We start from the raw sequence: 57,671 nt of genomic DNA, 5'->3' as shown, positions 1-57,671 counted from the left end.
ACGTTGTCACCCCTCACCTGGCTGCCGATGATGTTCAGGTCACCGGCGGTGGCGACGATGCTGACGTCGCCCTGGCTGCGGATGGTGCTGCCCACCGCCGACTGGTCGTGGCTGGTCTGGCTGGCACTGGAGCTGGAGGCGCCGATGCCGATGCGCAGGCTCACGCCGTCGGTGGCGCCGGAAGCGCCTTGCTGCATGGCGCCACCGACGCCAGCGGCGGCATTGGCCGCCTGCACCGCGTACAGCGCCTTCAGGCGATCATCCTGCGCATTGCCGGCCGCCTTGGCCGCACCGTAGGCGGCCAGGGCGGCATCCACCACACCGCCGGTCAGCCCGACGTTGATACCGGCACTCTTCTGCTTGGTGCTCTGGTGTACGTCAGTGGTGCCCTGTGCCGCGTCGATCACCACCTGCCCGCCCACCAGCTGCGTACCGGTCTTCGACAGCACGTCCGAACCGGTGATGTGCAGCGTGTTGCCGGCGCTCAGGTTGACCCGGCCATCGGTTGAGCCGATCAGGCTGCCCTGTGGCGCGCTCTGCTCGATCTCCAGGCCCTTTTCCAGCTTGCTCTGGCCGATGGTCAGGTTGAAGCCACCGCCGCCGAACACGCCCGAGCGCTTGACGGTCTTGTCATGCTCTTCGCTGTGCGTGGAGGTGGCCGTGCCGATGGTGAGGTCGCGGGTGGCGGCCACCACCACATCACCGGTGGCAGCCACCTGCGCCGCCTGCGCGACGACGTCACGTCCGGCGCCGATGGTCACCGTCTCGCCGCTGAGCGTGGTGCCCACCACCAGACTGTCCCGGGTTGCGTCGTAAGTGGTGGTGGTCTTGCTCGACAGCAGGCCCTTCTTCCTGCGCGTGGTTTCCTGCTCCCAGCTGTGATCCTCCTGTGCCGCCAGCAGGTTCACGTCGCGCGTAGCGGCAATGCTGATGCCGCCGTCGGTGCTGCCGACCTGCGTGGCAGTGAGGTTGGCATCGCGCCCGGCCACCAGCGCAATGTCACCGCCGGCCTGCAGCGAAGTGCCGTGCACGGTCTCATCCATGCTCTGCGTGGTCTGCGTGAAACGCTTGCCACGGCTCTGCTGCTGGCTGGTGTTGGTGGTGGTTTCGGCCTGCAGGTTGAGATCGCGCCCGGCCACCACGGCCAGGCCGTCGCCGGCCTTGAGCTGCGCGGCCTGCAGGTTCACGTCCTGCCCGGCCTGCATGCCCAGCGAGCCACCGGCCTCGATGCCGCTGGCGTTGAGGGTTTCGCGCGTGTAGCGGTTGCTGCCCCAGCCGCCCTGTTCGGTGGTGGTCAGTGCGTTGAGGTTGATGTCGTTGCCGGCCGTGGCATGGACGCTGCCGCCGGCCTTGGCGGTCACTGCCGTCAGGTTCAGATCGTGGCCGGCGTCCAGCGACAGGCCGCCGCCCACGTCCAGCGTGGTGCGACGCAGGCTTCCATCACCCTGCATCTGCGTGGTGAGATTGAGGTCGCGGCCGGCCTCCAGCGCCGCGTTGCCGCGGGCACGGGTCTGCGAACCGACCAGTGCCAGGTCACGTCCGGCTTCCAGCGCCAGGCTGCCGCCGCTGCGGATGCTGGCCACGTCGATGCCGCTGACACTCTTCAGGTCACGGCCGGCCACCAGGGCTATGTTGCCGCCCTGGATCAGGCCGCTGTTGTTGAGGATGTCCTCCACGGCGGTGATGCGGGCATTGCCGCCCGCGGAAATGCCACCGCGATCGTTGAGCAGGCTGCCGGTATCGATGGTCAATCGATCATCGGCGCGGATCATGCCCTGGTTGGACACATTGCCGGCGCGGATCTCCACCGACTCGCCAGCGATGGCGGCGCCCCCCAGCTGCAGGCGGTTGGCGGTGGCCTGGGACAGGTACACCACCGGCACCAGCACCTTCTGGCCGTCCACTTCCTGGGCGACCATCCACACGATGTCTTCGTTGAGCGCGGCCACCTGTTCGGCCGACAGCGCCACGCCCACGCTCAGCTGCTGGCGCGCCGCTTCGGTCACGCCGGCATCCATCATGGCACGGTACTGGCCCATGCCATCGCCCTGGTCGGCATCCAGGTAGCGACGCCCGGTCAGGCCGGTGATCTGTTCCATCACCAGGCGCTGCTCGTAGAAGTCGTCACCCATCCGACGCAGCTGCTTGTCGGGGTCCAGGTTCAGGCGCTGGAACATGTAGTCCGAGCCGATCCACTGCCCGAAGTTGGCGAAGCGCGGATCGGTTTCCACCAGCCAGCGCTGGTTGCCCGGATTGACCGTGTACAGGCCACCACTGGGCAGCGACAGGCCCGGCAGCGGATTCTGCGGGCTGCCCACCACCTGCGGCGGCGGCACCGTGGTGACACGGCCAGGGCCCGGGGAGCCGGTATCACCGGCCGTGCCCGCACCCTGCGCCTGCGCGCTGGCAGGCCCGGTGGCCACGCCCTGCTGTGCACCCGGTGCGCCAGCATTGCCGCCGACCACGCCGGCGCCCTGCTGCTGGCCCAGTTCGGGTGCGTAGGCGTTGTTGCCCTGCCAACCGGCAACGTCCAACGGTGTGCCACCGCTGTGCGCGGTGACCACGGCGTTGTTGACCTCGCGCGCCTCGATCTGCACCTTGCGGCCGGCGGTGATGCTGGCATTGCCGCCGGCCAGCGTGACCTGCTTGGTGACCGTGCTGGTGCCCAGCGCGCGGCTGCCGCCATAGATCTCGAAGTCGCAGCGGCTGGGGCAAGGGCGGTAGGTGTAGTCGATGGTCGACGTGCGCTGGACCACCTTGTAGCCGGCCAGCGCCTCGTTGTTGACCACGCCGGCCCAGTCGTTGGGGTCTTCGCTGTTGGATGAGCCGCGGCCGTTGATCGAGAGGTTGCGACCGGCGGCGATGGCCGAGTTCCGGTTGTCGACCGAGCCGCCGGACATCTGCATGTCGCGACCGGAAATCAGCTGCGATGCCGCGCTGGCGGCGATGACGGTGGTGCCTTCCAGCACCAGGTCCTTGTGCTCGGTCCAGACTTCCAGCACGGCACAGTCGCCCGGGCACAGCTTGCCCGGCGGTGCCGGGCCGTCGATGCCGTCGACCCTGAACGTCCCGCTGTCCGGGTCGGCAGCGCCTTCGTTGCCGCTGTAGACCTTGTGCTGGGTGACCAGCACACGACGCTCGTTGGCCACGCCCAGTGCAGCCAGGATCAGATCGTTCTCGGCCTGGATGCGCCCGGAACGGTTGCGGATCTGCTGGGCGTTGCCGCCGTTCCAGCCCTGCAGGCGGATGTCGCCCAGGCTGAAGAGCTCGCCGTCGAGGTTGTCGATGTAGTTGGCATACAGGTTGATGCGGCCGGTGGCCGCCATCAGCCCTTCGTTGTAATCGCGTGCGACCAGCGTGTTGCCCAGGTCGCGGCCGTTGGTGATGCGCGAGGCGCGCAGTTCCAGCGCGTTGCCCATCACGGTGCCGGTGTTGGTGATGTTGGCAGCCGACACCTCCACCGTATCGCCGTCCACGCGACCGGCATTGCTGAAATCGCCGGCCGTACTCAGCGCGACGCGACCACTGCCATTGCCTGCCGTGGCGTTGAACTGCCCGCCAGCGGTGTTCTCGATCCGCGCCGCCGAGACTTCAAGCGTGCCCTTGCTCTCCAGGCGCCCCTGGTTGACCAGTGCGCCGGCCACGTCCAGCTTCAGCAGCCCGTTGCTCTCCAGGCGCTGGCCATTGCCATGCACGTAATCGCCCGCCAGCGTCAGGCGCAGCTCGCTGCCGCCGAACAGGCGGCCGATGCCGCTGAAGGCCTGCAGGCGTGCGCCGAGTGCTTCATAGGCGCTGATTTCGCCGCCACCATTGGCCAGGCTGCCCAGCGTCAGCTGGCTCTGGCGACTGAGCAGCCGGCCGTTGCTATTGTCCAGCGCGGCAAGATCCAGGCGCAGCAGGTTGCCTGCGCTGAGCTGGCCACCAACGTTGAATACCTGTGCGCCGGCGCGCTCCAGGTACAGGGTATTGGCGGCGTGGACCATGCTGCCTGCGTTGTCCAGCGATGCGGTCTGCAGGCGCAGGTCGGTTCCGGCCACCAGCTTGGCCTGGCCGCCTTCGGCGCGGTTGTCCACGCTGCCTGCGGTCAGCGTCAGCGCACCACCGGTGCTGCCCAGGGTGCCGCCACGGTTGTCCAGCGCAGCGGCCGATTCCAGCGACAGCTGCCCGGTGCCGTTGGCCACGATGCGGCCGCCACGATTGCCCACTGAGGCAGCGCGGATGTTCGCAGCGCCCTGTGCTTCGATGTTGCCCTGGCTGTTGTCCAGTGCCTGGCGGATCTGCAGATCCAGCGAGGTGCCGCCGTGGACCAGGCCACGCTGGTTGGCCAGCGCACCGGCCACGTCGAGCGCGAGTTGCTGGCGGGCGTACAGGTTGCCATCCACGTTGCGCAGGTCGCCCGTGCGGCTGGTCACGCGCGCATTGCCCTCGGCCCCCAGCAGGCCATTGCTGTTGTCCAGCTGGGAGGCCAGCACCTGCAGCTGGCCGGAGCCGCGCTGCACGATGGTGCCAGTGCGGTTGTCCAACGCCCCGGCAGCGTCCACGGTAAGGTTGCCGCCAGCATCGAGCCTGCCACCGGTGTTGACGATCTCCGTACCAGCCACGCGGGCACCGGTGCCCGCGGTCAGCGTACCGCCGCTGTTGTCGAGGCGACCGGCAACGGCCACGTCCGCCTCGCCGTTGCCGACGATCAGGCCGGCACTGCTGTTGTCCAGCGTGCCGGTCTCGATCTTCAGCACACCCGTGCCCGCATGCTCGATGCGGCCGCCCTGGTTCAGCAGCTGCGCCGCCCGCAGATGGACATTGCCGGCGTTGGCAGCGATGCGCCCGCCGGTGTTGCGCAGCGCGCCTGACAGGCTCAGCTCGAACGGATCGGTGCCGGTCTGCAGCAGTTCGCCGGCGCTGTTGTCCAGCGCGGCCGCCAACAGGCCGATGCGCGTGCCCTGCAGGCTGCCCGCATTGCGCAGCAGGTCGGTGGCACGCAGGTCGAGCAGACCGATGGCGGCCAGGCTGCCACCGATATTGCGCCACTCACCGCTGCGTGCCTGCGCCAGCAGGGTGCCACCGGACCAGACCTGGCCACCCTCCAGCAGCAGGCTGTCGCCCAGCAGGTGAACCTGCTGGCCGGCGTTGATCTGGCCGGCGTTGCGCAGCTGCTGACGCGCATCAAGGGTGACGCTGCCGGTGCTGCCGACCTTGCCGTCGGCCAGCAGGCCCGCCACGATCACGCCGCTGTTGTCGATCTGCCCCGCCCGCAATTCGATGTCACCCGAGGCCAGCACGCGCCCGCGATTGCTGGCCTGGGCGGCCTGCAGCGTGACGGTGCGCGCCTGAACGTCGGCCGCAGTGCGCAGTGCCTGCGCAGCCTGCAGCGACAGCGCGCCGCTGGCGAACAACGCCGCCTGGTTGTCCAGGTCGCCATCGCTGCGCACCTGCAGATCAGCGGCGCTGTCGATCGTTCCCTTCAGCGTCACGCCGGCATCGGCGGACAGCACGACGCCCTGCTGCGCAAAGACCTTGCCCGACTGCTCCAGGCTGCCGCCCGCGTGCGCGGTCAGTGTGCCGGCCGCCAACGTGCGCCCGCCCAGCACCAGGGCCTGGTCACTGCTGAGCTGCACGTTGCCGCGCTCGCTGCCCAGTTCACCCTCGCTGCGCAGGGTCTGGCCCCGCACCTGCAACGTCTGGCCGGCCACCAGGCTGCCCTGGTTGTCCAGCGAATCGCGCACGGTGACATCGACATCGCCGGCGCCATAGAGGTCGCCACGGTTGTCGATCACATCGGCCTTGGCCGTCAGTGCTCCCTTGGCGAACACGTTGCCGGCGTTGTCCAGCGTCACCGCATCCAGCTGCAGCGACTGCGCACTGGACAGGTTGCCGCCGGCGCGGTTGTGCAGCGCGTCGGTGCGCACGTCAAGCGCGCCATCGCTGGCGATCACGCCGGCATTGTCCAATGTGGTGGTGCGCAGCTGTGAGCGGTCGCGACCGTAGATCACACCACTGTTGCTCAGCTCAGTGGTGCGCAGGTCCATTGCCTGCTGGCCATGCAGGCGACCGTCGTTGATGATCTTCTGCACGTCCACGGCCACCACGCGTGCCAGCGCCGTGGCGGCCGCCTGCTGGCGCAGGACGCCGCCCTGCAGGGTCAGGGTGCCGCCGGCTTCAAGCCGGTTGCGGTTGTCGAGCGTGGCAACGGACAGGCGGGCATCGGCTGCGCTGCCGATGATGCCGGCGTTGTCCAGCACATCGGCGTCGACCTGCAGGCCCTTGCCCCCCTGGATGCTGCCGGTGGTGTCATTGTCGATGCGTGCGTTGGACTTCAATGCCAGCAGGTCCACCGCCTGCAGCGTGCCGCTGTTGCGCAGACGGTCGACCGTCAGCGTGGCCTGGTGGGCCTCAAGGGTGCCTTGGTTGTCCACGCCGCCGGCAGACAGTTCCAGCGCCTGCTCGGAGAGGATGCGTCCGGCGTTGTCCAGCTGCTGGTGCGCCTGGATCTTCAGCAGCCCGCCCGCAGACAGCTCGGCGTCCTTCAGCTGGGTGATGCGGTCGGCCGCTGCACGCAGGTTGGCACCGGCACCGATGATGCCCTCGTTGTCGATGCTGGCCGCATCGAGTTCGACGTCGGCGTCGCTGTACAGCTGGCCGGCGTTGTGCAGCTGCGCGGCCTGCATCCGTACGCCCTGGTTGCCCAGCAGCAGGCCGGCGTTGTCCACCTGGCGGGCCTGCACGTCCAGCGCCTGCGCGCCCAGGCGCGCGCCCTTGTCCTGCGCCAGCGTGTCGGCGCGCACGGCAAGCCCGGCGCCTGCGGTCACCTGTGCATGGTTCTGCACCTGTGCGGCAGCCAGCGCGATGCTGCCCGCGCTCTTCACCGTGTCAGCCAGGGTCAGCGTGCCACCGGCGTCCAGCTGCATCTGTGCGGCCTGCGCGCTGCCGGCCAGGTCCAGATTCTGGTTGGCGCGTACGGCCATCGCAGCGCCCGCCGACGTGGAACCGGCAAGCGACGCCTGCCGGGCACGGATCTGAAGATCCCCCTGCGCGTACTGGGTACCGTCGGCCTTCAGGTCACCGTCGGTTTCGATCTGCAGGCGGCCTGCGGCCGCCGTGCGTCCGCTCAGGCGGACATCGCCGGCCTGGGTCAGGATGAAGTCGCCTGCGTCGGCCACCATCTGGCCCGTGCTGCGCACGCCCACGCCGGCCTCGGTACCGACCAACCGGATCTTGCCTGCGTACATGCCCCCGAGGGCGGCAACATCCAGGCCGAACTGCGGGCGTTCGCCTTCTCCGGTGATCGCCTGCGTCGCCAGGGTCTGGGCATCGATCTGGTTGGCGCCGGTGACCACGTTCACCTGGCGCGCCCAAAGGCCCGCGTTGAGCTGCACCGCGCGGGCCAGCAGGTCGACGCCTTCCAGGTTGCCGGCATCCAGGCCGTTGCCTTCCAGGCGGATCGTTCCGCGCGACACCCGGAACGCAGACAGGCTGCCATCGTTGCCGAACACCGGGGTGCCGGTGGTCAGCGTGCCACGGGTGGTATTGATGAAGCCGCAGCCATCGCAGGTGATGCCATTGGGGTTGGCGACGATCACCGCCGCCGAGCGCCCCGCCACCTCGATGTGGCCCTGCAGGCGCGATGCATTGGTGGATGTCACCTCATTGAGGATCAATCGTGCCGACTGGCCCGGCTGCAGGTTGCCGTTGCCCTGGATGTAGCCACCCAGTTGGGTCTGCACGGTGCTCGCGCTGTTGTTGAGGATCTGCCCCTCGCGCCCGACGTTGTAGTCCTGGAAGCGGTTGTGCGATACGCCGCCCGCGTTGGGCCGGTTGATCTGGATGACCGGCACGCCGTTCGCCGCCTGGTCGGCCCGCGCCTGCTCGCCGGCCTGTACCTGCACCTGGGCAAACGAGCTGCCCGGGGCCAGGAACGCCAATGCCAGCGTGGCGCTCGCCATCGCGGTGCGCAGGCGCGTGGCCCAACCGGCGCCCGAAGCGGACAGGGACAGACTGCGGAATACGTTCTTCATGCCAGGTGCTTCCATCAACCCAGGGGGGAACTGCACACACAACAACCCGATCACGTCGCCACGTGGCGACGGTGCTTCCAGTCGAATCAGAACTGCCAGGACGCGCGGAATCCGATCACGTGACCGCGTGCCTCATGCTTGAGCCACGCCGGGCGGCTCATCGGTACGCCGACGAAGCCATCCCACGCCAATCCGCCCAGCTCGCCACGTGCACCCAGGTGGGCGCCGCTGAGGGTTCCGCCGCCGATACCCTGGCGGTCGTCGCGCTCGATGTGGCCGATATCGATGCCCGCATAGGGCGCGATGGCGCGATGTGCCATCCAGCTGATGCTGTTGCGCCAGTAGCCGCCACGGCTGCCGCCGAGTGGCACCTCGCCGTCGAAGCCGTTGACGGTATAGCGGCCACCGACGCTGATGAACTCCGAGCCGTACAGCGTGTCCTTGCTCCACTGGTAGCGGAGCGCGGTGTTCCATGCCAGCGGACGCGGCCCGGATGTCAGGGCGCCACCGGCGCCGATATCCAGCGTGGTCAGCCCATAGCGGAACGTCGGCGCCAGGTCATCACGGCCCACGGCGTCACCATCGCCTCCCAGCCACGGCACGCCGCGGCGGTGCGCCAGGCGGATATCTGCCTGGACCCGCCCCAGGTACTGGCGGTGCAGCAGCGCCAGCTCGACCGAGGTGGTACGCCGGCGCTGGCCTTCGATCTCCACGCCTTCCACGTAGCTGTGCGACGACCGTTGCGCCACGCGCAGCTCGATGCCGCTGCGGTAGCTCTGGCCACGCACCAGCAGCCGTTCCACGGCCAGGTCGACGTTGCTGGAGGTGCCGGTGCTGGCGAACGTGTCGGCGTTGCTGGCGATGGTCTGCTTGTAGCGCGAGCTGTAGGTGCTGGTGCTGAAACGCCAGTTGCCCAGCGGCACCGACCACGATGCATTGAAGCCGTGGGTACCCCGGCCCTTGTCGGCACTGCCGTCGCTGCTGACGCCAATGCTGAGCAGGTCGTTGACGCGAGCCAGGTTGTCTACCCACGCGGTCGCGCCGACCTGCTGCTTTCCGGTCGCACGGCTGCCGGCATCATCCAGCGACACCGAGGCACGCCATCGCTTGCCGTGGCGGATGCTGATGACCACGTCCGACTCGCCGGGCGCCTCGCCCGGCACCAGTTCCATGTTCACGTCCTGCGACGGAACGCGCTTGAGCTGCTCCAGGCCCTGTTCCAACGCGCGCAGATTGAGCACGTCCCCCGGCCGCGCGGGAAACGCACTCTTCCACATCGAATCGGGTATCTCTTCTGCGTTGAAGCGGATCTGCCGGATCACGCCCGGCACCAGCTGCAGGCGCAGGGTTCCGCTGCCCAGGCTCTGCTCGGGCAGGCCGATGCGGGTGGTCACGTAGCCCTTGGCCAGCGCCAGATCCGAAGCACGCCGCACGATCAGCGCGATGCCCTGCTGGCCCACGCAGCGGCCACGGTAGCGGTCGAGATAGCGCTGCAGGAACGCGAACTGCCCCAGATGCGCGCCGTCAAGCTGCAGCTGCTGCAGGGTGAAGCACGGTTCTTCGTCCGGCAGTTCCAGCGAATGCAGATCGGTGGCAGCGGCCGGCTGTTCGCGTGATACATCCGGCAATGCCTGCCGCTGCTCACGCTCGCGCGCCTCGCGCTCGGCGCGTTCGCGCAGTTCCTGCTGCTCGGCGAACGAGGGACTGGCCGACTGTGCATGCACGACGCCGATCCACAACAGTCCCGCGGTGCCCAGAACGGCACGCACGCCGCATCCTGCTTTTCTGTTACCCATCAACGACTTCCTTGTCCAGCATTGGTACAGACCTGGGGCTGTGAACAGACATCGTGCAGAGAGAACATGCGGCCAGCACCGACTCGACCGCCAACCGCTATCGGCGGGAGTGCGCGGAACTTTAGGGTCTTTGCATCCGTGTACCCATTGCGGCGACGCAGTCGAGCACCACACGCTGAAGGATGGGCATCCTTCAGCAGCCGTCATACGTCGTCAATCGCTGCGGCCGTTACGGCACCCGTGCGCACACCCATACACGCACGTCCCTGGCACCGGCCAGCCGCAACGTCTCGGCGATCTCCATCACTGTGCTGCCGGTGGTCATCACATCGTCCACCACGGTCAGCCGTGTCGGCGGCGACAAGCGCGTGCCGAATGCGTCAAAGAGGTTGTCCCTGCGCTGTTCTGCGCTGCGCTCGGACTGCGGCGCGGTGTGGTGGCGCCGGTAGAGGCCCTGCCAGACCGGCATCGGCAGCAACCGGCACAGTTCGGCGGCCTGGTTGTAGCCGCGCTGGCGCAGGCGCCGCCCATGCAGCGGCACCGGCACCAGCGGCGCGCACGACCAGGGGGGTGGTGCGCGCTGCATCAGCTGCGCAAGCAGGCGACCTGCCGCCAGATCCTGATGGAACTTGTAGCGCACCAGCAGCTGATCGACGGGTGGAAGGTACAGCAGGCTGGCATGTGTGGCGGCCTGCGGCGGCACCTCCTCACGACAGATCCCGCAGACGATCAGGGCGTTCCCGGGTAGCGGGAGTGCGCAGCGCAGGCAGGCACGACCGGCCCAGGGCAGTTCTGCAAAGCAGGCGCGGCACAGGTCAAGTTCATCGTGGCCAGGATCACCACAGACCAGGCAGCGCAGCGGTAGCACCACGCGAAGTGCCGCCTGCAGGAGGCGAGTGGACTTGAACAGGGCCGGCATGCGCTACAGCGTGACCGTGCCGGTGCCCCGAGGCCATCAGACGCACGCTCCTTGACCTGTAGGCATCTTTACCCGTTTACGGAGCACTTCACCGCGTTGGCGCAGGCCTCGCATCCACCCGGGTGCGATACACCATGTACGGCGTCTGCCGGCGATCCACGCCACCATTGAAGCCGGCCTGTCGATGCAGCTGGTTGGCGGTGAAATACAGATAGCCGTCCGGCCCCATCGACAGCGTATCCGGCCACAGGATGCGCGGGTCGTGCACCACCGTCGTCCATCGCCCCTGCGCGTCGCGGGCATGGATGGCGTTGTGCTCGTAGTCGCTGGCATACAACCGCCCGTTGGCGTCCATCTCCATGCCATCGGAGGCGCCCTTGTCGCCCAGGTCGACCACCGCTGCCGCCAGTTCCGCTTCACTCAGCTTCGGGTCGCGCAGCAGCGCGGTCGGCACGCTGTACAGATGACGGCTGGACAAGGGTGTGTAGAACAGGGTGCCGCCATCGGGCGACAGGGCGATGCCATCGGCGGCCACGGTGAACGGCGCCGACGAACCATCGGCGTTACGCAGCCGCATCTGCCGCCCCTCCACGATCGGCACGAAGGCGGGATCGGCCGAGGTGGACACGTGGCCGACCAGGCGCTTGGACGCGGCGCCAGTGGCGAGGTCGATCACGATGATGCCGCCGATACCGCTCAGCGACGAGTCGGTCACGTAGGCCACGCCCTCGCGGCCAACACGGAAATCGAAGCGCACATCGTTGACATAGGTGCGCGCGTCGATGACGTTGGCCGGGAACACCAGCGTCCTGGCCACGGTGTTGGTGGCAAGGTCGATCGCCACCAGTTTGGCACCGCCGGCCTGTGGCGCAGAGAACCCGGGCGCGGCGGTATCCAGCACCCACAACCGGCCCTGACCATCGGCCACCACGCTCTGCACGCTGATGAAATGGGCCGCCGGATCGGGACCGTCCTTGCGGTTGATGCGCGCATCCGGATAGGGAACGGCGCGGCCGTCGCGCCATTCGGCCACGCTGTAGACCACCTCATCGCCCCAGCGCGGGAAGTTGACGAAGATCCGCCCGGTTTCAGATACCGCCACGCTGGTGGGCATGGCACCTTCGAAACGCGCCACCGGCTCGAGGGTGCCGATGCTGCGCTCGCTGGGCAGCAGGGGCGCGCCGGACATCGCCAGCGCGGGGGAACTGGCCAGGGCCAGGACGGCAGCCGCCAGGCTGCGGATACGGCAGTTGATCATGGTCGCGCTCTCGATGCAGGTCCGGGTGCAGCCCCGGCGTCGACGCATCTTCTGCGTCGCGCGTGGCATCCGGTAGACGGTGCAACGCGGAATCAGCTTCACTGCTGGAGTGAAGATGGAGGGCTGATTGATCGCATTGATTGAAGCAATGATCGTTGTCTATCCGTTGCGTGCCTGCCTCGCGACAAAACCCGCTCAAGAAATCTCAACGGCTGCCAACGCGGTTTCGAACCTGTGCTGGCCCTCTTCACCCCACCAGGGAACAGTCATCACGCCACCCCGCCGCTGCAACTGGTGCAGAAGGAGCAGGAAGGCCTGGACCTCCCGCTGGCCCCATGACGCTCCCATGCGGTAATCGAGCGTCAACCCATGGCGCATGACGAGCACAGCCAGTTCTGGCAGAAGAACGCCGCCGCAGGCAATGTCTGCAAGGCCGACATGGAAGGGTTCCACTTCGTCCTGGAGAACGCGTCGCGCGTCGCCCGGTCCCATGAACGGCTGACCAAGATCTTCCGCACGGTGCCAGAGCTGCACGCTTCCAGAACCCGCGACGCGGGCACCGCAGGCAAACAGATAGGCGAACGCATCGGCCGTTCCGGCGGCCTCACGGTACGCGAGCTCCACTTCCGGAAGCGAGCCATCATCGGTCACGAAGTAGCACCGTAACGTCGCCAACACCTCCTCTGGGAGGAGAATTGCTGCTCCAGGCTGCATTGCTCCTAGTCATCTCCATTTTCGCGGGTGCGGGAGGTTCGCACAGCAGGCGCCTCGACAGCCACATCTTCAGCCGTTTTCGGCGCCATCAACAACTCCGCCAACCCGCGGTAGATCGGCACGCGGCACACCAGCCCGGACACACCACGCGCGATCAGCACCGTGGCCAGAATCGGCAGCAGCAGATCGCCGCTGTCGGTCAGCTCCAGCGAGATCACCGCCGAGGTCAGTGGCGCCTGGGTCACACCGGTCAGGTAGGCGCACATGCCCAGCAACACGAACGCGCGCGGGTCCACACCCGGCATCAGCACTGACAGGTTGTGGCCGAGTCCCGCGCCGACCGCCAACGCAGGTGAGAACAGGCCACCGGGAATGCCCGCCACGTACGAGGCCAGGTTGGCCAGCAGCTTCATCAACCCGAACTCGTGGCCGACCAGCGCCTGGCCCTGCACCAGGCTGCGCGCTTGTTCGTAACCGGTGCCGAACGCGCCTTGGCCGAACACCAGGGCCAGCACGACCACCACCAGGCCGCAGCCCGCGGCCAGCAGTACCGGATGCCGCTGCCGCAGCTGCCCCAGCCAACGCGGACGGCCCGCCGCGCTGGCCAGTACCGCACGTGCGAACAGCCCGCCCAGCAGGCCCGCCACCACGCCGCACAGCAGGATCGCCAACCAGCCCTGGCCGAGCGGCAGGCGTGCGCTCACATGGCCGAAGTAGGTGTAGTTGCCCAGCAGGCCCAGCGACACCACGCCACCGACGATCACCGCCGTCAGCAATGTGCCTGAGAAGCGATGCTCGAAGCGGCCGCTGAGCTCTTCGATGGCGAAGACGATGCCGGCCAGCGGCGTGTTGAACGCCGCCGCGATACCCGCCGCACCCCCGGCCAACAGGAAGTGCGAGAGCTCGCGGGGATCCTTGAAGCCGAACCAGCGGCCGAACAGATACATCAGGCTTGCGCCTACGTGCACGGTGGGCCCCTCGCGCCCGACCGATGCGCCCCCCAGCAGCGACAGCGAGGTCAGCAGCAGCTTGCCGGCCGAAACCGCTGGGGAAAGGTTGGCTTTCCGGAACGGCTCATCGGCCTTGTCCAGCGCAGCGATGACCTGCGGAATGCCGCTGCCCCGCGTGGGCTTCAGCACGCCGGAAGTGAGCCAGGCCAGCAGCGCGAAGATGCCCGGCGTGAGCAGCAGGGCCCACCACGGCGAGTGCGAGGTGATGCGCTGGAACAGATGGAAGGCCGCATCGCTGGCCTTGGCAAACAGGATCGCCACCAGTGCCACGGCCACCGCGCCGCCCCACAGCGCGGCGCGGCGGCGCCAGGCCTCGCTGAGGACCAGCGCGGTGATGCGGCCACGAAGGCGGTAAAGATCAAACATGGGAAAGAGTCTGCGCGCCAGCACTTACGTTGTGCAGCAGGCACTGTGGCTGGACACCTTGCAGCATGCGGTGAAATGCGGCGCTTCGCTCGATGCTCTATTGCGCCGATGACCCGTAAACCAAATTAAAATTCAAATGGTTGACAGCCTCCCCGCGCCCACCCACACTGCCGCCCTCGCTCCACTCGTATCCAAGGTCCCGCCATGGCTGCTGCCATCCGCCACGACTGGCAACACGACGAACTGCAGGCGCTGTTCGATCTGCCGTTTCCCGAGCTGCTGTTCCGCGCCGCCGCGGTGCACCGCGAGCACTTCGATCCGGCGCAGGTGCAGGTGTCCACGCTGTTGTCGGTGAAGACCGGAGGCTGCCCGGAAGACTGCGCGTACTGCCCGCAGGCGCAGCGCTACAGCACCGGGGTGAATGCGCAGAAGCTGATGGAGACCGACGCGGTGCTGGCCAAGGCGCGCCAGGCCAAGGCCGCCGGTGCATCGCGCTTCTGCATGGGTGCCGCGTGGCGATCGCCGAAGGACCGCGACATTCCGAAGGTGGCGGCGATGATCGCCGGGGTGAAGGCACTGGGGCTGGAGACCTGCGCCACGCTGGGCATGCTCAGTGGCGAGCAGGCGCGTGCGCTGAAGGATGCGGGCCTGGACTACTACAACCACAACCTCGACACCGCGCCGGACTACTACGATTCGATCATCCACACGCGCCAGTACCAGGACCGTCTGGATACGCTGGAGCACGTGCGCGATGCCGGCCTGAAGACCTGCTGCGGTGGCATCGTCGGCATGGGCGAGACGCGCGCGCAGCGCGTCGGCCTGCTGCTGGCGCTGGCCACGTTGCCGGCACACCCCGATTCGGTGCCGATCAACAAGCTGGTACAGGTGGCGGGCACGCCGCTGCATGGCAGTGCCGAGCTGGACCCGTTCGAGTTCGTGCGCATGATTGCAGTGGCGCGCATCGCCATGCCGCGCTCGATGGTGCGGCTGTCGGCCGGGCGCGAAGCCATGAGCGACGAACTGCAGGCGCTGTGTTTCCTTGCCGGTGCCAATTCGATCTTCTATGGCGACAAGCTGCTGACCACCGGCAACCCGGAGAGCGAGCGCGACCTGGCTTTGTTCGCCCGGCTGGGCCTGCAGCCGATGGCGGTGCAGGTGGATGCCGAGGGCCACGACCACGGCGGCACCGTGCACGCCGATATCAGTGCCGATACGCCCGGCTGCGGCTGCGCTCACGCGGCCTGAGACGGGCCGCAAGCAGGCGCCGCGGCAACGCGCTACCCTAGCCGCCCCGTCGACGCATTCAGCCACCATGGCCCGCCCCGACCTGACCGCCCGCCTCCACGCCCAGCGCGCCCTGCGCGATGCCCAAGGCCGTCGCCGCCCGCGACGCACGGTCACCCGTCGCGATGGCGTGCGCCTGGAAGTGGACGGCCAGTGGCTGACCGGCTTCTGCAGCAACGACTACCTCGGCCTGGCCCAGCAGTTCAGCGTGGTCAACGCGCTGCAGGACGCCGCCGCACGCGAAGGCGCTGGCGCCGGTGCCTCGCACCTGGTCTGCGGCCATCATGCCCTGCATGAGGCGCTGGAACGCGAGGTGGCCGAATGGCTTGGCTATCCGCGTGCGCTGCTGTTCGGCAGTGGCTTCGCCGCCAACCTGGCGGTGCAGCAGGCGCTGCTGAGCGAAGAGAACGATGTCTGCGTACAGGACAAGCTCAACCACGCCAGCCTGCTCGATGCCACCCGGTTGGCCGGTGCACGCCTGCGCCGTTATCCGCACCTGGATGCGGAAGGCGCAATGCGTCAGCTCAAGCATGCGCCCGATGGCGCGGCAATGCTGGCCACCGATGGTGTTTTCAGCATGGATGGCGACATCGCACCGCTGCGTGCATTGTCGCTTGTGGCACGCCTGCAGCAGGCGCTGTTCTATGTGGATGATGCGCACGGTGTAGGCGTGGTCGGTGATGGCCGGGGTGCCGTGGCCGCCGCCGGACTGGGCGTGGACGATGTGCCGCTGCAGCTGGTCACGCTGGGCAAGGCACTGGGCGGTTCCGGTGCACTGGTGCTGGGCCGCGACGACCTGATCGAGCATCTGGCCGAAACCGCACGCCCGTACATCTACACCACCGCCGTGCCACCAGCGATGGCCGCCGCTGCGCTTGAAGCGGTGCGCCTGGCGCGCAGGGACAACTGGCGCCGTTCCAAACTGGCAGACCTGATCGCGCTGTTCCGCAGCGAAGCACGCCGCCATGGGCTGGACCTGATGGCTTCGGACACGCCGATCCAGCCGCTGCTGTGCGGCGATGACCACACCGCCGTGGCCATGTCCACGGCGCTGGAACAGACCGGCTGGCTGGTCGGTGCGATCCGCCCGCCGACCGTGCCGGAAGGCAAGGCGCGCCTGCGGGTGACGCTGTCCGCGCTGCACACCCCGGAACAGGTGCGTGGCCTGGTCGAGGCCATTACCAGCGCGCGCGAACGCGTGGCCCTGGCCGTGCGTGAAGCCGCGCCACCGCCGCTGCCTGTCTTTGCCTGAGTTCCGTGTCGTTGCCCATGCATATTGACGTCACCGGCCGTGGGCCGGACCTGGTGCTGATCCACGGTTGGGCCCTGCAGGGCGGCGTGTTCGCGCCGCTGGTGCAGCGGCTTGCGGACCAGTTCACCCTGCACCTTGTCGACCTGCCCGGCCATGGGCACAGCCGCGAGGACGCCACGCCGCTGCGCCTGCCGTTCGTGGTCGGTGCCATTGCCGCGGCTACGCCGCCGGCGGTGTGGTGCGGCTGGTCACTGGGCGGCCTGTTCGCATTGCACGCGGCGGCCACGCTGCCAAAGGTGCGCGGGCTGGCGATGATCGCCGCCACGCCGCGCTTCGTGCGAGGCGAAGACTGGCTGCACGCGGTGGAGCCGGCGGTGTTCGAGCAGTTCGGCCGCGAGCTGGCGACCGACTTCGGCGGCACGCTGGAACGCTTCCTCGCGCTGGACGTGATGGGTTCGGCGCACGCCCGCGAGGAGCTGCGCACGCTGCGCCAGCGCCTGGTCGAGCGCGGTGCGCCCACCGAACGCGCCCTGCTGGAAGGCCTGCGCCTGCTCGAAAGCACTGACCTGCGCGGCGCACTGCCAACGCTGGGCAAGCCCAGCCTGTGGATCGCCGGCCAGCGTGACCGGCTGGTGTCTCCGGTGGCGATGCAGGCCGCCGCAGCACTGGCCCCGGGTGCGCAGGCGCTGACCATCGCCCACGGCGGCCACGCGCCGTTCCTTGGCCATGCCGACGAAGTAGCCGCCGCCCTGCAACACTTCGTTGCCGCCCTGTCGCCGGCTGATGGCGGACAATGAGCACCTTCCGAATTCCGCAGGACTGACGCATGGATCTGGGCATCAACGGCCGCTGGGCACTGGTCTGCGGCGCCAGCAAGGGATTGGGCCTGGGTTGCGCGCGTGCGCTGGTGCGCGAGGGCGTCAACGTGATGATCGTGGCCCGTGGTGACGCTGCGCTGCAGGCCGCCGCTGAAGAACTGCGTGCCATGCCCGGCGCTGCCGAGGTGCGCGCGGTTGCCGCCGATGTCACCACCGAGGCCGGCCGTGCTGCGGCACTGGCCGCATGCCCGCAGGTGGACATCCTGGTCAACAACGCCGGTGGTCCGCCGCCCGGTGATTTCCGCAATTTCGAGCGCGACGACTGGATCGCCGCGCTGGACGCCAACATGCTGGCGCCGATCGCGCTGATCCGCGCCACCGTCGACGCGATGATCGAGCGTGGCTTCGGCCGCATCGTCAACATCACCTCGTCGGCGGTGAAGGCCCCGATCGACATCCTGGCGCTGTCCAACGGCGCGCGCAGCGGCCTGACCGGTTTCGTCGCCGGCCTGTCGCGCCGCACCGTGGCCCACAACGTCACCATCAACAACCTGCTGCCCGGCCAGTTCGACACCGACCGCCTGCGCGCCAACTTCGCCCACAGCGCGGGCAAGGACGGCGATGCTGGCGAAGTGGCCGAACGCCGCCGCCAGCAGATTCCCGCCGGCCGCTTCGGCACGCCGGACGAGTTCGGCGCCGCCTGCGCCTTCCTGTGCAGTGCGCAGGCCGGTTACCTCACCGGGCAGAACCTGCTGATCGACGGCGGCGCCTACCCCGGTACGTTCTAAGAGACTTTCGCAATGCCGTCCCACTTCGATGCCCGCCACGTCCGCCGCGCGTTCGCGCGTGCCGCCAGCAGCTACGACGCCGCCGCCGCCCTGCAGCGCGAGGTGCAGTCGCGGCTGATCGAATCGCTGGACTACCTGGAGGCACGCAAGCCCGAGGTGGTGCTGGACATCGGCGCGGGTACCGGCCATGCCAGCGCGTTGATGAAGAAGCGCTGGCCGAAGGCGCAGGTGATCGCGCTGGATGTGGCGCTGCCGATGCTGGACCAGGCCAAGCGCCAGGCCGGCTGGTGGAAGCCGTTCCAGCGCCTGTGCGGCGATGCCGCCGCGCTGCCGCTGGCCGACAACAGCGTGGATGTGATCTTCAGCAATCTGTGCCTGCAGTGGGTGGACGACCTGCCGGCGGTGTTCGCCGGATTCCGTCGCGTGCTCAAGCCCGGTGGCCTGCTGCTGTGCTCGACCTTCGGCCCGGAAACCCTGGTGGAACTCAACGAAGCGTTCGCCGCCGCCGATGATCGTCCGCACGTGAGCCGCTTCGCGCAGATCGCCCAGTTCGGCGACGCGCTGATGATGGCCGGCTTCCGCGACCCGGTGCTGGACCGCGATCTGTTCACCCTGACCTACGACGACCTGCCCTCGCTGATGCGCGAACTGCGCGCGATGGGCGCGACCAACGCGCGGGTGGACCGCCGCCATACGCTGACCGGGCGTGGTCGTTTCGCGGCGGCGGCGGCGGCGTACGAGCCGATGCGGCGCGCCGACGGCAAGCTGCCCAGCAGCTGGGAAGTGATCTATGCCCACGCTTGGGCACCGGACCCGGGCGCGCCGATCCGCGAAGGCGGGCATGACGTCGCCTCGGTGCCGGTGTCGGCGATTCCGATCCGCCGCAAGCAGACCTGATCGTCTGGTAGTGCCGGCCGCTGGCCGGCAACCTCACGATTCCATGATGGCCATCTGCCGGCCAGCGGCCGGCACTACCCAATGCGACGCCATACGCGAATCGCTCTGGTAGGTGCCGACCTTGGTCGGCACAGTGCCGGCGACATCGCGATCTGACAGGTTGTACCAACCAAGGTCGGCACCCACCAAATTCGGGCGGTGTCGGCGATTCCGATCCGCCGCAAACAGACCTGATCGTCTGGTAGTGCCGGCCGCTGGCCGGCAACCTCACGATTCCATGGGGGGCATCTGCCGGCCAACGGCCGGCACTACCAAATGCCACGCCATACGCGAATCGCTCTGGTGGGTGCCGACCTTGGTCGGCACAGTGCCGGCAGCATCGCGATCTGACAGATGGTGCCAACCAAGGTTGGCACCTGCCAATTCCGAGCGGTGTCGGCCATTCCAATCCGCCGCAAGCAGACCTGATCGTCTGGTAGTGCCGGCCGCTGGCCGGCAACCTCACGATTCCATGATGGGCATCTGCCGGCCAGCGGCCAGCACTACCAAATGCGACGCCATACGCGAATCGCTCTGGTGGGTGCCGACCTTGGTCGGCACAGTGCAGGCAGCATCGCGATCTGACAGGTTGTACCGACCAAGGTCGGCACCCACCAAATTCGGGCGGTGTCGGCGATTCCAATCCGCCGCAAACAGACCTGATCGTCCGGTAGTGCCGGCCGCTGGCCGGCAGCATCGCGATCTGACAGATGGTGCCAACCAAGGTTGGCACCTGCCAATTCCGAGCTGTGTCGGCGATTCCGATCCGGCGCAAGCAGACCTGATCGTCTGGTAGTGCCGGCCGCTGGCCGGCAACCTCACGATTCCATGGTGGGCATCTGCCGGCCAGCGGCCGGCACTACCCAATGCGACGCCGCGCGCAAAGCAGGCTTCCGCCCTCAGGTATTGGCCGGCGAACTCAACGGCGGGCGCACCAGGTCGCGGTGGAAGAAATAGATTTCCTGCACCAGGAAGCGCCAACTGGTGTGGAAGCTGCGGAAGCGCGTGCTGGGCGTGGACGAGGCCAGCGCATCGATGCCGAGCGCGTTGCTCAGGCGCAGCGCGCGCGCCATGTGCAGCGGATCGCTGACGACGATCACCCGGTGCAGGCCGCGCTGGTCCATCAGCCGCTTGGCTTCAACCAGGTTCTGCACGGTATTGCGCGAAGCGGTTTCGATCAGGATCGCATCGTCCGGCACGCCATGCTTCAGCGCGTAGCGCCGCGCCACCTGCGACTCGGAGAAGCGCGCACCGGTGCCGCCATAGCCACCGGTGAAGATCAGCAGCGGCGCATAGCGTGCTTCATACAGATCCAGCCCGTGGCGGATGCGTTCTTCGAACACCGGTGACGGCTTGGCGTCATAGGCGGCCGCACCCAGCACGATGATGGCGTCGGCCTTGGCGGCCTGGTCGCGTTCACCCACCCAGACGATCCAGGCGGTCACACCCAGCAGCCAGATCCCCAGCAGCACGAACAGCCGCCACAACCAGCCCAGCAGGCCGGTGCGTTCGCGGTGCCGCCCGCGGCTCACGCCGCCCCCCAGCGCAGCGCTGGCAGGTCGACGTTGCCGCCGGACAACACCAGGCCCACGCGCAGGCCGGCGAAGCGCTGCGGGTGCGCCAGCACCGCAGCCAGCACGGTGGCCGAAGAGGGCTCCACCACCTGCTTGAGCACGTCCCACAGCAGGCGCATCGCCGCCAGCGTCGCGGCGTCATCGACCACGATCACCTCGGCACCGGCGGCGCGCAGCAACTCGAAATTGGGCGCGCCAATCAGGGTACGCAGGCCATCGCAGATGGTGTCCGGGGTGAACGCGCCCTGGCGCTCGCCGATGGCCAGCGAGCGCGCGGTGTCATCGGCGCCGGCCGGCTCGGCCAGGATCAGCCGGGTCTGCGGACTGGCGTGCTGCAGGGCCAGCGCGGTACCGCTGGCCAGGCCACCGCCGCCCACCGGCACCACCAGCGCGTCGAACGGGCCGTCGCTGTGCAGCAGTTCCAGGGCCGCGGTGCCCTGCCCGGCCATCACCGCCGGGTTCGTATAGGGATGCACCAGGGTTGCGCCGGTATCGGCCTGCACCTTGGCGCAGGTGGCCTCGCGGTCGGCGATGGTCGGCGGGCAGCGCCAGAGCGTGGCGCCGTGGCGGGCGATGTTGGCCAGTTTGGCGGCCACCGCCCCCTCCGGCACCACCACATGGCAGGGGATGCCCCGGGTGCGTGCGGCCAGGGCCAGCGCGGCGCCGTGGTTGCCGGAGGAATGGGTCACCACACCAGCACTGGCGCGATCGGCATCCAGCGACCACACCGCATTGCAGGCACCACGGAACTTGAATGCGCCACCACGCTGCAGGTGCTCGGCCTTGAAGGCCAACTGCGCACCGGTCATTGCATCGAGGGTGCGCGAGCGCAGCACCGGGGTCACGCTGGCATGCGGGGCAATCCTCGCAGCAGCAAGCAGGACATCATCGGCGCGGGGCAACAGTGAATCGCTCATGACGCAAGATTAACGTATGCCCCCGCGCTGGCGACCGGGGCACAGGTCATGCCAGCATGCAGGCCTACGCCTCCATTCATCCTGGCCAGCCGAATTAAGGGCCGATTCAATGCCCGCGCACGAAGCTGGCTGCACATCCGTCCTCTGGGGGGACCCACCATGAAAATGCGCCTGTTGCTTGCCGGTGGCCTGTTGTTGGGCCTGACTGGCTGCACCACCTACGACTATGTAGGCGGTGGCCGCGGTGGCGGCTACTACCACGGCGCGCCGTCGGTGGAGTACCGCTACCCGGCCGGCTATCCCTACAACTACGGCTACCCGTACTACGGTGGCTATGGCGGCTATTACGGCGGCTATGGCAACCCGTACTACTCGCGCCCGATCTACCGCCCGCCGCACAACCACCGCCCGCCGCCGCGCCCGCCCGGCAACGGTGGCGAGAACCGTCCGCCGCCGCCGAGGCCGTCGTACAACGGCGGTTCCCCGTGGCGGAACATGGATTCGATGCGTCGCCCGCCGCAGTCGAACATGCAGCCGCCGGCGCCCGCACCGCAGGCCCGCCCGGCCCCGGCACCGAGTGCGCCGAGGATGAACGGTTCCCCCTGGCGCAACATGGATCGTGCGACGCAGCGCACAGTTGAGCGCTGAACCGTCTTGCATTTCACACGGTCTAAGCCGCAATCTACGCGGACAGTGACGGCCCGCGTCACAAAGTGACAAAAACGACACGGGCCGCCGCAAAAAGCTCTACGTCGATATCCGACAGGAACATCTGGATCCCCCCTGTTCCGGCCCTGTCGGATGTCGGCACCTCTGAAGGCAGACGGCCCCGCAATGCGGGGCCGTTTGTTTTGCCGGGCCGCCAACCGGCGAGAGCCCCAGCGTCAGTAGATCCACGCCATGCGTGGACGGGGCCTTTCCCGGCACCCCAAAAAAACAGGGCCGGACAGTCCCCCGACTGCCGGCCCTCTGCTCCCCCACCGTGCGCCTGTACCGGCCCCTGTTCCAATTCCGGTCACGGGCGCCTGCGGCGCCAGCCACGGTGGGTGCTATTGGGTTATCTGCAAAAATCCTGCCAACTTTAGGGCTGATTTCGGCGCCGGCCGGCCGGTACCGACGTCCCGGCCCCGAATGGCGCTAAAATCGCCACCCCGGCGCCGCCCCCGGCCGCGCCCGCCCCCAGCTGAACAGCCCCCATGAATCCGTCCTTCCATCGTTACGACGTCATCGTCATCGGCGGTGGCCACGCTGGCACCGAAGCCGCGCTGGCCGCGGCCCGCACCGGCGTGCGCACCCTGCTGCTGACCCACAACATCGAAACGGTGGGCGCGATGAGCTGCAACCCGGCCATCGGCGGCATCGGCAAGGGCCACCTGGTCAAGGAGATCGACGCCCTGGGCGGTGCGATGGCGCATGCCGCCGACCGCGCCGGCATCCAGTGGCGCACGTTGAACGCCTCCAAGGGCCCGGCCGTGCGTGCCACCCGTTGCCAGGCTGATCGCAACCTGTACCGCATGGCGATACGCGCCATCGTCGAAGGCCAGGCCAACCTGACCGTGTTCCAAGCCGCAGTGGACGATCTGGTCATCGAAGGCGACGCCGTGCGCGGCGTCATCACCCAGACCGGCCTGCGTTTCGACGCCGGGGCCGTGGTGCTGACGGCCGGTACCTTCCTCGCCGGCAAGATCCATGTGGGCCCCACCCAGTACGCCGCCGGCCGCATGGGCGACCCGCCGGCCACCACGCTGGCCGCGCGCCTGCGCGAGCGCCCGTTCCAGATGGACCGCCTGAAGACCGGCACGCCGCCGCGCATCGATGGCCGCTCGCTGGACTACAGCGTGATGGACGAACAGCCCGGTGATTCCCCGCGCCCGGTGATGTCCTTCCTCGGCTCGGTGGACGAGCATCCGCAGCAGGTCAGCTGCTGGATCACCCACACCACCGAACAGACCCACCAGATCATCCGCGACGCGCTGCATCGCTCGCCGCTGTACAGCGGCCAGATCGAAGGCATCGGCCCGCGCTACTGCCCGTCCATCGAGGACAAGGTAGTGCGCTTCGCCGAGAAGGCCAGCCACCAGATCTTCGTCGAACCCGAAGGCCTGGGCATCATCGAGATCTATCCCAACGGCATCTCCACCTCGCTGCCGTTCGACGTGCAGCTGGAGATGGTGCGCAGCATCCGTGGTTTCGAAAACGCACACATCACCCGCCCCGGCTACGCGATCGAGTACGACTTCTTCGATCCGCGCGGGCTGAAGGCCTCGCTGGAGACCAAGCTGGTCAACGGCCTGTTCTTCGCCGGCCAGATCAACGGCACCACCGGCTATGAAGAAGCGGCCGCGCAGGGCCTGCTGGCCGGCCTCAACGCCGCACGCCAGGTACGTGGACTGGATGGCTGGTGCCCGCGCCGCGACGAGGCGTACCTGGGCGTGCTGGTGGATGACCTGATCACCCACGGCACCAACGAGCCATACCGCATGTTCACCAGCCGCGCCGAATATCGCCTGCAGCTGCGCGAGGACAATGCCGACCAGCGCCTGACCCCCGCCGGCCGCGAAATGGGCCTGGTGGATGACCATCGCTGGAGCGCGTTCGAGACCAAGCAGGCCGCCGTCGCCGCCGAGCGCGCGCGCCTGGGCGCACTGTGGGCGACCCCGGCCAATGCGCTGGGCCGCGAGGTACAGGACACGCTGGGCGTGGCGGTCAGCCGCGAAACCAATGTGCTGGACCTGATCAAGCGCCCCGAGCTGGATTACGCGCAGCTGATGCAGGTGCCGTCGCTGGGCCCGGCCGTGGCCGACGCCAAGGTGGCCGAGCAGGTGGAGATCGGCGTGAAGTACGCCGGCTACCTGGATCGCCAGCGCGAGGAAATCGAGCGCCAGCAGCGGCATGAGGCCACGCCGATCGCTGAAGCCTTCGATTATGCGACGGTACGCGGGCTGTCGGCCGAAGCGCTGCAGAAGCTGGAGCGCGTGCGCCCGCAGACCATCGGCCAGGCGCAGCGCATCCCGGGCATGACCCCGGCAGCGATCTCGCTGCTGCTGGTGCATCTGGAGCGGGCGCGCCGCGGCCGCGTGGCATAAGCGGTCGCACCTGCTTCTGGTGGGGGCCGACCTGGGTCGGCACATGAGTCTGCCCTGGTGGGTGCCGACCTTGGTCGGCACGAATCATCAGATCGCGATGCTGCATGCATTTGTGCCGACCAAGGTCGGCACCTACCGGAGCGGAAGGCACACCCACATTGGCGGGCCCGTTACCGCGCGTCCGCGCCACCACCCAACACCTTGAACAACGTCACCCGGTTGCCCGCCTCCTGCTGCTGCAGGGCGATCAGGTCCTGCTGCGCGGCATACAGGCTGCGCTGCGCATCCAACGACTGCAGGTAGCCATCCAGTCCGGTGCGGTAGCGCGCATCGGCCAAGGTGTAGCTGCGCTGGCTGTCAGCCACCAACGCGCGTTGCGCGTCCAGCTGCGCGGTCAGGTGATCGCGCGTGGCCAGCGCATCGGCCACCTCACCGAAGGCCTGCTGGATCGCCTTCTCGTACTGCGCGATGCCGATGTCCTTGCCGATCTTCGAGGCATCCAGCGAGGCCTTCAGTGCACCGGCATGGAAGATCGGCGCGGTGATGCTGGGCGCGAACGACCAGCCACGGGTGCCGGCCGAGAACAGCGTCGACAACGCGGTGGAACTGTGGCCGTAGTTGGCGGTCAACGCCAGCGTCGGAAAGAATGCGGCGCGCGCGGCACCGATATCGGCGTTGGCTGCCTGCAATGCATGCTCGGCGGACAGCACGTCCGGGCGCTGCAGCAACACGCTGGACGGCAGGTTGGCGGGCAGCGGCGCCAATGCGACGCTGCCATCCAGCGCCTGCGCGGTTGGCAGCAGGGCCGGATCCAGCGGTGCCCCCACCAACAGCTGCAATGCATCGCGATCCTGCGCCTGCTGGGCCTGCAGCTTCGCCAGCGCCCCGCGCGCGGCTTCCACGCTGGTCTGCACCTGCGACAGGTCCAGGCCCGAGGCCAGCCCCTGTGCATGGCGGGCCTCGGTGCGCTGCAGGGTCTGCTGCTGGCTGTCCAGCGTCTGTTGCGTGAATGCCAGCGACTGCTCGTCGGCCGCCAGCGCCAGCCACGCCGTCGCCACTTCAGCCACCAGGCTGGTGCGCACGGCGCGCTGGTTCTCGGCGCTGGCCAGCCAGTTCTGCAGCGCCTCGTTCTTCAAGCTGCGGATACGCCCGAACAGGTCCAGCTCCCAGCTGCTGATGCCCACCTGCACGGCATCGGATTCGGTCACCTGGGTGACGCCGGTCTCACTGTTGGCATCGCTCACCCGCGAACGGGTGACACTGCCGCTGGCATCTACCGACGGCAGCAGTGCCGCGCGCTGGATGCGGTACTGCGCGCGCTCCTTCTCCACCTGCAGCACCGCCACGCGCAGGTCGCGGTTGTTCTGCAGCGCCAGCGCGATGACCTGCTGCAGGCGCGGTTCCAGGAACACGTCGCGCCAGGCCGGCATCGCCAGTGCCGGTTCGGCCGCGCCGATGGCGGCATTGCCGAACTGTGCCGGCACCGGCGCCTCGGGTCGCTGGTAGTGCGGGGCCATGCTCACGCAGCCGCCCAGCACGGCGGTCATCGTTGCGGCCGCCAGGGCGCGCAGCAGCATCGGCTTCATGGGCTTGTCTCCGGGACAGTGGCGTCGGCCGGCGCGCGGCCCGGGAACAGGCGGCGCACCAGCAGGTAGAACAACGGCACGAAGAACATGCCCAGCACCATCGAGGCAACCGTACCACCGGCCACGCCGGTACCCAGCGAACGGCGCGCAGCCGAACCGGCGCCGGTGGCGAACACCAGCGGCAGTACGCCCATCAGGAACGCCAGCGAGGTCATTACGATCGGCCGCAGCCGCAGATAGACGGCCTGCAGGATCGCTTCGCGGGTGCTCTTGCCCTGCTGTTCGAGGATGCGCGCGAACTCGACGATCAGGATGCCGTTCTTCGCTGCCAGACCAATCGTGGTCAGCAGGCCGACCTGGAAGTACACGTCGTTGTTGAGGCCACGCAGGTTCATCATCAGCACGGCGCCGAACATGCCCACCGGCACCGCCAGCATCACCGCGAACGGCACCGCCCAGCTTTCATACAGCGCGGCCAGGCACAGGAACACGAACAGCAGCGAGATGGCGTACAGCATCGGCGCCTGGTTGCCCGACAGCTGTTCCTGGTAGGCCATGTCCGACCAGGCATGGCTGAAGCCTTCCGGCAGCGTGTCGGCCAGGCGCGCGATCTCGGCCATCGCCTCGCCGGAGCTGACGCCCGGTGCCGGCTGGCCGGTGATTTCCATCGCCGAGATGCCGTTGTAGCGCTGCAGTGCGGCCGGCGCACTGGTCCAATGCGTGCTGATCAGCGACGACAGCGGCACCATCTGCCCGGCCTGGTTGCGCACGCTCCAGCGCTCGATGTCCTGCGGCTGCATGCGTGCTTCGGCGGTGCCCTGGATGAACACCTTCTTGATGCGGCCCTTGTAGATGAAGTTGTTGACGAAGTCGCCGCCCAACGCCGCGTTCAAGGTGTCATTGACGTCCTGCGGGTTCACGCCCATCGCCTGCGCCTTGGCGTCGTCCACCTTCACGGCGTATACCGGCGCGTCTTCCAGGCTGGCGTAGCGCACGTTGACCAGCTTCGGGTCCTTGGCGGCTTCCTTCAGCAGCGTGTTGCGCGCGGCCACGGCGGCGGCATGGCCGGCACCGCCTTCGTCCTGCAGTTCCAGGGTGAAACCGCCCGCATCGCCGAGGCCCAGGATGGCCGGTGGCGAGGTGATGAACACCTGCGCATCGGGCACGCTGGCCATCGCCCGCGTCAACCGTGCGGCGATGGTATCGGCGTCGTCCTTGCGGTCATCCCAATCCTTGAGCCGGATGAAGGCCTGGCCGACGTTCTGGCCGCTGCCGGTAACACTGAAACCGGCGGTGGCCTGGATCGAGAGCACGCCGTCGTCCTTCACCGCGACGGCACTCAGACGATCCATCACCGCCCGCGTCTGCTCCAGCGTGGAACCGGCCGGCAGCTTCACCAGCGCGTTGAGCATGCCCTGGTCTTCATCGGGCAGGAACGCGCCCGGCAGGTGCCACAGCAACAGGCCGGTGGCCACGCTCAGCACCAGGTAGAACAGCACGCCGAGCGTGCGGCGGCCGAGGAAACGATCCACGCGGTGACGCAGGCCGTTGGAGGTGCGCTCGAACCGGTGGTTGAACCAGATGAAGAACTTGCCCAGCAGGCTCGGCTCGCCACCGTGGTCGCCATGCGGATGGCCGCCCTTGGGAATCGGGTGCAGGATGCTGCCACACAGTGCCGGGGTGATGGTCATCGCCACCAGCACCGACAGGATCATCGCGGCGGCGATCGTCACCGAGAACTGGCGATAGATCACCCCGGTTACACCGCTGAAGAACGCCATCGGCAGGAACACCGCGGTCAGCACCAGCACGATGCCGACCAGCGCGCCGGTGATCTGGCCCATCGCCTTCAGCGTGGCCGGCTTCGGCGCCAGCCCTTCGAAGGTCATCACCCGCTCTACGTTCTCCACCACCACGATGGCATCGTCCACCAGCAGGCCGATGGCCAGCACCAGTGCGAACATGGTCAGGGTGTTGATCGAATACCCGAATGCAGCCAGCACGCCGAACGTGCCCAGCAGCACCACCGGCACCGCGATGGTCGGGATCAGCGTGGCGCGCCAGTTCTGCAGGAACAGGTACATCACCAGCACCACCAGGATGATCGCTTCGATCAGGGTGATCACCACTTCCTTCAGCGAAATGGTCACGAATGGCGTGGTGGTGAAGGCCACGTGGGCGGTGTAGCCATGCGGCCAGTACTTCTGCAGCTGCTGAAGCCGTGCATCGATGGCCTTGGAGACGGCGATCGCGTTGGCACCGGCATTGAGTTCAATGCCCAGCGACGCCGACGGCTTGCCATTGAAGGTGCTGATGCTGTCGTAGCTTTCCGGCCCGAGGCCGATCTTCGCCACGTCGCCCAGACGCACCACGCTGCCGTTGGCATCGGCCTTGAGCACCACCTGCGCGAACTGCTCGGGCGTGTGCAGGCGGCTGCGCGCGGTTACCGTGGCGTCGAGCTGCTGGCCCTTCAGCGCCGGCTGGCCACCCAGCTCACCGGCGGAGACATCGGTGTTCTGTGCCTGCAGTGCGGTCTCGATGTCCGAGGGCATCAGCGCGTACTGGCGCATCTTCTCCGGATCCAACCAGATGCGCATGGCGTATTCCTGGCCGATCGGCTGGATGTTGCCGACACCGCTGACGCGGCTGATCTGGTCATCGATGCGCGCTTCCATGAAGTTGGCGACATCGAAGTTGTCCATGCTGCCGTCTTCGCTGGTGAACGACAGCACCTCGAAGATCGAACCACTGGACTTGGTAATGGTCAGGCCGTTCTGCTGCACCGCCTGCGGCAGCGTGGCCATGGCGGCCTGCAGCTGGTTCTGCACCTGCACCTGCGCGGTATCCGGATTGGTACCGGTGGCGAACACCAGGTTGACCTGCGCCGAGCCGTCGGAGGCACTGGTCGAGGTCATGTACATCAGGTGATCGAGGCTTTGCTGGGACTGCTCGATGACCTGGGTGACCGCGTTTTCCACGGTCTGCGACGAGGCGCCGGTGTAGGTGGCGCGGATGGTGATGGTGGGCGGAGCGATCTGCGGGTAGCGGTCCACCGGCAGGATCAGGATCGCGAGCAGGCCGAGCAGGCTGACCGCGATGGCGATCACCCAGGCGAAGATCGGCCGGTCGATGAAGAAACGAACCATGTGGGCCAGGCCTCAGTGCGACTTTTCGTCGGTGTTGCCGTTCGGATCGACCGCCGGCATCGCCGCCAACTGCGCCGTCGTGGCCGCCACCACTTTCACCTGCTGACCGAGCGATACCGCGCTGCCGTTGCTGACGATCACCCGTTCGCCAGCCTTGAGGCCGCTGGTGATCTGCCACTGGTTACCGACCACCTGGCCGGTGCTGACGCGGCGCTCGACCACATGATCCTTGGCGTCGAGCAGGCGCAGCAGCGGTTCGCCGCGTTCGTTGCGCACCACCGCCTTCTGCGGCACCAGCAGGGCACGCGCGTCGGTGGCCATCGGCAGCACCGCCTTCAGGTACATGCCCGGCAACAGCAGGCCGTCCGGGTTCGGAATGACCGCGCGCAGCTTCACGTTGCCGGTGCCCGGATCCACTGCGCTGCCGACGAACTCCAACGTGCCTTCATGCGCGTAGGTGCTGCCGTCCTCCAGCAGCACCTTAACCTGTGCCTTGCCATCGATGGCCTTCACCAGGCCCGCATCGAGCCGCTTGCGCAGCGCCAGCATCTGCGTGCTGGACTGGGTGACATCCAGGTACACCGGGTCCAGCCGCTGGATGGTGGCCAGTGCCGTATCCTGGCCGGCCGCGACCAGCGCGCCGGCGGTGACGCTGGAGGTGCCGATGCGGCCGTCGATGGGGGCGGTCACCCGGGTGTAGTCGAGGTTGATGCGGGCAGCCTGCAATGCAGCGCGCGCGGCAATCACGTTGGCCTGCGCCTGCTTCAATGCCGAGGTGGCATCGTCGGCGTCCTGCTTGCTGGCTGCATCCATGCTCACCAGCGCGCGGGTACGCTCGGCCTTCGGCTGTGCCGACAACACGGTGGCCTCGGCCTGCGCCAGCTGCCCGCGGGCGGTATCGAAGGCCGCCTGGTACGGTGCCGGGTCGACCTGGTACAGCAGCTGACCTGTCTTGACCTGCTGGCCTTCGGTGAACAACCGCTGGCGGATCAGACCGCCGACCTGCGGCCGCACCTCGGAGATCTCGAACGGCACGGCACGGCCGGGCAAGGTCTGCTGGAGTGCCAGCGGCTGCGCGCGGGCGATGATGACGCCCACTTCGGGCATGGCCGGGGCATCGGTCCTGCCCGCCGAACAGGCCGCCAGGGCCAGCAGCAGGGGCAACAGCAGGGGACGCAGGGAACGGGACAGCGGGCGCAGGAGGGACATGGGGGGCGTGGGGGCCTTTCGTTGACCCGTGCACGCTGCCGTGAAACTGTGCAGAGAATATGGAGATTGTGCGACGGGCTCAGCTGGCGCTTGCTTTCGGCGTCGCATGCGCCGCTAATGGCCTTCGCGATGGCGAAGTTCCAACTCAAATTCGGCCTGATCGCGAAGACCTTCCTCGCGATCTTCACCGCCTGCCTGCTGGTGCTGGCAGTGAACGGTATTGCCAGCCGCGTGGCCTTCCAGACCGGCTTCCTGGACTACCTCAACGACCAGGGCGACCTGCGCATGCAGCGGCTGATGCCACACCTGCAGCGCGAGTACCGCGAGCACGGTGGCTGGGAGCATCTGCACGGTGATGGCGACCGCTGGGCGCGGCTGCTGCGCCCGGACCTGGCCCATGGGCACGAAGGACCGGTGCCGTCGCTGTCCGACCAGACCGGCGTGCCGTCGCGCCTGGGCCTGTTCGACGCGCAGCACCGTTTCGTGGCCGGCAACCCCGACGCCACCAGCGATGACGAGCCGCATGCGGTGCAGGTGGACGGGCAGACCGTCGGTTGGCTGGGCATGGTGCCGTTCCAGACCGTCATCGCCACCAACGACCTGAATTTCTACAACACCCAGGTGCGCGCCTGGTGGGTGATCGGCATCGCGCTACTGCTGGTGACGGTACTGCTGGCCTGGCTGGTATCGCGTGCGCTGCGCCAGCGCCTTGCCAAGCTGGCCGCTGCCACCCACCGGTTGGCCGCCGGTGACTACGCCACCCGCATCGAGCGCACCAGTGACGATGAGCTGGACGCGCTGGTCAACGACTTCAACCGGATGGCGCAGGCGCTGGACGATACCGAACGCAACCGCCGCGCCTTCATTGCCGACATCTCGCATGAGCTGCGCACGCCATTGGCCGTGGTGCGCGCCGAGCTGGAGGCGATCGAAGATGGCATCCGTCCGCTGGACCGGGCCAACCTGGTGGGCCTGCAGGGCGAGATCCGCCAGCTGGGCAAGCTGATCGACGACCTGCACGACCTGTCGATGACCCAGTCCGGTGGCCTGGCGTACCGCTTCGCGCCACTGGACCTGGTGGCGCTGCTGCGCAGCGAACTCAATGGCATGCGCGTACGCTTCGCCAATGCAGGCCTGGCGTTGGAAGAAGACCTGCCCGCCACGCCGTTGCAGGTGTCCGGTGACGAACGGCGCCTGCAGCAGGTGCTGGCCAACCTGCTGGAAAACGCACTGCGCTACACCCATGCCGGTGGCCGCGTACGCGTGCAGGCAGCGCGCGTGCCTGCCGGCGTGCAGCTGGTCGTGGAAGACACCGCGCCGGGCGTTCCGGCCGACAAGTGTGCACTGCTGTTCGAACGTTTCTACCGCGTGGAAAGTTCGCGCAACCGCGCCAGTGGCGGCAGCGGGCTGGGCCTGGCCATCAGCCACAACATCATCCTCGCCCACCACGGCGTCATCCACGCCGCGCCCTCGCCGCTGGGCGGGCTGCGCGTGGTCATCACCCTGCCGGAGCCTGCATGAGTGCGTCGCCCGCCACGTCCACGAAGATCCTGATCGTCGAGGACGAGCCACGCCTGGCCTCGGTACTGCGCGACTACCTGGCCGCCGCCGGCATGGCCAGCGAGTGGGTGGACGACGGTGGCCAGGTGATCGACGCGTTCGTGCGCTACCAGCCCGACCTGGTGCTGCTGGACCTGATGCTGCCGCAGCGCGACGGCGTGGACCTGTGCCGCGAACTGCGTGCCAGCAGCGATGTACCGGTCATCATGGTCACCGCACGGGTGGAAGAGATCGACCGCCTGCTGGGCCTGGACATCGGTGCCGACGACTACATCTGCAAGCCGTTCAGCCCGCGCGAAGTCGTCGCGCGGGTGGTGGCGGTACTGCGCCGCTATCGCCCGGATCCCGCTGCACGCGCCAACAGCGGGCTGCACATCGACGAACCGGCGGCACGCGCCACCTGGAACGGCAAGGGCCTGGACCTGACGCCGGTGGAGTACCGCCTGCTGCGCACCCTGCTGGCCACGCCAGGCCGGATCTGGGCGCGCGATGAGCTGCTCGACCGCCTCTATCTGGACCATCGCGTGGTGGTCGACCGCACCGTCGACAGCCATGTGCGCAACCTGCGCCGCAAGCTGGCCGACGCCGGCATGGAAGGCGAGCCGATCCGTTCGGTGTACGGCATGGGCTACAGCTACGAGCCCTAGCCGGTAGTGCCGGCCGCTGGCCTGCAACCGCAGAATTCCAAGTGCGCCCATGAGCTTGCCGGCCAGCGGCCGGCACTACCGGTGCGCACTTGCGTTACAGTCGAGCACGCTCGACATTACGAACACAACTGCATGGACGACATCCACCCGATCGCGCCGGACAAGCGCGCCGCCATCCTTTCCACCCTGGCTGACATCGAACAGCGCTACGACGTACGCGTGCTGCTGGCCTGCGAGTCGGGCAGCCGCGGCTGGGGCTTTTCCTCGCCCGACAGCGACTACGACGCGCGCTTCATCTACGTGCATCGCCAGCCTTGGTATCTCAGCGTCAACGAGAGCACCGGTCCCGGCGAAGCGCAGCGCGATGTGATCGAACTGCCGATCGACGATGAGCTCGACGTGAGCGGCTGGGACCTGCGCAAGGCACTGCGACTGGTTTCAAAATCCAATCCGACCCTGATCGAGTGGCTGCGCTCGCCGATCGTCTACCAGCAGGATCAGGCGGCGGTGTCACAGTTGTGGGAAGCAGCGAAAGCGTTCCATTCACCGCTGGGCACCTGGTGGCACTACTTCAACATGGCGCGCTCGAACCATCGCGGCTACCTGCGTGGCGAAACGGTGCGCACCAAGAAGTACCTGTACGTGCTGCGCCCACTGCTGGCCTGCCAGTGGATAGAGCACGAACAGACACCCCCGCCGATGGCCTTCGAGGATCTGCTGGACCGGCTGCTGCCAGACGGTGCGGTGCGTGAAGTCATCGATGCCCTGCTGGCGGTCAAGCGGGCCAGCGCCGAGGTCGCCGCCGGGCCGCGCATTGCGGCGATCAGCGACTACATCGATCGTGAACTGGCCATCCGGACTGCGCAGGCGCCACAGCTGCCCGCCGGACGAGGTGATGCTGCGTGGCTGGATGAGCTGTTCCGGCAGATGCTGGCCGAGCACGCGCCTGAATGAAGAGCCGCACCTGCCGCTGGTAGTGCCGGCCGCTGGCCGGCAACCACGGAAATCCAGGCGTGCCGCGCGGTTGCCGGCCAGCGGCCGGCACTACCACACGGGTATCATCGTCGCGAACGCCCTGATTTCCGGAGACCCCGATGAACCCGCTGCGCCCCTTCCGCGACAAGATGCCCATCCTCGGCGAGCGCGTGTACATCGACCCGTCGTGCACGATCATCGGCGACGTGGAACTGGGCGACGACGTGTCGGTGTGGCCGGGCACGGTCATCCGCGGTGACGTCAATTACGTACGCATCGGTGCACGCACCAACGTGCAGGACGGCACCATCATCCACGTCAGCCACCACAGCCCGTACAACAAGGCCGGCTACCCGACCCTGATCGGCGAAGGCGTGACCGTCGGCCACGGCTGCATCATCCACGCCTGCACGATCGGCGATTACAGCCTGATCGGCATGGGCGCCTGCATCCTCGACGGTGCCCGCGTGGAGCGCCATGGCTTCGTCGGCGCCGGTGCGGTGATCGGCCCCGGCAAGGTGGTGGGCGAAGGCGAGCTGTGGGTCGGCAATCCGGCCCGGCCGGCACGCACCCTGAGCGACAAGGAGATCGAGTCGCTGCACTACTCGGCCGACCACTACGTGCGGCTGAAGGACGAATACCGGGGCTGAGCAGCCAACGCTGCCGCGCGGCTCTGCTAAAGTCTGGGCCCGACCAGGACCTGTCGAGACCCCCATGCCTGTGGTTGCCAGCCGGAGAGGACTCCGGCGCCCACAACGAAGGCCACCGCGCTGATGGCCGCACCGATGCTCGATACCTACCGTGAGGTGGTGACGCCGGAGGGTGTGCTGCTCCAGTTGCCGGTAGCCGGACCGCTGCCGCGGGCCATGGCCTGGCTGGTCGATCTTGGCGTGCGCATCGCGGTACTGGTGCTGATGGCGATTCCGCTGGCGGTGCTGGACGAATTCGGCTCCGGCCTCAACCTGGTGCTGATGTTCCTGGTCTACTGGGTCTACCCGATCGTGTGCGAGGCGCTGTGGGGCCGTACCCTGGGCAAGCGCGCGCTGGGCCTGCGCGTGCTGTCCCGCGATGGCGCGCCCGTGGGCTGGATGGCGGCGATCACCCGCAACCTGCTGCGCACGGTGGACATGCTGCCGTTCGGCTACGCACTGGGCCTGGTCAGCAGCCTGTTCGATCCGCACGGCCGCCGCCTCGGCGACCTGGTGGCCGGCACCGTGGTGGTGCACGCGCCTGTGCTGTACCTGCCGCCGCCACCTACCATCGACAGCGTGCTGGCCCCGCCGCAGCCACTGCGGCCGGAGGAACAGGCCGCGCTGATGGCCTTCGCCGAGCGCGCGCCACGGCTGTCGGCGGCCCGCCAGCAGGAGCTGGCCGGCATTGCCGAGCCCCTGACCGGTACCCACGGCCAGGTCGCCGTGCTGCGCCTGTACGCCATGGCCAACTGGCTGCTGGGGCGGCGATGAAACAGGAACAGTTCGTCGCCCGCTACCAGCAGGAATGGCAGGAGCTGGAACAGTGGCTGCTGCTGCGTGCCGGCGCCTCGCGCCGCGCGCGCCGCAAGGCCAGCGGCCTGGCACTGGACGATACCGCCGCCCCGCAGCGCTACCGGCGCCTGTGCCAGCAGCTGGCGCTGGCCCGCGAGCGCGGTTACAGCCCGCAGCTGCTCCAGCGCCTGCAGCAGCTGATGCAGCAGGGCCACAGTGTGCTGTACCGCACACGGCCGACGCGCTGGCGCGCCGCGCTGGAATTCCTCGTGGCCGACTTCCCGCTGCTCGTGCGCAGCCAGGCACGCAGCATGTGGGTGGCGCTGGCGATGTTGGCCCTGCCGGCAATCGCCTGCTTCGTGCTTGTACAGGTCTATCCGGACCTGATCCATACGTTGATGGACAACCGCCAGATCGCCGCGATGGAGCGCATGTACGACCCTGCCGCCGAACGACTGGGCCGCGACAGCGGTACCGACTGGATGATGTTCGGCCACTACATCCTCAACAACATCAGCATTGCCCTGCGCACCTTCGCCAGCGGCCTGCTGGCCGGGCTGGGTACGCTGCTGGTGCTGCTGTTCAACGGCGTCACCATCGGCGCGGTGGCCGGCCACCTGCAGCACATCGGACACGGTGGACCATTCTGGCGCTTCGTGGCCGGCCATGGCGCGTTCGAGCTGACCGCGATCGTGATCGCCGGCGGTGCCGGCCTGCAGCTGGGCATGAAGCTGCTGGCACCGGGCCGGCGCAGCCGCCTGGACGCGCTGGTCGACGGTGGCCGCATCGGTGCGCGGCTGTGCCTGGGCGTGGCGTTCATGCTGCTGGTCGCAGCCTTCATCGAAGCGTTCTGGTCGTCGATCGCCGAAGTCCCCGCATGGACCAAGTTCGGCGTCGCCGGAGTGCTCTGGGCCGGCGTGCTGCTGTGGCTGTGGCGTGGCGGGCGTGGAGGCGGCCATGCGCATTGACCGTCTGGACGTAGTGCTGCGTGCACGCAGCGGCTGGGAAGCGATGGAGCTGGGCAGTGCCCTCGCCCGCCGCCATGCGCGCGCCGTGTGGGGCAGCTGGCTGCTGGCCAGTGCTCCGTTGTTCGTGATCTTCAACGGGCTGGGATGGTGGCTGGATGCCTTCGGTTGGGCCTGGCTGGCGATGTGGTGGTGCAAGCCACTGTTCGAGCGTGCGCCGCTGTATGTGCTGTCGCGCGGCATCTTCGGCGAACCGGTCAGCACACTTTCGGCCCTGCGTGCGCAGCGTCACTGGGGCAACACTGGTTCCTGGGGCTACCTGGGCTGGCGTCGCTTCAGCGTGCTGCGCAGCCTGTGCCTGCCGGTGAACCTGCTGGAAGGCAACGCACCGGGCCAGCGCGGTCCACGCCGCCGTGCGGTGGCTGCCGGCGCCGCAGGTGCGGCGACAGTGCTGACCGTGACCTGCATGGCGTTCGAAGCGGTGCTGGTATCTGGTGCCATCGGTGCAGTGTTCATGTTCATGCCACTGGACCTGATGTCCGAATCCTGGCGTGCGGCGTGGGACATGATCGGCAAGGACACGCCGGCATGGGCACGCTTCGGTTTCAATCTGGCCTGCTGGCTGGCCTCGGCGCTGATCGGCCCGTTCTTCGTCGGTGCGGGCTTTGGCCTGTACTTGAACCGGCGTACGCAGATGGAAGCCTGGGACGTCGAAATCGCCCTGCGCCGCCTGCGCGATCGCCTGCTGCCGGCGGCATCGACGCTGGCGCTGCTGCTGTGCCTGGCACTGCCACTGGTCTCCGCCCCGGTGCACGCGCAGGACGCAGATGCCGAGCCCGGGCGCGCAATGGGCAAGCCCAACGCCAGTGACATCGCCGCCGAAGACGACGACGATGAACCGACCATCGACCCGGCCAACACGCCGGCCACCATCTTCGGTGGCACGCCGGTGGACACCGCCGGTTTCCGTCAAGCGGTTAACCGCGCCTATGAGGACCCGCTGCAGCGCCCGACCCGCGAGGTCACCCGCTGGAAGCCGATCGAGCAGGCCGAGGAAAAAAAGAAGGAAGACAAGCAGCTGCAGCGTGACACCAACAGCAAAGGTGAACGCAAAGCGCGCAGGGACGGCATCGCCTGGCTGGCACGGCTGGCCGAATGGGGCCTGTGGGGCCTGCTCGGCATCCTGCTGCTGGTGCTGCTGCTGACCGCGCGGCTGTGGCTGCCATGGCTGCGTGGCAGTGGCCGGCGCAAGGCCGACGCTGCACCGGAGGTGCTGGAGGAACAGGTGGAGTTGCCGGTGGTGCTGCCGCCGGACGTGGCCACCCAGGCTGGCCTGCTCTGGGACCAGGGCCGGCCGCGGCAGGCGCTGGCCCTGCTGTACCGCGCCAGTGTGCGCACGGTGGGCGAGCGCAGCGGTATCGCGCTTCCACCCGGTGCCACCGAAGCGCAATGCCTGCGCGCGTCGCGGCGTATGCCCGAGGCCAGCGACCGTGACCTGTTCGCGCGCATCGTGCGCATGTGGCAGTACGCCGCCTACGGTGGCCGCCTGCCCAGCCGCGCCGATTTCGATGCATTGGCCGATACCCTGCGCCAGCAGTACGGGTGGCAGGCATGAGTCCGCGCCTGTTCTGGTCGCTGCTGCTCGGTGCATTGGTGCTGTTCGGTGTACCGCTGACCATCCTCTACCTGCGCACGCACGAACGGGTGACCGAGACGATCCGGCTGCCGCCACAGGGCGAGGCCGCCTACAACCCGCTGTACGTACTCGGCCAGGCCCTGCGCGCCGATGGCATTGACGTGCACTCGCGGCCGCGGCTGGAACTGCAGCAGATGGCACTGGGGCCGAACGATACGGTGGTGCTGCTGCAGGACAGCAGCGAACTGCCGCCGCCCGTTGCCAGCGCGCTGCTGGACTGGGTCGACGGTGGCGGCCACCTGCTGGTACGTACACCGCCGCCGGCCGAGGACGATGCCGGCAGCACGCAGGGCCCCTTGCTGGACCGGCTGGGCGTGGACAGCCTGTTCCAGCGCAGCGACTGCCAGCCGTTCCATGTCGACGACGATCCTGGCCACGTCGAATTCTGCGGTGGCCGCCGCTTCACCCTGGGTTTTGCCGCCAGTGCGCAGGCCGAACGTCGCTGGGGCACGGATCGCGACCTGGTATTCGCGCGCCTGCGCCATGGCCGGGGCAAGGTGAGCGTGCTGGCCGACATGGAGTTCATGCGCAGCGAGGTGGACTCACCGGCGGCGCGCCTGGCCTCCGCAGGGGGCAAGGCCAGCGACGGCCTGCACGACGCGTCGCATCGCGACCTGACCCGCTACCTGCTCGATCCGAACTACGGCAAGGGTGCGGTCTGGCTGGTCTATGCCAGCCGCCCGCCGTCGCTGTGGTCGCGCATGTTCTATCAGGGCTGGCCGCTGTGGGCACCGTTGCTGCTGGCCCTGCTGGGTTGGCTGTGGGGCCGCTCGCAGCGCTTCGGCAGCCTGCTGACGTCGCCGGTTCTGGAACGCCGTTCGCTGCTGGAGCACGTGCGCGCCAGTGGTGAACTGCTGCTGCGTTTCGGCCACGGCGCGCGCCTGTACGAGGCCGTACTCGCCCTGTTCCTGCACCGCCTGCGCCTGCGCGCACCGATTGCCGCCGCACTCGATGGCGCGCCGCGCGATCAGGCCATCGCCGAGCTGCTGAAGTGGCCGCAAGGCCGCGTTGCCAGCGCGCTCACGCCCCCTCCGCCGCACGATTCCTCCGCCCTGCGCGAGCGCATCCGCTTGCTGCTCCAGATGAGATCCCTGCTATGACCGAAGTCCCCGAGCTGCCGGCGGCCGCCAACGCCCGCCTGATCGAACGCGTCGATGCCATCCGCGATGCCGTCGGCCACGCCTTCATCGGCCAGGCTGATGTGCTGGACCAGATCCTGGTGGCCCTGCTGGCCGGTGGCCACGTGCTGATCGAGGGCGTGCCCGGGCTGGGCAAGACCCTGCTGGTGCGCGCGCTGGCCCAGGCACTTGAGCTGGACTACGGTCGCGTGCAGTTCACCCCCGACCTGATGCCCAGCGACGTCAGTGGCCACGCGGTGTACGACCCGAAGAGCGAGAGCTTCAAGATCCGTCGCGGCCCGGTGTTCACCAATCTGCTGCTGGCCGACGAGATCAACCGCGCACCGGCCAAGACCCAGTCGGCGCTGCTGGAAGTGATGCAGGAAGGCCAGGTGACCATCGAAGGCAAGGCCTTCACCCTGGCGCCGCCGTTCATGGCGCTGGCCACGCAGAACCCGCTGGAGCAGGAAGGCACCTACCCGCTGCCGGAAGCGCAGCTGGACCGCTTCCTGCTGAAGGTGCTGATCGACTACCCGCAGCTGGAGGACGAGAAGCGCATGGTGACCGCGATCACCAGCGGCCGCGCCGCCAGCGATTTCGACCTGAGCCAGGTGCCGCGCGTGCTCGGTGCCGGTGAGCTGCTGGAACTGCAGCGCGCCACGGCGGCGATCACCGTCGATGACGAAGTGATCGACTACGCGGTGCGGATTGTGGCGGCCACGAGGCAGTGGCCGGGTATCGCGGTCGGCGCTGGCCCGCGTGGCAGCATCGCGCTGGTACGTGCCTCGCGCGCGCAGGCGGTGTTGGCCGGCCGTGACTTCGTCACCCCCGACGACGTGCGCGACATCGCGCGCCCCGCGCTGCGCCATCGCATCGCGCTGGCACCGGAACTGCAGATCGAAGGCCAGGACGCCGACGACGTGCTGGGTGCACTGCTGGCCAAGGTGGAAGCACCGCGCCGATGAGGCCGGCCCCGCTGCTGCTGGCGCTGCTGCTGGCCTGGGCCGCCCTGGGTGGCCTGGTGCTGGGCGGCCTGCTGCCGCGCTGGAGCTGGGCGCTGGCCGCGGTGGCGATTGCCGTGCCAGCGTTGATGGATCTGTGGCGGCAGACGCGGCGTCCATCGCCGCAGATCCAGCGTGAGCTGCCCGAAGCGCTGGCACTGGGCGTGCGCCGCGAGGCCGCGCTGCGGCTGCAGGCGGACGCATCGATGACGGTGCAGGTGTTCGACCTGGTCCCCGGCGGCTGGCCGCTGGAGTCGCTGCCGCAGCGCGTGCGCCTGAAGGCCGGCAGCGCGTCCACCCTGCACTACCACCTGCAGCCGCTGCAGCGCGGGCGCTTCCGCTTCGACGGCGTGCATCTGCGCATGCGCTCGCCATGGCGCCTGTGGTGGCAGCAACGCACGCTGCCTCCCGTGCTGGACGTGCGGGTCTATCCGAACTTCGCACCGCTCACCCGCTTCGCCCTGTTCAGTGCCGACCAGGCCTCGCGGCTGGTCGGTGCACACGTGAAGCGCCGCCGCGGTGAAGGCACCGACTTCCACCAGATGCGCGAGTACCGCATCGGCGACAGTCTGCGCCAGCTGGACTGGAAGGCCACCGCGCGTGCGCGCAAGCTGGTCTCGCGCGAGTACCAGGACGAGAAGAACCAGCAGCTGCTGCTGATGCTCGACAGTGGCCGCCGCATGCTGGCCAGCGAGGGCGGGCTCTCGCACTTCGATCACGCATTGAACGCCTCGCTGGTGGTGGCCTACCTGGCGCTGCGCCAGGGCGATGCTGCCGGCCTGTTCGCCACCGGTGGCGAGCGCCGCTGGGTGGCACCGCAGCGCGGGATGGGCACCGTCGAGCACCTGCTGCGCGCCAGCTACGACCTGCAGCCGCGCGCGGTGGCCACCGACTACCTGGCCGCCGCCACCGAAGTGTCGCTGCGCCAGCGCCGGCGCGCGCTGGTGATGCTGGTCAGCAACGTGCGCGACGAAGACATCGAGGATCTGCTGGCGGCGGTGCGCCTGCTGCAGAAACGCCACCTGGTGTGCGTGGCCAGCCTGCGCGAGCGCGAACTGGATGCTGTCCTCGATGATGAGGTGCAGTCGCTGGAGGACGCGGCCCAGGCCGGCGCTGCGGCGCTGTATCTGCAGCAGCGCGCGAAAGCGCATGAAGCGCTGCGCAGCGAGAAGGTGATGGTGCTGGACGTGACCGCCGACGCCCTGCCCGGTGCACTGGTGGAGCGCTATCTGGCGGTGAAGCGCGAAGGGCTGCTCTGATACCAGGAACGGTTGCCGGCCAGCGGCCGGCACTACCGACACATCGCTCTGGTAGGTGCCAACCTTGGTTGGCACGAAACCCACAGCGCCGACCAGGGTCGGCATCTACCAACACCGGTTGCCGGCCAGCGGCCGGCACTACCCCCTGCAACAACCGGTGCATCGCTTTGGTGGGTGCCAACCTTGGTTGGCACGAAACCCAAAGCGCCGACCAGGGTCGGCACCTACCAACGGCGGTTGCCGGCCAGCGGCCGGCACTACCCCTGCAACAACCGGTGCATCGCTTTGGTAGGTGCCAACCTTGGTTGGCACGAAACCCCCAGCGCCGACCAGGGTCGGCATCCACCAACACCGGCTTCCGGCCAGCGGCCGGCACTACCCCCCCTGTAACAACCGCCACATCGCCCTGGTGGGTGCCTACCTTGGTTGGCACGAAACTCACGGCGCCGACCAAGGTCGGCATCTACCAGAAACGGTTGCCGGCCAGCGGCCGGCACTACCCCATGCAACAACCGGTGCATCGCTCTGGTGGGTGCCAACCTTGGTTGGCACGATACCCACAGCGCCGACCAAGGTCGGCATCCACCAACACCGGTTGCCGGCCAGCGGCCGGCACTACCCCTGCAGCAATCGCCGCTGCAATCGCTCCACCGCGCGCTGCAGCAACACCCGGTTGCGGGCCAGCTTCATCCACTGCGGCAGGCGCGAGAACATGGATCGGTGATGGCCGCGGCTTTCGCGCAATGTCGCGCTCGCGTACTCGTGCAATGCCTGCAGATGTTCAGCGTTATAGGCCCAGAGCAGGCCTGCGCGGGTCTGTTCGACCAGGCACAGCGGCAATCCGAAGTGCGGATCGGCAGGCTCGGCATCACGCAACGGACGCACCGAGACCGAAACATCGGTACTACGATCACATTGCGCGCATCGAGCAGCGAAGGACGCCGGTGCAGGAACGCCAGCGGGAACCCGACGACGCACGTGCAGCCACTGATGCCCACAGAATCCACAAGGTTGGCGGCCCAGCATGTAGACCGCACCGACCCAGTCACCACTGTCCAGTGCAGAACTGCAGCCGGTGCAGCGGAATCGCGCGGTCCACCGGTAGGGTTCCCAGCTGGCGACCACCCAGCCGGGGGTGTCGCAGCGATGGCAACGCACCGCGACGCGGTCCGCGAAGGCCTGCAGGCTGCGCCCGTCATCGAAGTGCCGGCCAGGCACGGGCGAAGAACGCCCATGCCGGCCAGGCCAACGCCGCACCGCCATCAGACGTAGATCCGCGTCGGCGCCTCGTCAACGATCGCATGCGGCACGAAGCGCGCACTGTCACGGGTGATCGCGCTGTCGTCTTCGCGGATGCCGATGCCGCAGGCGTGGTCACCCACCACCCAGCTGCCGATCAGCGGATAGCCGCCTTCGAAGCGGGTGAGCGGATGGGCGCGCTGGATGATCGCCGGGCCATCGTAGGGACCGTCGCTGCGCTGGGTGCTGCCATCGGCCAGATGCATCTCGATGTTCGCGCCTTCGCGCGAGAACAGCGGCTTGCGCACCCAGCCCGACGCCAGCGTGCTGCCGTCATCGAAATGCGCTTCCAGCAGGTTCGGATGGCCCACGTTGCGCTGCCACAGCAGCGGCAGGATGGCCTTGTTGCTCAACACCGCCTTCCACGCCGGCTCCAGCAGCTGCACGCCCGAGCCGGGCAGCGCGCGACCGAATTCCTCGGCCATCAGGTCTTCCAGCGGGTACAGCTTGAACAGCGTGCCGATCACCGAATCGTCCAGCGCGGTGAAGCGGCCGTCCTCGGACAGGCCAATGTCCTCGATGGCGATGGCCTGGCCATGCAGGCCGGCCTGCGATGCACAGTCGCGCAGATAGTCGACGGTGCCGCGGTCTTCTTCGGAGCTGCCCACGGCACTGAAATACAGCGGCGGCGGCAGCTGCGTGGCCAGTTCGCCGAAACGCTCGACCAGCGTTTCGTGGATCGCGTTGAACTGGTCGGCGTGCTGCGGCAGGCGACCGGCGTTGCGCTGGTCTTCCAGCCACTGCCATTGGAAGAAGCTGGCCTCGAACAGCGAGGTCGGCGTGTCGTAGTTCAGTTCGTACAGCTTGGCCGGCCCAGTACCGTCGTAGGCCAGGTCCAGGCGACCGTACAGATGCGGCTGGCGCTGGCGCCAGCTGTCGGCGATCCAGTCGCGGTAATGCGACGGAATCGCCAGCTGGTCCATCAAGCGTTCGCTGGCGATGACATCGCCGACCAGGTCCAGCGCCATCTGGTGCAGCTCGGCGCTGGGGTCTTCGATGTCCTGCTCGATCTGGCGCAGGGTGAACGCGTAGTACGCGCTTTCGTCCCAGTACGGCTGGCCGTCGATGGTGTGGAAGCGGAAACCCGCCTCTTCCGCGCGCGCCCGCCATTGGGCACGCTCGGCAATCCGGATGCGCTGCATGGGTCGATCAGCCGCCGTAGCTGCCGCTGCTGCTGCGGCGCGCGCTGGTGTTGCCGAAGCCACCACGGCTGGCAGTGACCGCACGGTTCGGTTCGCTGGTGACCGGGGCCAGGCCGGCCTTGCCCGCGCCGATGCCGCTGGCGGTGTTCAGGCCACCAGTGCCACCCGGTGCCGGGCGCGCCCAACCCGCATTCTTGTCCTGGTAGGCCGGCGCCGACGCCGGTGCCTGCGGTGCCAGGCCTCCGCGGTTGCTCAGCATCTGCGACATGAAGAAGCCCATCATCATCGGGCCGATGAACGAGGTACCGGCCGAGGTGTGCTGCTGCACGCACTGCTCCGGCTTGTAATCCTTCTCGCAGGCTTCCCTGCTGGCGTACTTCGGCGCCGCATCGGCGGCCTGCTTCTGCGCTTCGGCGAAGGCATTGCGGCACGACGACGGATCGCCGGTGGCCTCGGTGCAGGCCTCGACCGACGTGTACAGGCCTTCCTGCACCTTCACCTCCGGCTCCTTCTGGCAGGCGGTGAACAGCAGCGGCGCGGCGCTCATCAGCAGCAGCGCGGTGGTGCGGGAACGTTTCATGGCCTCATGCCCTGTCGACGGATCAATGCCCCAATGATGCCAAATCCGGGCCAGCAACCGGAATCGGCAAAGTCCGAAAGATGAACGGACTTTCATTTTCGTCGTTCCAATCAGGAATCGGGGGTCAGAGCCCGTCGCGCAGCAACGGGATCCGACCCCGTCAGATCGCAGGAAACTGTCGAAGGCGGGGTGGGTCCGGTTGCGGGGGCGTGAGCGCCATGGATGGCGCGACCGAGGCTACATGGACGTACTTGCGCCGTCCCCCGCAGCCGGACCCACCCCGCCATCCCACGGATAGCCCAGCTGTTGCTGTTGAGGTTGCCGGCCAGCGGCCGGCACTACCCCGGGTGCAGGGCGCAGCCCTGCCGCTCTCTCCCCGGTGGTTGCAGCAGCAACCGAAAAAATTGGCCATGATCGGCTGACCCCCACGTCGTACGGCCCGCCCGTTCCGCCAGCCATGCCCGAATACCGTTCCCGCACCTCCACCGCCGGCCGCAACATGGCCGGCGCCCGCGCCCTGTGGCGTGCCACCGGCATGAAGGACGGCGACTTCCACAAGCCGATCATCGCCATCGCCAACTCCTTCACCCAGTTCGTGCCCGGCCACGTGCACCTGAAGGACCTCGGCCAGTTGGTCGCGCGAGAAATCGAGCAGGTCGGCGGCGTCGCCAAGGAATTCAACACCATCGCCGTGGACGACGGCATCGCGATGGGCCACGACGGCATGCTGTATTCGCTGCCCAGCCGCGAGATCATCGCCGACGCCGTGGAGTACATGGTCAACGCGCATTGCGCCGACGCGCTGGTGTGCATCAGCAACTGCGACAAGATCACCCCCGGCATGCTGATGGCAGCGCTGCGCCTCAACATCCCGGTGGTGTTCGTCTCCGGCGGGCCGATGGAAGCGGGCAAGACCAAGCTGTCCGAGCACAAGCTGGACCTGGTCGATGCGATGGTGGTGGCTGCCGATGACAGCGCTTCCGACGAGAAGGTGGCAGCGTTCGAACGCAGCGCCTGCCCCACCTGCGGCTCCTGCTCGGGCATGTTCACCGCCAACTCGATGAACTGCCTGACCGAAGCACTGGGCCTGTCACTGCCCGGCAACGGCACCACGCTGGCCACCCACGCCGACCGTGAGGCGCTGTTCCGCCGTGCCGGCCGCCTGATCGTCGAACTCTGCCATCGCTGGTATGGCGGCGAAGACCCGAGCGCGCTGCCGCGCGGCATCGCCACCCAGGCGGCGTTTGCCAATGCGATGACCCTCGACATCGCCATGGGCGGCTCCACCAACACCATCCTGCACCTGCTGGCCGCCGCGCAGGAAGCGGAGGTCGACTTCAACCTGACCCACATCGACGCGCTGTCGCGGCGCGTCCCGCAGCTGTGCAAGGTGGCGCCGAATACGCCGAAGTACCACATCGAGGACGTGCACCGCGCCGGCGGTGTGTTCGGCATCCTCGGTGAACTGGACCGCGCCGGCCTGCTCGAAACCACGGTGCCGACCGTGCACAGCGCCAGCCTGGCCGAAGCACTGGAACGCTGGGACGTGGTGCGCAGTGACAACGACACCCTGCACACCTTCTTCAAGGCCGGCCCTGCCGGCATTCCCACCCAGGAGGCCTTCAGCCAGGCCACGCGCTGGCCGACGCTGGACGTAGACCGCGCCGAGGGCTGCATCCGCTCGCTGCAGCATGCGTATTCGCTGGAAGGCGGGCTGGCCGTGCTGCGCGGCAACCTGGCCGTGGATGGCTGCGTGGTGAAGACCGCCGGCGTGGACGAGTCGATCCATGTGTTCGAAGGTCCCGCGCGTGTCTATGAAAGCCAGGACGCCGCCGTCGCCGGCATCCTCGCCGACGAAGTGCAGCCGGGCGAGGTGGTGGTGATCCGCTACGAAGGCCCGAAGGGCGGCCCCGGCATGCAGGAAATGCTGTACCCGACCAGCTATCTGAAGTCGAAGGGGCTGGGCAAGCAGTGCGCACTGCTCACCGATGGCCGCTTCTCCGGCGGCACCTCGGGCCTGTCGATCGGCCATGTCTCGCCGGAAGCCGCCAGCGGGGGTGTCATCGGCCTGGTGGAAGATGGCGACCGCATCCGCATCGACATCCCTGCCCGCCGTATCGACCTGCTGCTGGACGAGGCCGTGCTGGCCCAGCGCCGCAGCGACGCCGATGCGCGTGGTTGGAAGCCGCGCGCACCGCGCCCACGCAAGGTCACCAGCGCGCTGAAGGCTTATGCACTGCTCGCCACCAGCGCCGACAAGGGTGCCGTACGCAACACCGCGCTTCTGGGCGATTGACCGCCATACGGTAGTGCCGGCCGCTGGCCGGCATCTGTACTGCGACGCCCCACATCAATGAGGTTGCCGGCCAGCGGCCGGCGCTACCCATCCTGATCCGTTATGGTGGTCCAGGGAGTCACCAACACGGAGGTTGAGATGATGTTGCTTTCCTTTGCGCTGGCCGCTGCCATGGGCGCGTCTGCGGAGCCGCCCAAAGCCCCCGACTGCAGCTACGACCGTGCAGCGATGCTGGCGATGGAACCTGGTCGATTCGATCAGGACCTGGCAGGTGGCTGGCGCCCGCTGGCCGACCGTGGCTGTACCCGCGAAGCGGCCGACCTGCTGTCCGCCTATGGCGCTCTGCCCAAGGCAGAAGGCAACGTCATCATCACCTGGCATGAGGGCCAGCTGCGCGCGGAGCTGGGGCAGACCGCGCAGGCGATCACGCTGATGGAACGCAGCCACAAACCCGTGAACGCGGGCGACCCGGGTTACTGGAATGCCTACGTGGACGGCATGGTCGCGTTCCTGCGCCAGGACCGCAGCGCCCTGGAGAAGGCTCGTGCGAGGCTGGTCGCAATACCGACGCCCACCGCGATGGCGGAGAACATCAGGGACGGCCGCTACCACTTCACCACCGAGGGCGGGCAGCAGGTGCAGATGCCGTGGCCACCGAACCTGGATGTGCTTGATGGGCTACTGCGCTGCTTCGGCAAACCATACACGGAGGCCTATGGACCAGGCTGCCGGACGCCTGAAACAGGCACCCGGTAACCATCAAGCGCCGCTGTCCGATCGTCAGCCCGTGCGGTAGTGCCGGCCCCTGGCCGGCATCTGTACAGTGCTCGCAAAAAAGGGGACGGAGGGAATTAAGTCGTTTGTGGCTAAAACGACTTAATTCCCTCCGTCCCCTTTTTGCCGGCCAGCGGCCGGCACTACCGGTCAGCCGATCACACGCTTGAACGGCGGCAGCGCGTCGATGATGCGCTTGCCGTAGCGGCGGGTCAGCAGCCGCGAATCGAGGATGATCACGCGGCCGGTGTCGGTGGAAGTGCGGATCAGGCGGCCTGCGAACTGGGTCAGCGTGCGCAACGCATGCGGAATGGCGATCAGATTGAAGGCATTCAGCCCACGCCCCTCGAACCATTCGCTGAGGGTGGCGGTCTGCGGATCGGTCGGAACCGCGAATGGCACCTGGGTGATCACCACCGTGGTGCAGGCTTCACCGGGCAGGTCGAGGCCTTCGCCGAACGAGTTCAGTCCGAACAGCACCGAACCCTCGCCTGCGGCCACGCGGCGCAGGTGCTCGTCGATCAGCCGGGTCTTGGACATCTCGCCCTGCACCAGCACCTGCTTGCGGCGCGCGGCCGACATCAGCCCAGCCACCTTCTCCATCTTCCAGCGCGAGGTGAACAGCACCATCGAGCCCTTGGCCCAGTCCAACTCGGTGTCGAGATAGCGCGCCACTTCGCGCGGGTGGCCTTCGCGGTCGTCCGGAGTGACCGGGAACTTCGGCACGATCAGCTCGGCCTGGTTGGGCAGGTCGAACGGTGACGACAGCGAGACCATCTCGGCCTCTTCTGGAATGCCGTTGTCGATCGCCAGCGACTGGAAGTCTCCACCGCCGGTCAGCGTCGCCGAGGTCATCACCACCGAGTCCACTTCATCCCATAGCAGCTTGCGCAGCACGTGCGCGGCCGACACCGGCGAGCCGTGCAGCACCAGGTCGCCGTCGCGGGTGGCGGTGACCCAGCGCGCCATCGGCGGCGCACCGTCCTTGTCTTCGCGACGCCAGGCCTGCCACAGGTTGTACTGCTGCTCGATCATTTCCAGCGCCATGCCCAGGTTGCGCTGCAGGCGCTCGCGCGCGGCATCGTCCGGCTTGCCCTTGGCCACCTGCGCGGTGGCGGCATGCGCCCAGTTGTAGAGACTGCGGGTATCGTCGGCCAGTGCTTCGATCGGCTCGCGCCAGGCCTCGGGCAGGCGTCCATTGGCGGCGCGCCACATCGGTTCCTCATCGGCTGGCGCCGGCATCCACACCCGCTCGATGTGGTCACGGAACGCGCGCAGCTGCTTGGCCACGTTGCTGGCCACCTCGATCGCTTCGTTCGGCAGCAGGTTGCCGAGGCGATCCTTGTCGACCGCGCGGTAGGCGCCGGCGATCAGGATCTGCAGGCGACCGGTGCGTTTGGCCATCTCGTCCAGCGCCAGGCTGGCCGCGCCCTGGTCGATCGCCACGTTGCCGATGTGATGGCCTTCATCCAGCACCAGCAGCATGTCCGACGGCGGTGCGATCAACGGCTGGCCGTTGTCGCTGTCGCCGATCGACAGCGCCGACAGCAGCAGCGCGTGATTGGTGACCACGATCTGCGCGTCACGCACGGTGTTGCGCGAACGCAGTACCGCGCACTGTGCCGAGTACGCACAACGGCGCCCCGCGCAACCCGAGGCCGGCGTGGTGATGCGGCTGCGCAGGCCGGGGCTGATCGTCTCCGGTGCGTTGTCGATATCGCCATCCCAGCTGCCGCTGGTGAAGGCGTCGGTCAGGCGCTTGGCGATGTCCATCTCGATCGGCGCCAGTGGCCGGTCGAACAGCGGCGCGTCATCCTCGAACATGCCGCCCTGCGAGCCCTCGCCCTGCGCCTCGGCGGCATTGCGCGTGCACAGGTAGCGGGTACGGCCCTTGGCCAGCGCCACGGTCGCCTCCAGGCCGGTGGCTTTCAGGAAATTCGGGATATCGCGCTCGACCAGCTGCGACTGCAGCGCCACGGTGCCGGTGCTGATCACCAGCTTCTTCTTGCTGGCCAATGCGATCGGCACGCCTGCGGTGAGGTAGCCCAGGCTCTTGCCGACGCCGGTGGGCGCCTCGACCACGCCGACGCCACCGCTTTTCGACAGCGCACGCGACACCACGCCGATCATCTGGCTCTGCGAGCGACGGGTGGAAAAGCCGGGGGTATTGGCCTGCAGCGTCGTGTACGCCTTGCGGATCGCGTCCTTCAAGGTGTCATCGAGGGTGCGCGGAGCGGCGACGGTTTCGGTCACGCCGGGAATTACCGTAGCTGGATCAGGCCGGGCATTGTCGCATGGCCGGCCGCATTCACCGCCGCTGGGACCCTGAACGGGCCAGCGACGACGCCCGCTGGCGGTCCCGGTCCAATGGCCGGACCATCCCAGGGGCAGATACGCCGGGCATGGCCCGGCGCGACCGGTCAGGCGGCCGGGAGCGTACGGGTACGCAGCAGGCGCACCAGCGCCCACACCACCAGCACCACACCGATCGCCTCGACCATCGCCAGCGCGAAATGCAGCACGCCGAGGATGGCACTCAAGCTCGACACGGCACTGAAATCACCGCTGCGGACCATCCACATCGGCAGGATGCCCGCCGCCATGCCGCCGAGGCTGGCCAGCAGCAACAGCAGCAGGCCGACCAAGGCACCGGTGCGGGTGGCATCGCGCGGTGCGCCGACCACCCAGACCAGGCCCACGCACAGCGCGATCAGCACCGGCAGGCGCACGCCCACCATGCTCAGCACCGTGACCAGCAGGGTTGTGCCGTCCATCGATCAGTCCTCGCCGGCCAGCACGGCCGAGCCCTGGCGCAGCGACTGGTAGACCTCGTCGGTCTGCGGGCGCACACCGTGCCACTGCAGGAAACTCTCAGCGGCCTGCTCGACCAGCATGCCCAGGCCATCGACCGTATTGCGGCACTCCGCGGCGCGCGCCCAGGCCAGGAAGGCGATCGCCGCTTCGCCGTAGTTGAGGTCGACGGCGGTGGTCATCGAGTTGACCAGCGACAGCGGCAGCTTGAACTCGATGTCACGGTCGCGGCCGGCCGAGGTGGCGTTGACGATCAGTTCGAAGTCACCCAGATCACGCAGGTCTTCCCAGTAGCGGCTGATCGCGCGACCCGGCTCACCCATCGCATCGATCAGTTCATCGGCGCGTTCCGGCGTGCGGTTGACCACCACCAGCTCGGTGATGCCGGCATCAAGCAGCGCCGGGGCGACGCTGCGCGCGGAGCCACCGGCACCGATCAGCAACATGCGGCGGCCACGCAGGTCCAGGCCATGGCGGTCGGTCAGGTCACGCACCAGGCCGATGCCGTCGGTGGTGTCGCCATGCCAGCGGTCGCCCTTGCGCAGCAGCGTGTTGACCGAACCGGCGCGGCGCGCGCGTGCGGTCAGGGTGGTGCACACCGAGAACGCGGCCTCCTTGTGCGGCGAGGTGACGTTGGCGCCGACACCGCCGTCGGCGGCGAAGGCCTCCAGGCCGGCCAGGAACGCCTCCGGGGCCAGGTCGATCGCGCGGTAATCCACCGCGATGCCTTCCTGGCGACCGAACGTCGCGTGGATCTGCGGCGACTTCGAGTGGGCAACGGGGTGTCCGAAGACGGCGTAACGGTCGGTCATGGAATCCTCAAGCTGGCTAGACTGATGCTCTGTTCGTGCATGGAACCGGATGATGCGCATCACCCTGCCCCTGCTGGTGCTTGCCGCCAGTCTACTCTCTGCCCCCGTGGCGATGGCGTTGAACGAGTACGGCATCGAAGGCATGGGCGTGGTCTCGACCCGTGCCGACGAGGGCCGCGCCACGATCAGTGCCGACGGCCAGCGCATCGTCTTCGCCCGCCGCGGCGAAGCCGGCTGGGGCCTGTGGGAGGCGCGCGTGGTCGATGGCCGCTGGCAGCAGGCGCAGGCCCTGCCGGTAGGCGTGGCCGGCGAGGCCCGCGATCCCTACTTCAGCCGCGACGGCCGCTGGCTGTTGTTCGCCGCCGGCCGCGAAGGCGCGCTGGCGCTGTACCGGGCTGCGGTGGAAGCCGATGGCCGGCTGGGCAAGGCGCACCCCATGGCCGGCGACGGTGGACGCCACGAAGAGCGCGGGCCGGCCCTGAGCGCGGACGGCACGCGGCTGCTGTTTGCCCGCCAACAGGGCCGTGGCGCCGGCTGGAACCTGTTCGTGGCGACGCTGGATGCGCAGGGCATGCGCGGCCCGGCCACCGCATTGACAGCGTTGAACAGCGCCGATGACGAGACCGACGGCGACTGGCTGGGCAACGATGGCGCAGTGGTGTTCATCCGCGGCAACGGCACGACCGCACAGGTGTGGAGCAGCGGCTGCGCGTGGAGTGGCGCGGCCCTGCAACCGTTGGGACTGTCGTTCAACCAGACCGGCGGCTGGACCGGCGCGCCGGTGATCGACAACGCCAAGCCAGGCGAAATGATGGTGGCCAGCAGCGCGGCCAGGGCACCGCGTGCCGGTGGCGTGGACGTGTACCGGTTGGCGGTGCCGAAGGTGGCGGCGGTGGCCGGGTGCGTGCGGTAGATCCACGCCGCGCGTGGATGCGCCCGCGAAGGGGTCAGAGCCCTTTCCTGCGGAAAGGGATCCGACCCCCGGCATTGCCCGTCAGCGCGACAACACCTTGGCGCGCAACTGCTCGTACTCCATCTCGCTCAGCTGGCCATTGTCCTTGCGCTGGTTCAGCGCGGCCAGCTCGGCCTGCACGCTGTCCGGCAGGGCCTGCTCACGGGCCACGTGGCGGGCGGCGGAGAGCTGCTCCGGTGGGCGCTTGCCCGCGCGCCACGCGGCGATGAAGACACCGACGATGATGGCGCCGAACACCAGCGTGCCGGTGCCCCAGATCAGCCATTGCATCCATCCCAGTTCGGGTCCCATTGCGCAGTCCTCCGTCTATCGTGGCGCTATTGTCAGCGCTCGCGCAGCCATCGCGCCACCTGCGGCGCGAAATAGGTCAGCACGCCATCGGCACCGGCCCGCTTGAAGCCCAGCAGCGACTCCAGCACGCAGGCGCGCTCGTCCAGCCAGCCGTTGGCGAAGGCGGCCTTCATCATCGCGTACTCGCCACTGACCTGATAGGCGAAGGTCGGCACACCGAATTTTTCCTTCACCCGGCGCACCAGGTCCAGGTACGGCATGCCCGGCTTGACCATCACCATGTCGGCGCCCTCTTCCAGGTCCAGCGCGATCTCGCGCAGGGCTTCGTCGCCGTTGGCCGGGTCCATCTGGTAGGTCTTCTTGTCGGCCTTGCCGAGGCTGGCCGCGCTGCCCACCGCATCACGGAACGGACCGTAGAACGCCGAGGCGTACTTGGCCGAGTAAGCCATGATGCGCACGTTGACGTGGTTGTCGGCATCCAGCGCACGGCGGATCGCGCCGATGCGGCCATCCATCATGTCCGACGGCGAAACGATGTCGACGCCGGCTTCGGCATGCGATACCGACTGCTTGACCAGCGCTTCGACGGTGATGTCGTTCAGCACATAGCCCTTGTCATCGATGATGCCGTCCTGGCCGTGGGTGGTGTACGGGTCCAGCGCCACGTCGGTCATCACCCCCAGTTCCGGGAAGCGCGACTTCAGCGCGCGGATCGCGCGTTGCGCCAGGCCGTCCTCGGCCCACGCCGCCGATGCATCCAGCGATTTCAGCGACGGGTCGATCACCGGGAACAGGTCGATCACCGGAATGCCCAGCTCCAGCGCCTCTTCGGCCACCTTCAGCAGTTCTTCGATCGACAGCCGCTCCACGCCCGGCATCGACGGCACTGCGGTGCGGCCGGCCAGTTCGTGCACGAACACCGGGTAGATCAGGTCATCGGTGGTCAGCGTGTTCTCGCGCATCAGGCGGCGCGAGAACTCGTCGTGGCGCATGCGGCGCGGGCGGTACAGCGGGTGGGACATGGCAGGCTCCGAGGAGTGGCTATTGCAACAGGTAGCCCTGCGGCAGCAGGGGTTCGGGCAACGGGCGTTCGCCGAGCGCATCGAGCTGGTCGATCTCGATCGTGCGCACCAGCGCGTCCAGCGGCAGATCGTTCGGCTCAAGGCCGAAGGGGTCTTCCATTTCTTCGCCCAGCTGGTCCAGGCCGAAGAAGGCATAGGCCAGCACCGCCGACAGCACCGGCGTGCCCCAGCCCAGCGAACTGGCCAGGCCGAACGGCAGCAGCACGCAGAACATCCACGCGCAGCGGTGCAGCAGCAGGGTGTAGGCGAACGGCAGCGGCGTGGTGAGGATGCGCTCGCAGCCGGCCTGGATCGACGACATCGCGTGCAGGCGCTCTTCCAGCTGGGTGTAGAGGATGGGCTCGAGCTGGCCGGCGCGCAGCGCATGCGCCAGTTCGGCCGCGATCATCGCCAGCAGTGCATCGGGCACGTTCTCGCGCTGGCCCAGCTGTTCGCGCTGGCGCTTGTCCAGCCACGGCAGTGCTGCCAGGGCGACGATGCGACCACGCAGTCGCGCCGCCAGCGCATGGGCGAACGCGGTGGTGAGGTAGGCGACGCGACGACGACGGCCCGCGTCGTCGTCCAGCAGCAGGTTTACCTGGCGCGCCAGCGAACGCGATTCGTAGACCAGCTGGCCCCACAGCTTGCGTCCTTCCCACCAGCGGTCGTAGCAGGCGCTGTTGCGGAAGCTGAGGAAGATCGACAGCACCAGGCCAAGCAGGGTGAACGGGGTCACCGACACGCGTTCGATGCCGGTGGGGGGCGCCAGTTCGACCACCGCAGCCACGGCGATGGACAGGATCAGGATGGCCAGCACCTTCGGCGCGATCGCTTTGACGATCGAACCGCGCAGGATGTACAGAAGTTGCCAGCCGTGGGGACGGGGTCGGATGATCATGGGGCAGCCGCGCGGGGCGCGGATTCACAGGCACGCGGGGGGCTCGCGCAGCCATTCATTGTACGCCCCCGCCCGGCCATCGGCCGTGTGCCTGCGACGCCCTGTCGCACCCGGGACCGGGCTCAGACCACGCCGCCGCCCAGGCCAAGACGCAGGATGCCGACCACCACCACGATACCGTTCAGGACCAATCCGGCCCACGCCCGACCACGCTTGCTCGGGTGGGTGAACAGGATGCCCAGCGCGGCGATCACCGCACCGACCGCGGCGAACGGGATCAGGAACCAGTTGCCCCAGCCCAGCAGCGGAATCAACGCCAGGATCATCCACAACAGCGCCAATACGCCCCACAACAGACTGATCACACCCATGCCGCTCTCCCGCAGTTGGTTCCTGGCCCCACCATAATCGTTCCCGTTGCCGCCGCCTACTGCCATTGGCGGGGCTGTCACCCGACCCGTGCTAGCGTGCTGTCGTGCGTGCCCCGGCCCGGGTGTTGGCGCCGATTCAGAGTGGCCCGCCGATCATCGCAACCAGTCCTGCAGGGGAAGTGCCATGAACATCCGTTGGGCCGCGTTGGCGGCCACGCTGCTGGTCGCCGCCGGCTGTGCCAGCACCTCCAAGGTGATGCTGGGCCGCGCGCGCGCACCGATCGATCCGGCGCTGGTGCAGATCTATTCGACGCCACCGGCCGGCTCCCAGGAAATCGCCCAGCTGGAATCGTCTTCCGCCGTCGGCTTCGGCACCCAGGGCCAGACCGACGCCGCGGTGGCCCGCCTGAAGCGTGAAGCCGCAGCGCTGGGCGCCAACGGCGTGGTGCTGATGGGCGTGGGCAGCAGCGGGTCGCCGGTAGGCATGTCGGTGGGCGCGGGCACGTTCGGCTCGCACGTCGGTGGTGGCGTCGGCATCGGGATTCCGACCACGCAGAAGCGCGCCGCAGGCGTCGCGATCTGGGTGCCGAATCCGGCACCGCCGGCGCGGTTGCCGACACAGGTGATTACCCCGCAGCGGTGACGCAGCAGCGTCACCGGGGTAGTGCCGGCCGCTGGCCGGCACATCCCTGCAACAGCCAACACATCGCTCTGGTGGGTGCCAACCTTGGTTGGCACGAACCCACAGCGCCGACCAAGGTCGGCATCTACCAACACCGGTTGCCGGCCAGCGGCCGGCACTACCGGAGGGTGTTCAGCGCTTGTACTTCGGTACGAACACCTTGTTCACCGCGTCGGCCAACTGGTCCGGCGGCAGCAGGCCCTGGTCGAGCAGGAAGTTGTTGAACGCCAGGCGGTCGAACTTCGCACCCAGCGCCAGTTCCGTCTGCATGCGCAGTTCCAGGATGCGGGTGTAGCCGTAGAAGTAGCTACCGGCCTGGCCCGGCATCCGCACCATGTAGCGGTCCAGTTCCTGGGTGGCCATCGCCTTGGACAGGCCGACCTGCTCCATCAGCACGCGCTCGCCGTTGGCACGGTCGGTCAGGCCGAGGTTGAGCATCGGGTCGAGCATCGCGCGCGCGGCGCGCAGCAGGCGGAACTGCAGGGCGATCATCTGCCCGTCCAACGGCTCGTACGGCACCATCTCGGCTTCGGCGTACAGCGCCCAGCCTTCCACGTTCACCGAATTGAACGCGAACATGGTGCGTGCCAGCGACACACCACGCTCGACCATCGCGGTGAACTGCAGCTCGTGGCCGGGGCGGCCTTCATGCGCGCTCAGCGTCCATGCTGCCGCACCGAAGTTGAAGTCGTCGTACTGCGCGCCCGGGCCCGCTGCCGGGTTGCCCAGCGGCAGCACGAAGGTGCCCTGCTGCCCGGTGTTGTTGACCAGCGGGGCCGGCAGGAAGTGCGGAGCCGGGCTGGCCGCACTCTCGGCGGCCGAGCCCAGGCGCATCTGCATGGCGCGCTTGGGCACGTCGACGATGGCGTGCTCGCGGATCAGCGGATCGATCGCATCGATCACCTTGCGATAGTGACCTTCCAGATGGTCGTCGGCGATCTTGTCGGCCTTCAGCGCGCGGATCACCGCCACCGGATCGCTCGGGTCGGCCACCTTCAGCCCCTTGTCCTTCACCACCAGCGGTGCCAGCTGCTGCATCGCCGAGCGGGTTTCCATGAACTCCAGCTGCGCGCGCTGCATCAGCAGCTTCGGGTCGATGTCGATGCCGACCTGCTTGAGCTGGTAGGCGTACAACGGCGCCGGCAGGCGTGCGTCGGCACGTGCCTTCGGCAGTACCTCCTTGCGGGTCCAGGCGGCGTAGTCCTTCATCTGCCCGGCCAGCGCCTTCATTGCTTCATCGGCGCCGGCAATCTGGTACTTCTTCAGCAGCGACTCGATACCGGTGATGTAGGTCTCGACGTTGTCCAGCGACTGCTGCACTTCAATCTTCGTCGGCTGCAACAGGCTGCTGTCCTCCAGCCGTTCCTCGTAGCGCTGGCGCGCCAGCGTGGTGAAGGCGGTGCCGCCCGGCTGCAGGCCGGCATAGGCCTTGAGGCGGTCGACCGCCTTGGCCCGGCGCTCGACCGGCACCTGGTCGGACAGCAGCAGGTTGAGGCCGCTGAACACGGTCTGCGGCGCATCGCTCCACGGCAGCAGGTACTTCTCGTTGAGCTCGCTGCCTTCGATGTTCTGGCTGGCGGCGTGGATCATGATTTCCAAGTCCTGGCGGACATTGGGATCCTTCTCGACGGCCAGCTTTGCCTTCAGTTCGTCACGTGCCTTGGCCATGGCAGCGCGGTAGCGCTTGCCGTTGTCCGGGCCGAGATCGGCCACCTTGTCGTCGTAGCCGGGCACGCCGAAGAAGCCGGTTTCCTCCGGCTGGAACGGGCCCTGGGCGTCCAGCAGAATCTGCGCCAGCGCATTGCTGCGGGCGACCCAGGCCGGGCTGGCCGGGGTGGCGGCCTTGGCGGAGGGTGCCGCCAGCGCCGGTGGTGCGGACAGCAGCGGTGCGGCAGTCAGGGCCAGGGCAACGGCGAGCGCAATCGGCTTCATGGGACACTCCAGCAAAGGGTTGCCCGCACCCTACGCGCTCACGGCGATGGCGACAATCGGTGGGAAGTCATGGCGGGCTGGTTATGCAGCCGGGCTCTGCGGAAACCTGGCGGGAGTAGAGTCGACTGTCAGTCGACTATCGCGCGCAGCGCGGGGTTTCGCTACCTGATCGAAGAGCAGTCGACTGACAGTCGACTCTACCCGGTCGACTATCGCGCGCAGCGCGGGGGTTTTCGCTGTCTGATCGAAGAGCAGTCGACTGACAGTCGACTCTACCCCGGTCGACCATCGCGCGCAGCGCGGGGTTTTTCGCTGTCTGATCGAAGAGCAGTCGACTGACAGTCGACTCTACCCAGTCGACGTCCCGCAG

The 57,671-nt window shown here is 68.1% G+C and carries 43 protein-coding genes (1 of these 43 cut by a window edge); 21 read left to right on the top strand and 22 right to left on the bottom strand.

The window, feature by feature from the left end:
• From AC5P9L_RS16380 to AC5P9L_RS16355, 6 genes are all read right to left on the bottom strand, one after another.
• On the bottom strand, positions 1-8,012 hold part of the coding region annotated (locus tag AC5P9L_RS16380; protein WP_495230668.1) for a two-partner secretion domain-containing protein (this coding region is incomplete at its 3' end). 134 nt of the annotated region lie to the left of the window's left edge; 8,012 of 8,146 annotated nt are visible.
• Positions 8,013-8,098: 86 nt separating this feature from the next.
• A complete protein-coding gene (locus AC5P9L_RS16375; protein ID WP_262101804.1) occupies positions 8,099-9,781 on the bottom strand; it encodes a ShlB/FhaC/HecB family hemolysin secretion/activation protein in 1,683 nt (560 codons plus the stop codon).
• Positions 9,782-10,037: 256 nt separating this feature from the next.
• Positions 10,038-10,727 (bottom strand): ComF family protein, encoded by a 690-nt coding sequence (locus AC5P9L_RS16370; protein ID WP_262101805.1) that lies wholly within the window; start codon positions 10,725-10,727, stop codon positions 10,038-10,040.
• Positions 10,728-10,815: 88 nt separating this feature from the next.
• Positions 10,816-11,985 (bottom strand): L-dopachrome tautomerase-related protein, encoded by a 1,170-nt coding sequence (locus AC5P9L_RS16365; protein WP_262101806.1) that lies wholly within the window; start codon positions 11,983-11,985, stop codon positions 10,816-10,818.
• Positions 11,986-12,180: 195 nt separating this feature from the next.
• On the bottom strand, positions 12,181-12,636 hold the full coding sequence (locus AC5P9L_RS16360; protein ID WP_495230666.1) for a hypothetical protein: 456 nt from the start codon (positions 12,634-12,636) through the stop codon (positions 12,181-12,183).
• A gap of 68 nt (positions 12,637-12,704) precedes the next feature.
• On the bottom strand, positions 12,705-14,075 hold the full coding sequence (locus tag AC5P9L_RS16355) for a chloride channel protein (protein WP_262101807.1): 1,371 nt from the start codon (positions 14,073-14,075) through the stop codon (positions 12,705-12,707).
• 204 nt (positions 14,076-14,279) lie between these two features.
• Between AC5P9L_RS16355 and bioB the strand changes: the two genes are divergently transcribed.
• From bioB to bioC, 5 genes are all read left to right on the top strand, one after another.
• On the top strand, positions 14,280-15,323 hold the full coding sequence (gene bioB / locus AC5P9L_RS16350; RefSeq protein WP_005411515.1) for a biotin synthase BioB: 1,044 nt from the start codon (positions 14,280-14,282) through the stop codon (positions 15,321-15,323).
• Between the two features lie 67 nt (positions 15,324-15,390).
• Positions 15,391-16,614, top strand: a complete 1,224-nt coding sequence (gene bioF, locus AC5P9L_RS16345; protein WP_111189701.1) for an 8-amino-7-oxononanoate synthase — start codon at positions 15,391-15,393, stop codon at positions 16,612-16,614.
• A gap of 17 nt (positions 16,615-16,631) precedes the next feature.
• The gene (gene bioH, locus AC5P9L_RS16340) at positions 16,632-17,411 is read left to right on the top strand and encodes a pimeloyl-ACP methyl ester esterase BioH (protein ID WP_111189700.1); all 780 of its coding nucleotides are present in this window, start codon (positions 16,632-16,634) and stop codon (positions 17,409-17,411) included.
• 29 nt (positions 17,412-17,440) lie between these two features.
• Entirely contained in the window at positions 17,441-18,220 is a 780-nt protein-coding gene (locus tag AC5P9L_RS16335) for an SDR family oxidoreductase (protein ID WP_111189699.1), read from the top strand.
• A 12-nt stretch (positions 18,221-18,232) separates the two neighbouring features.
• A complete protein-coding gene (bioC, locus tag AC5P9L_RS16330) occupies positions 18,233-19,117 on the top strand; it encodes a malonyl-ACP O-methyltransferase BioC (protein ID WP_005414800.1) in 885 nt (294 codons plus the stop codon).
• Between the two features lie 938 nt (positions 19,118-20,055).
• Here the strand turns inward: bioC and AC5P9L_RS16325 are convergent.
• Both AC5P9L_RS16325 and AC5P9L_RS16320 read right to left on the bottom strand, forming a co-directional pair.
• Positions 20,056-20,700, bottom strand: coding sequence for a YdcF family protein (locus AC5P9L_RS16325; protein WP_279915645.1), 645 nt, complete (start codon positions 20,698-20,700; stop codon positions 20,056-20,058).
• Complete coding sequence (locus tag AC5P9L_RS16320) at positions 20,685-21,647, bottom strand: pyridoxal-phosphate dependent enzyme (RefSeq protein ID WP_099498198.1); 963 nt, start codon at positions 21,645-21,647, stop codon at positions 20,685-20,687. Before AC5P9L_RS16320 ends, AC5P9L_RS16325 begins: the two co-directional genes overlap by 16 nt.
• Positions 21,648-21,806: 159 nt before the next feature.
• Between AC5P9L_RS16320 and AC5P9L_RS16315 the strand changes: the two genes are divergently transcribed.
• Positions 21,807-22,295: a hypothetical protein gene (locus tag AC5P9L_RS16315; RefSeq protein ID WP_024958802.1), complete on the top strand. Its 489-nt coding sequence runs from the start codon at positions 21,807-21,809 to the stop codon at positions 22,293-22,295.
• A 548-nt stretch (positions 22,296-22,843) separates the two neighbouring features.
• Positions 22,844-24,733 carry a tRNA uridine-5-carboxymethylaminomethyl(34) synthesis enzyme MnmG gene (gene mnmG, locus AC5P9L_RS16310; RefSeq protein ID WP_099497326.1) on the top strand — a complete coding sequence of 630 codons (1,890 nt, stop codon included), beginning with the start codon at positions 22,844-22,846 and terminating at the stop codon, positions 24,731-24,733.
• A 170-nt stretch (positions 24,734-24,903) separates the two neighbouring features.
• On the opposite strand, the gene smeC is transcribed toward mnmG, so the two are convergent.
• From smeC to smeA, 3 genes are read right to left on the bottom strand one after another with little or no spacing between them, the layout of a single operon-like run.
• Positions 24,904-26,319, bottom strand: a complete 1,416-nt coding sequence (gene smeC / locus AC5P9L_RS16305; protein ID WP_262101808.1) for a multidrug efflux transporter outer membrane subunit SmeC — start codon at positions 26,317-26,319, stop codon at positions 24,904-24,906.
• A complete protein-coding gene (smeB, locus tag AC5P9L_RS16300) occupies positions 26,316-29,465 on the bottom strand; it encodes a multidrug efflux RND transporter permease subunit SmeB (RefSeq protein ID WP_111118374.1) in 3,150 nt (1,049 codons plus the stop codon). Before smeB ends, smeC begins: the two co-directional genes overlap by 4 nt.
• Before the next feature lie 12 nt (positions 29,466-29,477).
• Complete coding sequence (gene smeA / locus AC5P9L_RS16295) at positions 29,478-30,674, bottom strand: multidrug efflux RND transporter periplasmic adaptor subunit SmeA (protein WP_111118375.1); 1,197 nt, start codon at positions 30,672-30,674, stop codon at positions 29,478-29,480.
• A 117-nt stretch (positions 30,675-30,791) separates the two neighbouring features.
• Here smeA and baeS point away from each other — a divergent pair, with 117 nt between their 5' ends.
• From baeS to AC5P9L_RS16245, 10 genes are all read left to right on the top strand, one after another.
• Positions 30,792-32,195 carry a sensor histidine kinase efflux regulator BaeS gene (gene baeS / locus AC5P9L_RS16290; protein WP_495230664.1) on the top strand — a complete coding sequence of 468 codons (1,404 nt, stop codon included), beginning with the start codon at positions 30,792-30,794 and terminating at the stop codon, positions 32,193-32,195.
• Complete coding sequence (locus tag AC5P9L_RS16285; RefSeq protein WP_099527032.1) at positions 32,192-32,881, top strand: response regulator; 690 nt, start codon at positions 32,192-32,194, stop codon at positions 32,879-32,881. Before baeS ends, AC5P9L_RS16285 begins: the two co-directional genes overlap by 4 nt.
• Before the next feature lie 132 nt (positions 32,882-33,013).
• Entirely contained in the window at positions 33,014-33,835 is an 822-nt protein-coding gene (locus AC5P9L_RS16280; protein ID WP_005414810.1) for a nucleotidyltransferase domain-containing protein, read from the top strand.
• A gap of 140 nt (positions 33,836-33,975) precedes the next feature.
• Positions 33,976-34,506, top strand: a complete 531-nt coding sequence (locus tag AC5P9L_RS16275) for a gamma carbonic anhydrase family protein (RefSeq protein ID WP_005411530.1) — start codon at positions 33,976-33,978, stop codon at positions 34,504-34,506.
• Positions 34,507-34,629: 123 nt separating this feature from the next.
• On the top strand, positions 34,630-35,319 hold the full coding sequence (locus AC5P9L_RS16270) for an RDD family protein (protein WP_005414811.1): 690 nt from the start codon (positions 34,630-34,632) through the stop codon (positions 35,317-35,319).
• Positions 35,316-36,308, top strand: a complete 993-nt coding sequence (locus AC5P9L_RS16265) for a stage II sporulation protein M (RefSeq protein ID WP_111189622.1) — start codon at positions 35,316-35,318, stop codon at positions 36,306-36,308. The genes AC5P9L_RS16270 and AC5P9L_RS16265 overlap by 4 nt, the downstream gene beginning before the upstream one ends.
• Positions 36,298-37,920: a DUF4129 domain-containing protein gene (locus AC5P9L_RS16260; RefSeq protein WP_279915881.1), complete on the top strand. Its 1,623-nt coding sequence runs from the start codon at positions 36,298-36,300 to the stop codon at positions 37,918-37,920. The genes AC5P9L_RS16265 and AC5P9L_RS16260 overlap by 11 nt, the downstream gene beginning before the upstream one ends.
• Entirely contained in the window at positions 37,917-39,101 is a 1,185-nt protein-coding gene (locus AC5P9L_RS16255; protein ID WP_059035804.1) for a DUF4350 domain-containing protein, read from the top strand. Before AC5P9L_RS16260 ends, AC5P9L_RS16255 begins: the two co-directional genes overlap by 4 nt.
• Positions 39,098-40,084, top strand: coding sequence for an AAA family ATPase (locus AC5P9L_RS16250; protein ID WP_005411535.1), 987 nt, complete (start codon positions 39,098-39,100; stop codon positions 40,082-40,084). Before AC5P9L_RS16255 ends, AC5P9L_RS16250 begins: the two co-directional genes overlap by 4 nt.
• Complete coding sequence (locus AC5P9L_RS16245) at positions 40,081-41,379, top strand: DUF58 domain-containing protein (protein ID WP_114619040.1); 1,299 nt, start codon at positions 40,081-40,083, stop codon at positions 41,377-41,379. Before AC5P9L_RS16250 ends, AC5P9L_RS16245 begins: the two co-directional genes overlap by 4 nt.
• A 615-nt stretch (positions 41,380-41,994) precedes the next feature.
• On the opposite strand, the gene AC5P9L_RS16240 is transcribed toward AC5P9L_RS16245, so the two are convergent.
• From AC5P9L_RS16240 to AC5P9L_RS16230, 3 genes are read right to left on the bottom strand one after another with little or no spacing between them, the layout of a single operon-like run.
• A complete protein-coding gene (locus tag AC5P9L_RS16240) occupies positions 41,995-42,642 on the bottom strand; it encodes a hypothetical protein (RefSeq protein ID WP_024956134.1) in 648 nt (215 codons plus the stop codon).
• On the bottom strand, positions 42,642-43,820 hold the full coding sequence (locus tag AC5P9L_RS16235; protein WP_043035569.1) for a glutathionylspermidine synthase family protein: 1,179 nt from the start codon (positions 43,818-43,820) through the stop codon (positions 42,642-42,644). The genes AC5P9L_RS16240 and AC5P9L_RS16235 overlap by 1 nt, the downstream gene beginning before the upstream one ends.
• Positions 43,821-43,827: 7 nt before the next feature.
• Positions 43,828-44,400: a DUF1190 domain-containing protein gene (locus AC5P9L_RS16230; RefSeq protein WP_005411539.1), complete on the bottom strand. Its 573-nt coding sequence runs from the start codon at positions 44,398-44,400 to the stop codon at positions 43,828-43,830.
• 457 nt (positions 44,401-44,857) lie between these two features.
• Here AC5P9L_RS16230 and ilvD point away from each other — a divergent pair, with 457 nt between their 5' ends.
• Positions 44,858-46,696, top strand: coding sequence for a dihydroxy-acid dehydratase (ilvD, locus tag AC5P9L_RS16225; RefSeq protein WP_171968659.1), 1,839 nt, complete (start codon positions 44,858-44,860; stop codon positions 46,694-46,696).
• Between the two features lie 138 nt (positions 46,697-46,834).
• Complete coding sequence (locus tag AC5P9L_RS16220) at positions 46,835-47,452, top strand: hypothetical protein (protein WP_099524117.1); 618 nt, start codon at positions 46,835-46,837, stop codon at positions 47,450-47,452.
• Positions 47,453-47,620: 168 nt separating this feature from the next.
• On the opposite strand, the gene dinG is transcribed toward AC5P9L_RS16220, so the two are convergent.
• The 3 genes from dinG to aroE all read right to left on the bottom strand — a co-directional run bounded on the left by dinG (position 47,621) and on the right by aroE (position 51,093).
• On the bottom strand, positions 47,621-49,723 hold the full coding sequence (gene dinG / locus AC5P9L_RS16215; RefSeq protein ID WP_005411541.1) for an ATP-dependent DNA helicase DinG: 2,103 nt from the start codon (positions 49,721-49,723) through the stop codon (positions 47,621-47,623).
• Between the two features lie 167 nt (positions 49,724-49,890).
• Positions 49,891-50,244 carry a hypothetical protein gene (locus AC5P9L_RS16210; RefSeq protein WP_005411542.1) on the bottom strand — a complete coding sequence of 118 codons (354 nt, stop codon included), beginning with the start codon at positions 50,242-50,244 and terminating at the stop codon, positions 49,891-49,893.
• 3 nt (positions 50,245-50,247) lie between these two features.
• Positions 50,248-51,093 carry a shikimate dehydrogenase gene (aroE, locus tag AC5P9L_RS16205; RefSeq protein WP_012481556.1) on the bottom strand — a complete coding sequence of 282 codons (846 nt, stop codon included), beginning with the start codon at positions 51,091-51,093 and terminating at the stop codon, positions 50,248-50,250.
• A 49-nt stretch (positions 51,094-51,142) separates the two neighbouring features.
• On the opposite strand from aroE, the gene AC5P9L_RS16200 reads away from it, so the two are divergent.
• Positions 51,143-52,006 carry a TolB-like translocation protein gene (locus AC5P9L_RS16200; RefSeq protein WP_111117681.1) on the top strand — a complete coding sequence of 288 codons (864 nt, stop codon included), beginning with the start codon at positions 51,143-51,145 and terminating at the stop codon, positions 52,004-52,006.
• Between the two features lie 81 nt (positions 52,007-52,087).
• On the opposite strand, the gene AC5P9L_RS16195 is transcribed toward AC5P9L_RS16200, so the two are convergent.
• The 4 genes from AC5P9L_RS16195 to AC5P9L_RS16180 form a co-directional block, all read right to left on the bottom strand.
• A complete protein-coding gene (locus tag AC5P9L_RS16195; RefSeq protein WP_005411545.1) occupies positions 52,088-52,357 on the bottom strand; it encodes a hypothetical protein in 270 nt (89 codons plus the stop codon).
• 32 nt (positions 52,358-52,389) lie between these two features.
• A complete protein-coding gene (hemB, locus tag AC5P9L_RS16190) occupies positions 52,390-53,379 on the bottom strand; it encodes a porphobilinogen synthase (RefSeq protein WP_005414824.1) in 990 nt (329 codons plus the stop codon).
• A 19-nt stretch (positions 53,380-53,398) separates the two neighbouring features.
• Positions 53,399-54,316, bottom strand: a complete 918-nt coding sequence (locus tag AC5P9L_RS16185; protein WP_495230661.1) for a bestrophin family protein — start codon at positions 54,314-54,316, stop codon at positions 53,399-53,401.
• 122 nt (positions 54,317-54,438) lie between these two features.
• Positions 54,439-54,687 carry a hypothetical protein gene (locus AC5P9L_RS16180; protein WP_005411548.1) on the bottom strand — a complete coding sequence of 83 codons (249 nt, stop codon included), beginning with the start codon at positions 54,685-54,687 and terminating at the stop codon, positions 54,439-54,441.
• A gap of 184 nt (positions 54,688-54,871) precedes the next feature.
• Here AC5P9L_RS16180 and AC5P9L_RS16175 point away from each other — a divergent pair, with 184 nt between their 5' ends.
• A complete protein-coding gene (locus AC5P9L_RS16175; protein ID WP_005411549.1) occupies positions 54,872-55,330 on the top strand; it encodes a hypothetical protein in 459 nt (152 codons plus the stop codon).
• A gap of 171 nt (positions 55,331-55,501) precedes the next feature.
• On the opposite strand, the gene AC5P9L_RS16170 is transcribed toward AC5P9L_RS16175, so the two are convergent.
• Positions 55,502-57,301, bottom strand: coding sequence for a DUF885 domain-containing protein (locus tag AC5P9L_RS16170; RefSeq protein WP_279915935.1), 1,800 nt, complete (start codon positions 57,299-57,301; stop codon positions 55,502-55,504).
• Positions 57,302-57,671 lie beyond the last annotated feature (370 nt).

The sequence above is a fragment of the Stenotrophomonas sp. YJH_SMC_64 genome, assembly GCF_059371375.1.
This window is presented reverse-complemented; position numbering and strand designations above follow the sequence as displayed.

Coding starts and splice junctions, on each gene's coding strand:
- AC5P9L_RS16370 (WP_262101805.1), bottom strand. CDS start 10,727: ATGCCGGCCCTGTTCAAGTCCACTCGCCTCCTGCAGGCGGCACTTCGC.
- AC5P9L_RS16365 (WP_262101806.1), bottom strand. CDS start 11,985: ATGATCAACTGCCGTATCCGCAGCCTGGCGGCTGCCGTCCTGGCCCTG.
- AC5P9L_RS16355 (WP_262101807.1), bottom strand. CDS start 14,075: ATGTTTGATCTTTACCGCCTTCGTGGCCGCATCACCGCGCTGGTCCTC.
- bioB (WP_005411515.1), top strand. CDS start 14,280: ATGGCTGCTGCCATCCGCCACGACTGGCAACACGACGAACTGCAGGCG.
- bioF (WP_111189701.1), top strand. CDS start 15,391: ATGGCCCGCCCCGACCTGACCGCCCGCCTCCACGCCCAGCGCGCCCTG.
- bioH (WP_111189700.1), top strand. CDS start 16,632: ATGCATATTGACGTCACCGGCCGTGGGCCGGACCTGGTGCTGATCCAC.
- AC5P9L_RS16335 (WP_111189699.1), top strand. CDS start 17,441: ATGGATCTGGGCATCAACGGCCGCTGGGCACTGGTCTGCGGCGCCAGC.
- bioC (WP_005414800.1), top strand. CDS start 18,233: ATGCCGTCCCACTTCGATGCCCGCCACGTCCGCCGCGCGTTCGCGCGT.
- AC5P9L_RS16320 (WP_099498198.1), bottom strand. CDS start 21,647: ATGAGCGATTCACTGTTGCCCCGCGCCGATGATGTCCTGCTTGCTGCT.
- AC5P9L_RS16315 (WP_024958802.1), top strand. CDS start 21,807: ATGAAAATGCGCCTGTTGCTTGCCGGTGGCCTGTTGTTGGGCCTGACT.
- mnmG (WP_099497326.1), top strand. CDS start 22,844: ATGAATCCGTCCTTCCATCGTTACGACGTCATCGTCATCGGCGGTGGC.
- smeC (WP_262101808.1), bottom strand. CDS start 26,319: ATGAAGCCGATGCTGCTGCGCGCCCTGGCGGCCGCAACGATGACCGCC.
- smeB (WP_111118374.1), bottom strand. CDS start 29,465: ATGGTTCGTTTCTTCATCGACCGGCCGATCTTCGCCTGGGTGATCGCC.
- smeA (WP_111118375.1), bottom strand. CDS start 30,674: ATGTCCCTCCTGCGCCCGCTGTCCCGTTCCCTGCGTCCCCTGCTGTTG.
- baeS (WP_495230664.1), top strand. CDS start 30,792: ATGGCCTTCGCGATGGCGAAGTTCCAACTCAAATTCGGCCTGATCGCG.
- AC5P9L_RS16285 (WP_099527032.1), top strand. CDS start 32,192: ATGAGTGCGTCGCCCGCCACGTCCACGAAGATCCTGATCGTCGAGGAC.
- AC5P9L_RS16280 (WP_005414810.1), top strand. CDS start 33,014: ATGGACGACATCCACCCGATCGCGCCGGACAAGCGCGCCGCCATCCTT.
- AC5P9L_RS16275 (WP_005411530.1), top strand. CDS start 33,976: ATGAACCCGCTGCGCCCCTTCCGCGACAAGATGCCCATCCTCGGCGAG.
- AC5P9L_RS16270 (WP_005414811.1), top strand. CDS start 34,630: ATGGCCGCACCGATGCTCGATACCTACCGTGAGGTGGTGACGCCGGAG.
- AC5P9L_RS16265 (WP_111189622.1), top strand. CDS start 35,316: ATGAAACAGGAACAGTTCGTCGCCCGCTACCAGCAGGAATGGCAGGAG.
- AC5P9L_RS16260 (WP_279915881.1), top strand. CDS start 36,298: ATGCGCATTGACCGTCTGGACGTAGTGCTGCGTGCACGCAGCGGCTGG.
- AC5P9L_RS16255 (WP_059035804.1), top strand. CDS start 37,917: ATGAGTCCGCGCCTGTTCTGGTCGCTGCTGCTCGGTGCATTGGTGCTG.
- AC5P9L_RS16250 (WP_005411535.1), top strand. CDS start 39,098: ATGACCGAAGTCCCCGAGCTGCCGGCGGCCGCCAACGCCCGCCTGATC.
- AC5P9L_RS16245 (WP_114619040.1), top strand. CDS start 40,081: ATGAGGCCGGCCCCGCTGCTGCTGGCGCTGCTGCTGGCCTGGGCCGCC.
- AC5P9L_RS16240 (WP_024956134.1), bottom strand. CDS start 42,642: ATGGCGGTGCGGCGTTGGCCTGGCCGGCATGGGCGTTCTTCGCCCGTG.
- AC5P9L_RS16235 (WP_043035569.1), bottom strand. CDS start 43,820: ATGCAGCGCATCCGGATTGCCGAGCGTGCCCAATGGCGGGCGCGCGCG.
- AC5P9L_RS16230 (WP_005411539.1), bottom strand. CDS start 44,400: ATGAAACGTTCCCGCACCACCGCGCTGCTGCTGATGAGCGCCGCGCCG.
- ilvD (WP_171968659.1), top strand. CDS start 44,858: ATGCCCGAATACCGTTCCCGCACCTCCACCGCCGGCCGCAACATGGCC.
- AC5P9L_RS16220 (WP_099524117.1), top strand. CDS start 46,835: ATGATGTTGCTTTCCTTTGCGCTGGCCGCTGCCATGGGCGCGTCTGCG.
- AC5P9L_RS16210 (WP_005411542.1), bottom strand. CDS start 50,244: ATGGACGGCACAACCCTGCTGGTCACGGTGCTGAGCATGGTGGGCGTG.
- aroE (WP_012481556.1), bottom strand. CDS start 51,093: ATGACCGACCGTTACGCCGTCTTCGGACACCCCGTTGCCCACTCGAAG.
- AC5P9L_RS16200 (WP_111117681.1), top strand. CDS start 51,143: ATGATGCGCATCACCCTGCCCCTGCTGGTGCTTGCCGCCAGTCTACTC.
- AC5P9L_RS16195 (WP_005411545.1), bottom strand. CDS start 52,357: ATGGGACCCGAACTGGGATGGATGCAATGGCTGATCTGGGGCACCGGC.
- hemB (WP_005414824.1), bottom strand. CDS start 53,379: ATGTCCCACCCGCTGTACCGCCCGCGCCGCATGCGCCACGACGAGTTC.
- AC5P9L_RS16185 (WP_495230661.1), bottom strand. CDS start 54,316: ATGATCATCCGACCCCGTCCCCACGGCTGGCAACTTCTGTACATCCTG.
- AC5P9L_RS16180 (WP_005411548.1), bottom strand. CDS start 54,687: ATGGGTGTGATCAGTCTGTTGTGGGGCGTATTGGCGCTGTTGTGGATG.
- AC5P9L_RS16175 (WP_005411549.1), top strand. CDS start 54,872: ATGAACATCCGTTGGGCCGCGTTGGCGGCCACGCTGCTGGTCGCCGCC.
- AC5P9L_RS16170 (WP_279915935.1), bottom strand. CDS start 57,301: ATGAAGCCGATTGCGCTCGCCGTTGCCCTGGCCCTGACTGCCGCACCG.